At 63.7% G+C, this 52124-nt stretch carries 59 protein-coding genes and 1 tRNA gene (1 of these 60 only partly in view); 17 read left to right on the forward strand and 43 right to left on the reverse strand.

The window, feature by feature from the left end:
- Window positions 1–706: the end of an endonuclease/exonuclease/phosphatase family protein gene (locus tag Q8O14_12690; protein ID MDP2361585.1), read on the forward strand. Its footprint begins 962 nt before the window's first position; only the last 706 of its 1668 coding nucleotides appear in the window; the start codon falls outside the window, past its left edge; its stop codon occupies window positions 704–706.
- 2 nt (window positions 707–708) lie between these two features.
- On the opposite strand, the gene Q8O14_12695 is transcribed toward Q8O14_12690, so the two are convergent.
- Window positions 709–1947: an asparaginase domain-containing protein gene (locus Q8O14_12695; GenBank protein MDP2361586.1), complete on the reverse strand. Its 1239-nt coding sequence runs from the start codon at window positions 1945–1947 to the stop codon at window positions 709–711.
- 137 nt (window positions 1948–2084) lie between these two features.
- Between Q8O14_12695 and Q8O14_12700 the strand changes: the two genes are divergently transcribed.
- Window positions 2085–2157: transfer RNA gene (locus Q8O14_12700), tRNA-Asn, on the forward strand.
- 285 nt (window positions 2158–2442) lie between these two features.
- Here the strand turns inward: Q8O14_12700 and Q8O14_12705 are convergent.
- The 34 genes from Q8O14_12705 to Q8O14_12870 all read right to left on the reverse strand — a co-directional run bounded on the left by Q8O14_12705 (window position 2443) and on the right by Q8O14_12870 (window position 35860).
- Window positions 2443–3039, reverse strand: coding sequence for a transglycosylase SLT domain-containing protein (locus Q8O14_12705; protein ID MDP2361587.1), 597 nt, complete (start codon window positions 3037–3039; stop codon window positions 2443–2445).
- Window positions 3039–3254, reverse strand: a complete 216-nt coding sequence (locus Q8O14_12710) for a DUF350 domain-containing protein (GenBank protein ID MDP2361588.1) — start codon at window positions 3252–3254, stop codon at window positions 3039–3041. Before Q8O14_12710 ends, Q8O14_12705 begins: the two co-directional genes overlap by 1 nt.
- Window positions 3255–3264: 10 nt before the next feature.
- Window positions 3265–4011 (reverse strand): hypothetical protein, encoded by a 747-nt coding sequence (locus Q8O14_12715; protein MDP2361589.1) that lies wholly within the window; start codon window positions 4009–4011, stop codon window positions 3265–3267.
- Window positions 4008–4448 (reverse strand): hypothetical protein, encoded by a 441-nt coding sequence (locus tag Q8O14_12720; GenBank protein MDP2361590.1) that lies wholly within the window; start codon window positions 4446–4448, stop codon window positions 4008–4010. The genes Q8O14_12715 and Q8O14_12720 overlap by 4 nt, the downstream gene beginning before the upstream one ends.
- A 24-nt stretch (window positions 4449–4472) precedes the next feature.
- A complete protein-coding gene (locus Q8O14_12725; GenBank protein MDP2361591.1) occupies window positions 4473–5417 on the reverse strand; it encodes a hypothetical protein in 945 nt (314 codons plus the stop codon).
- Window positions 5418–5458: 41 nt separating this feature from the next.
- Window positions 5459–8086 (reverse strand): hypothetical protein, encoded by a 2628-nt coding sequence (locus tag Q8O14_12730; protein ID MDP2361592.1) that lies wholly within the window; start codon window positions 8084–8086, stop codon window positions 5459–5461.
- A gap of 8 nt (window positions 8087–8094) precedes the next feature.
- Window positions 8095–8712, reverse strand: coding sequence for a fibronectin type III domain-containing protein (locus Q8O14_12735; GenBank protein ID MDP2361593.1), 618 nt, complete (start codon window positions 8710–8712; stop codon window positions 8095–8097).
- The gene (locus Q8O14_12740) at window positions 8712–10847 is read right to left on the reverse strand and encodes a hypothetical protein (protein ID MDP2361594.1); all 2136 of its coding nucleotides are present in this window, start codon (window positions 10845–10847) and stop codon (window positions 8712–8714) included. Before Q8O14_12740 ends, Q8O14_12735 begins: the two co-directional genes overlap by 1 nt.
- Before the next feature lie 4 nt (window positions 10848–10851).
- Window positions 10852–11532: a hypothetical protein gene (locus Q8O14_12745; protein ID MDP2361595.1), complete on the reverse strand. Its 681-nt coding sequence runs from the start codon at window positions 11530–11532 to the stop codon at window positions 10852–10854.
- Window positions 11532–12725, reverse strand: a complete 1194-nt coding sequence (locus Q8O14_12750; protein ID MDP2361596.1) for a baseplate J/gp47 family protein — start codon at window positions 12723–12725, stop codon at window positions 11532–11534. The genes Q8O14_12745 and Q8O14_12750 overlap by 1 nt, the downstream gene beginning before the upstream one ends.
- Window positions 12722–13150 carry a GPW/gp25 family protein gene (locus Q8O14_12755; protein MDP2361597.1) on the reverse strand — a complete coding sequence of 143 codons (429 nt, stop codon included), beginning with the start codon at window positions 13148–13150 and terminating at the stop codon, window positions 12722–12724. Before Q8O14_12755 ends, Q8O14_12750 begins: the two co-directional genes overlap by 4 nt.
- Window positions 13147–13392 carry a hypothetical protein gene (locus tag Q8O14_12760; protein ID MDP2361598.1) on the reverse strand — a complete coding sequence of 82 codons (246 nt, stop codon included), beginning with the start codon at window positions 13390–13392 and terminating at the stop codon, window positions 13147–13149. The genes Q8O14_12755 and Q8O14_12760 overlap by 4 nt, the downstream gene beginning before the upstream one ends.
- Window positions 13393–13400: 8 nt before the next feature.
- Window positions 13401–13967, reverse strand: coding sequence for a phage baseplate assembly protein V (locus Q8O14_12765; protein MDP2361599.1), 567 nt, complete (start codon window positions 13965–13967; stop codon window positions 13401–13403).
- The gene (locus Q8O14_12770; protein MDP2361600.1) at window positions 13952–14713 is read right to left on the reverse strand and encodes a hypothetical protein; all 762 of its coding nucleotides are present in this window, start codon (window positions 14711–14713) and stop codon (window positions 13952–13954) included. Before Q8O14_12770 ends, Q8O14_12765 begins: the two co-directional genes overlap by 16 nt.
- 9 nt (window positions 14714–14722) lie before the next feature.
- On the reverse strand, window positions 14723–15415 hold the full coding sequence (locus Q8O14_12775) for a hypothetical protein (protein MDP2361601.1): 693 nt from the start codon (window positions 15413–15415) through the stop codon (window positions 14723–14725).
- A complete protein-coding gene (locus Q8O14_12780; protein ID MDP2361602.1) occupies window positions 15405–18170 on the reverse strand; it encodes a phage tail tape measure protein in 2766 nt (921 codons plus the stop codon). Before Q8O14_12780 ends, Q8O14_12775 begins: the two co-directional genes overlap by 11 nt.
- Window positions 18171–18182: 12 nt before the next feature.
- Complete coding sequence (locus tag Q8O14_12785) at window positions 18183–18338, reverse strand: hypothetical protein (protein MDP2361603.1); 156 nt, start codon at window positions 18336–18338, stop codon at window positions 18183–18185.
- Between the two features lie 50 nt (window positions 18339–18388).
- A complete protein-coding gene (locus Q8O14_12790; protein MDP2361604.1) occupies window positions 18389–18727 on the reverse strand; it encodes a hypothetical protein in 339 nt (112 codons plus the stop codon).
- Window positions 18728–18813: 86 nt separating this feature from the next.
- Window positions 18814–19275 (reverse strand): hypothetical protein, encoded by a 462-nt coding sequence (locus Q8O14_12795; GenBank protein ID MDP2361605.1) that lies wholly within the window; start codon window positions 19273–19275, stop codon window positions 18814–18816.
- Window positions 19276–19307: 32 nt separating this feature from the next.
- Complete coding sequence (locus Q8O14_12800) at window positions 19308–20702, reverse strand: DUF2586 family protein (GenBank protein ID MDP2361606.1); 1395 nt, start codon at window positions 20700–20702, stop codon at window positions 19308–19310.
- Window positions 20703–20711: 9 nt separating this feature from the next.
- Window positions 20712–20948 carry a hypothetical protein gene (locus Q8O14_12805; protein MDP2361607.1) on the reverse strand — a complete coding sequence of 79 codons (237 nt, stop codon included), beginning with the start codon at window positions 20946–20948 and terminating at the stop codon, window positions 20712–20714.
- 9 nt (window positions 20949–20957) lie between these two features.
- On the reverse strand, window positions 20958–21509 hold the full coding sequence (locus Q8O14_12810) for a hypothetical protein (protein ID MDP2361608.1): 552 nt from the start codon (window positions 21507–21509) through the stop codon (window positions 20958–20960).
- Complete coding sequence (locus Q8O14_12815; GenBank protein ID MDP2361609.1) at window positions 21506–22000, reverse strand: HK97 gp10 family phage protein; 495 nt, start codon at window positions 21998–22000, stop codon at window positions 21506–21508. The genes Q8O14_12810 and Q8O14_12815 overlap by 4 nt, the downstream gene beginning before the upstream one ends.
- Window positions 22000–22374, reverse strand: a complete 375-nt coding sequence (locus tag Q8O14_12820) for a hypothetical protein (protein MDP2361610.1) — start codon at window positions 22372–22374, stop codon at window positions 22000–22002. The genes Q8O14_12815 and Q8O14_12820 overlap by 1 nt, the downstream gene beginning before the upstream one ends.
- Window positions 22371–22826, reverse strand: a complete 456-nt coding sequence (locus Q8O14_12825) for a hypothetical protein (protein ID MDP2361611.1) — start codon at window positions 22824–22826, stop codon at window positions 22371–22373. The genes Q8O14_12820 and Q8O14_12825 overlap by 4 nt, the downstream gene beginning before the upstream one ends.
- A 7-nt stretch (window positions 22827–22833) precedes the next feature.
- Window positions 22834–23322: a hypothetical protein gene (locus Q8O14_12830; protein MDP2361612.1), complete on the reverse strand. Its 489-nt coding sequence runs from the start codon at window positions 23320–23322 to the stop codon at window positions 22834–22836.
- 74 nt (window positions 23323–23396) lie between these two features.
- Window positions 23397–24260 carry a hypothetical protein gene (locus Q8O14_12835; protein ID MDP2361613.1) on the reverse strand — a complete coding sequence of 288 codons (864 nt, stop codon included), beginning with the start codon at window positions 24258–24260 and terminating at the stop codon, window positions 23397–23399.
- 47 nt (window positions 24261–24307) lie between these two features.
- Window positions 24308–24703: a hypothetical protein gene (locus Q8O14_12840; GenBank protein MDP2361614.1), complete on the reverse strand. Its 396-nt coding sequence runs from the start codon at window positions 24701–24703 to the stop codon at window positions 24308–24310.
- 53 nt (window positions 24704–24756) lie between these two features.
- A complete protein-coding gene (locus Q8O14_12845; protein MDP2361615.1) occupies window positions 24757–27324 on the reverse strand; it encodes a DNA adenine methylase in 2568 nt (855 codons plus the stop codon).
- A gap of 92 nt (window positions 27325–27416) precedes the next feature.
- Window positions 27417–27731 carry a hypothetical protein gene (locus Q8O14_12850; GenBank protein ID MDP2361616.1) on the reverse strand — a complete coding sequence of 105 codons (315 nt, stop codon included), beginning with the start codon at window positions 27729–27731 and terminating at the stop codon, window positions 27417–27419.
- The gene (locus Q8O14_12855) at window positions 27728–28228 is read right to left on the reverse strand and encodes a hypothetical protein (GenBank protein ID MDP2361617.1); all 501 of its coding nucleotides are present in this window, start codon (window positions 28226–28228) and stop codon (window positions 27728–27730) included. The genes Q8O14_12850 and Q8O14_12855 overlap by 4 nt, the downstream gene beginning before the upstream one ends.
- A 1-nt stretch (window position 28229) precedes the next feature.
- Entirely contained in the window at window positions 28230–32747 is a 4518-nt protein-coding gene (locus Q8O14_12860; GenBank protein MDP2361618.1) for a minor capsid protein, read from the reverse strand.
- Window positions 32747–34261, reverse strand: a complete 1515-nt coding sequence (locus Q8O14_12865) for a hypothetical protein (GenBank protein MDP2361619.1) — start codon at window positions 34259–34261, stop codon at window positions 32747–32749. The genes Q8O14_12860 and Q8O14_12865 overlap by 1 nt, the downstream gene beginning before the upstream one ends.
- A gap of 12 nt (window positions 34262–34273) precedes the next feature.
- Window positions 34274–35860: a hypothetical protein gene (locus Q8O14_12870; protein ID MDP2361620.1), complete on the reverse strand. Its 1587-nt coding sequence runs from the start codon at window positions 35858–35860 to the stop codon at window positions 34274–34276.
- A 117-nt stretch (window positions 35861–35977) separates the two neighbouring features.
- Between Q8O14_12870 and Q8O14_12875 the strand changes: the two genes are divergently transcribed.
- From Q8O14_12875 to Q8O14_12940, 14 genes are all read left to right on the forward strand, one after another.
- Window positions 35978–36820, forward strand: a complete 843-nt coding sequence (locus tag Q8O14_12875; protein ID MDP2361621.1) for a tyrosine-type recombinase/integrase — start codon at window positions 35978–35980, stop codon at window positions 36818–36820.
- 310 nt (window positions 36821–37130) lie between these two features.
- Complete coding sequence (locus Q8O14_12880; protein MDP2361622.1) at window positions 37131–37409, forward strand: hypothetical protein; 279 nt, start codon at window positions 37131–37133, stop codon at window positions 37407–37409.
- Between the two features lie 179 nt (window positions 37410–37588).
- The gene (locus Q8O14_12885) at window positions 37589–37993 is read left to right on the forward strand and encodes a hypothetical protein (protein ID MDP2361623.1); all 405 of its coding nucleotides are present in this window, start codon (window positions 37589–37591) and stop codon (window positions 37991–37993) included.
- A gap of 23 nt (window positions 37994–38016) precedes the next feature.
- Window positions 38017–38331 (forward strand): hypothetical protein, encoded by a 315-nt coding sequence (locus tag Q8O14_12890; GenBank protein MDP2361624.1) that lies wholly within the window; start codon window positions 38017–38019, stop codon window positions 38329–38331.
- 82 nt (window positions 38332–38413) lie between these two features.
- A complete protein-coding gene (locus tag Q8O14_12895) occupies window positions 38414–38689 on the forward strand; it encodes a hypothetical protein (protein ID MDP2361625.1) in 276 nt (91 codons plus the stop codon).
- A gap of 159 nt (window positions 38690–38848) precedes the next feature.
- Window positions 38849–39325, forward strand: a complete 477-nt coding sequence (locus Q8O14_12900) for a hypothetical protein (GenBank protein ID MDP2361626.1) — start codon at window positions 38849–38851, stop codon at window positions 39323–39325.
- A 174-nt stretch (window positions 39326–39499) separates the two neighbouring features.
- Window positions 39500–39676 carry a hypothetical protein gene (locus tag Q8O14_12905; GenBank protein ID MDP2361627.1) on the forward strand — a complete coding sequence of 59 codons (177 nt, stop codon included), beginning with the start codon at window positions 39500–39502 and terminating at the stop codon, window positions 39674–39676.
- A gap of 13 nt (window positions 39677–39689) precedes the next feature.
- Complete coding sequence (locus tag Q8O14_12910) at window positions 39690–39929, forward strand: hypothetical protein (GenBank protein MDP2361628.1); 240 nt, start codon at window positions 39690–39692, stop codon at window positions 39927–39929.
- A gap of 29 nt (window positions 39930–39958) precedes the next feature.
- The gene (locus Q8O14_12915) at window positions 39959–40225 is read left to right on the forward strand and encodes a hypothetical protein (GenBank protein ID MDP2361629.1); all 267 of its coding nucleotides are present in this window, start codon (window positions 39959–39961) and stop codon (window positions 40223–40225) included.
- Window positions 40226–40247: 22 nt separating this feature from the next.
- Complete coding sequence (locus tag Q8O14_12920) at window positions 40248–40448, forward strand: hypothetical protein (GenBank protein ID MDP2361630.1); 201 nt, start codon at window positions 40248–40250, stop codon at window positions 40446–40448.
- Window positions 40449–40461: 13 nt separating this feature from the next.
- Window positions 40462–40731, forward strand: a complete 270-nt coding sequence (locus Q8O14_12925; protein ID MDP2361631.1) for a hypothetical protein — start codon at window positions 40462–40464, stop codon at window positions 40729–40731.
- Between the two features lie 176 nt (window positions 40732–40907).
- Complete coding sequence (locus tag Q8O14_12930; protein MDP2361632.1) at window positions 40908–41114, forward strand: hypothetical protein; 207 nt, start codon at window positions 40908–40910, stop codon at window positions 41112–41114.
- A gap of 26 nt (window positions 41115–41140) precedes the next feature.
- The gene (locus Q8O14_12935; protein ID MDP2361633.1) at window positions 41141–41635 is read left to right on the forward strand and encodes a hypothetical protein; all 495 of its coding nucleotides are present in this window, start codon (window positions 41141–41143) and stop codon (window positions 41633–41635) included.
- Between the two features lie 61 nt (window positions 41636–41696).
- Complete coding sequence (locus Q8O14_12940; GenBank protein MDP2361634.1) at window positions 41697–41945, forward strand: hypothetical protein; 249 nt, start codon at window positions 41697–41699, stop codon at window positions 41943–41945.
- 136 nt (window positions 41946–42081) lie between these two features.
- On the opposite strand, the gene Q8O14_12945 is transcribed toward Q8O14_12940, so the two are convergent.
- From Q8O14_12945 to Q8O14_12970, 6 genes are all read right to left on the reverse strand, one after another.
- Window positions 42082–43017, reverse strand: a complete 936-nt coding sequence (locus Q8O14_12945) for a hypothetical protein (GenBank protein ID MDP2361635.1) — start codon at window positions 43015–43017, stop codon at window positions 42082–42084.
- On the reverse strand, window positions 43004–44053 hold the full coding sequence (locus tag Q8O14_12950) for a radical SAM protein (protein MDP2361636.1): 1050 nt from the start codon (window positions 44051–44053) through the stop codon (window positions 43004–43006). The genes Q8O14_12945 and Q8O14_12950 overlap by 14 nt, the downstream gene beginning before the upstream one ends.
- Before the next feature lie 23 nt (window positions 44054–44076).
- Complete coding sequence (locus tag Q8O14_12955; protein MDP2361637.1) at window positions 44077–44958, reverse strand: hypothetical protein; 882 nt, start codon at window positions 44956–44958, stop codon at window positions 44077–44079.
- A gap of 11 nt (window positions 44959–44969) precedes the next feature.
- Window positions 44970–46199: a radical SAM protein gene (locus Q8O14_12960; GenBank protein MDP2361638.1), complete on the reverse strand. Its 1230-nt coding sequence runs from the start codon at window positions 46197–46199 to the stop codon at window positions 44970–44972.
- Window positions 46196–47386, reverse strand: a complete 1191-nt coding sequence (locus Q8O14_12965; GenBank protein MDP2361639.1) for a radical SAM protein — start codon at window positions 47384–47386, stop codon at window positions 46196–46198. Before Q8O14_12965 ends, Q8O14_12960 begins: the two co-directional genes overlap by 4 nt.
- A gap of 135 nt (window positions 47387–47521) precedes the next feature.
- Window positions 47522–47686 carry a hypothetical protein gene (locus tag Q8O14_12970; GenBank protein ID MDP2361640.1) on the reverse strand — a complete coding sequence of 55 codons (165 nt, stop codon included), beginning with the start codon at window positions 47684–47686 and terminating at the stop codon, window positions 47522–47524.
- A 601-nt stretch (window positions 47687–48287) separates the two neighbouring features.
- On the opposite strand from Q8O14_12970, the gene Q8O14_12975 reads away from it, so the two are divergent.
- Window positions 48288–48680 (forward strand): hypothetical protein, encoded by a 393-nt coding sequence (locus Q8O14_12975; protein MDP2361641.1) that lies wholly within the window; start codon window positions 48288–48290, stop codon window positions 48678–48680.
- Between the two features lie 27 nt (window positions 48681–48707).
- On the opposite strand, the gene Q8O14_12980 is transcribed toward Q8O14_12975, so the two are convergent.
- Together Q8O14_12980 and Q8O14_12985 are read right to left on the reverse strand one after the other, a co-directional pair.
- Window positions 48708–49727, reverse strand: a complete 1020-nt coding sequence (locus Q8O14_12980; GenBank protein ID MDP2361642.1) for a hypothetical protein — start codon at window positions 49725–49727, stop codon at window positions 48708–48710.
- The gene (locus Q8O14_12985; protein ID MDP2361643.1) at window positions 49711–51909 is read right to left on the reverse strand and encodes a DNA methylase; all 2199 of its coding nucleotides are present in this window, start codon (window positions 51907–51909) and stop codon (window positions 49711–49713) included. The genes Q8O14_12980 and Q8O14_12985 overlap by 17 nt, the downstream gene beginning before the upstream one ends.
- Window positions 51910–52124 lie beyond the last annotated feature (215 nt).

Raw genomic sequence — 52124 nt, forward strand, 5'->3', positions numbered from 1 at the left:
CTCCGGCGCCAACGCCGAGCGGCAGCAGGAGGCCGACGGCTTGATCAAGTTTCTCCATGACGCGCGCAACCCCGGTGGGGCCATCACCCTGCGCGCGGGCACGCCCATCGTCCTGGCCGGCGACTTCAATCTGGTGGGGGATCGCCAACAGCTGACCACCCTGCTGACCGGGGACATCGTGGACAACGCCACCTACGGCCCGGATAGCCCACCGGACTGGGACGGCAGCGATCTGGCCGATCTCGTGCCCCGCTTCGCCAACCGGCCCGAGGTGGCCACTTGGTGGAACAACAGCTCCACTTATCTGCCGGGGCGGCTTGATTTCATCCTGACCACGGACAGCGTCCTGGAGGCGGTGCGCTCCGGCGTGGTGGCCACGCCCTTCCTCGGGGACAGCCTGCTCGCCGCCTGGAACCTGGAGGCGGGCGACAGCTGGAGCGCCAGCGACCACTTCATTGTCTGGGCCGATCTGCGCCTGCCCCAGTCCTCGGTGGAGGCGCCGCAGCTGCACATCCAGCGACAGGCCGACGCCAGCCTGCTGCTCAGTTGGGAGGCCGTGTCCGGGGCCGCCGCCTACCGGGTCGAACAGGCCTGGACCCTGGGCGCGCCGTGGATGGAAGTGGGTGTGGTGACGGGCACGGCGCTGGTCCTGCCGCCGCCCGGCCAGACGGACCAGCGCCTCTTCCGCGCCATCGCCCTGCGCTGAACTCAGGCGGAGAAGCGCTTCAGATCCCGACCCAGGCGCCGCGCCTCGTCGCCCAGCAGGCGGCGGACCTGTTCCTCGATGGCCGCAAAGGGGTGGCCCACCAGCAGATCCGGCTTGAGCAGGGGCACGCGGTTGTGCGTCAGCTGTTGGTAATGAAGGCGCGAGGCCTGGTTGCGGAACTTCATGCCGGAAAGGAAGAGCAGCTCGAAGAGCGTGTCCGTTCGGCAGCCCAGGCTGCCCGCCATCTCCACCAGCTCCTGCTGGTGGCCGAGCAGGTACATGATGCGCACCTGGCACTCCGGCAGGCTCTGGTCCACGCCGCTGATCGCCCCTTCGCGGATGAAGCGCGCGGCCGTCTCATAGACGAAATCCGCCGGCCCGATGGGCACCTGGCTGCTCAGGATGAAGGGCTTGCCCTGCTCGCGGGCCAGCTGGAGGGCGTCCAGGGCGTTCTCGGGCAGATCGGGGTCGGCGCAGGCGTTGCCGCCGCCATAACCCGCCAGCACCACCGCCTGGCTGCGCTCCACCGCCGCGCAGTAATCGGCGGATCTGAGGAAGGGATCGCAGTAGATGAGGCGCACGCCGTCGGAGAAGCGCAGGTCCAGGCCTTCCTCGCCGGCCGCGGGTCCCTCCCCCGGCCGCCCCACGGCGCAGCGCCAGACCTGGCGGGCGATGGCCTCCATCAGCGCGCGCGTCATCTCCGCCGAATCGACCCGGCAGACGCGGTGGACGTAGATCTCGCGGAAGGCCTCGGGCATGGCCATGCGCAGGAAATCCTCCACCACGCTTTGTCCGGGTTTGAGGGGCTGGCCGTCCTCGCCGGCGGGGGAGCTGTCGATGGTGCCCCCCGTTGTGATGAGGTGCAACTCGTCCAGCACCACCGGTTCGCGCAGGCGGGCGTCCCCCGCCCGGTGCTGCACCTCGTCCCATTCCATCGTCGCGATGGGATCGCCGATGAAGGCGCTGCCGCGCCAGCGCTCCACCTTGGCCAGACTGTCGGAAAAGGCGCTGACGCCATTGTTGAAGACGGCGAAGAGCTTGGGCGGCTCCAGGATGGAAAGGAAGCGCACGGCGCCGTGGATGTTCTGGAAGCCGTCGCTGTGGGCGAAGGCGCGTTCCATGGGCACTTGGCTGCCCGTGAGGCAGACATTGCAATCCAGCTCCTTGAGGGCGTAGCGCAGGAAGGGCAGGGTCCAGGCCAGGGTGTCCGTGCCGTGGGTGACGAGAATGCCGCGCTCCATGGGTCCTCCACTTGACCGGGGCAAGGTATCATCGCGCGGGACCAGGGCCGGCCCCCGGCCAGGGCCGGGCAGCTTGGCGGAGGACCGGCGCCCTTCCTTGACTTTGCCGCCGTCGGCTGCTACTCTTGGGGCCTGATTCCTGAGTAGCTCAATCGGTAGAGCGGGTGGCTGTTAACCACTAGGTTGGGGGTTCAAGTCCCTCCTCAGGAGTTTGAAGGTCAAAGGGTTCCGCCACAAACGGAACCCTTTCTTTTTGCCCCGTCTCCTTTCCGTCTCCTTGCAAACAAAAGATGCCCCACCGCTCAAGTTCGGCAGGGCAAATTGCGCCTGAGGCACTCTGCTTTCGCGCGGGCACAAAAAAGGCCCCCGGATGGGGGCCAGCGACCAGGTTGCCTGATCTCGTGGGCTGTCACTCGTCGCACTGCTCCCGTCCCACGTGGCCTTATGATAACGGGGCGTTGGGACACAAGCGTGGGCGCAGCCAGCAGGTGCCCCTTACGGCGGATGCCTGGCCAGGGTCTGAAGGATCCGACGGATGCGCGTCACGTAGCCGCGGGTCTCGTCGGCATTCTTGCCCGTTACAAGGTGCAGCCGCGCTGCCACCGAGGCCCACTCATTAGAGTACGTGCTGGCCAGAACCTGGCGCTGGGCTTTCAGGATGTTGCCGGCGCCAGCGTTGTAGCTGGCCAGCGTGAAGGCCACCCGCTCCACCAGCGGCCGGGGTGCTTTCCAGATCGCCCACATGCGGGCGTCATAGTAGATGCCGGCCTGGATGGACTGCCGTACCTCCCAGGGGTTGGTCAGGCCGAGTTTGGGCGCCATGTCCTTCCACGTCCCTGGCATGACCTGCATGACGCCTCTGGCCCCGCACCAGCTCTGGGCCGTCGAGTCTAGGGCGCTCTCCGCGATGGCCTGGGCCTTCCACCAGCGCCAGTCGAAGTCCACCCCGAAGTAGCGCTTGGAGTACTTCTGGAAGTGGGGGTCGAAGCGGTTGGTCCACGCCCCAGCCACGGCGACCAGAACGAGCACGGCGACGAAGGCGACCAAGGCCCGGTGTGTGGGCCACAGTCGGCCCGTGTGCCTCGTTCCCATCAGTTCAGGCCCGCTGATACCAGATGGGCGCAGAAGAGCAGCAGCACGCCCGCCAGGATGGCCGCGGCCACGTTGCCCTTCTTGATCTCGGGGATGAAGTCGATGCCCGGGAAGAGCCAGCGGTCAGTGGCCTTCCAGAGGCTGACGGCCAAGAGCACAGTCAAGGCCGTGTAGGCCAGGTTGACCGCGGCCGCGCGGATGAGCTGGTCGAACATGGGTCCCCCCTTAGAATGCCTTGAAAACGAAAACACCCACCGCCCCGGCGCTTACGGATACGACCGCGCCCCAGGGGTCGAGCCTGGCGCCGGCCAGCACCTCCGGGTGGCCATCCCGAACGCCCAGGCCAGCCAAAGGGTGGAAGCGGTCCCTCCATGTGGGCTTGCGTGGCTGCGCGGCCAGGGTGATGCCTGCGGACAGGGCCGGGCTGGACGTCCGAGTGATCGCCCGCCAACCGTCCGGGCCCTCCATCAGGTCGATGGCCACGCCGGCGCGGACCTGCAGCCGGTCCAGGCGCACGGTTAGGCTGGGCAGCCAGTCCGACCCAGGCTGGTCCAGGCTCACCGTCCCAGAGGCGCAGATCCCGTCCATGCTGTCCTCGTCCACCAGCACGAAGGGCACCTCGAAGTGCGTGAGCCCGCCGGCTGCCGGCGCCTGACGCACGCTGTCCACGAGGATCTGGACGTTCGGGAGGTCCTCGCCGGCCAGGTCCAGCCGCAGGCGCAGGTCCACCTGGGCCCGGGTGGCAGCCTTCAAGGCCCGGGTCAGGCGCTGGATGGACGCGTCCCTTTCCAGCAACACGCCCTCCAGGCCCCGCGTCACGGTCGTGGAGTCGTCCACCTGGATAGGCTGCTCAGCCGCGGCCGCGGCGCGTAGGGCGTCCACCGCACTCGCCTGGGCCTGGCGCACGCGCCACTCCTGCCAGCACAGGATCGCCAGCAGGGCCAAAGCCAGGGTGAGCCAGGCCTGCTTCACGCGCGCGCCCCGTTCATGTGCAGGCGCCGAATCTCGCCGACTTCGCTCTCCAGCCGTGCCAGGGATCCCGCCTGGGCGGCCTGAGTGCCTGCCACCTGGGCCAGGCTTCCCTCGATGCGGCCCAGGCTCTGCTGGATCTTGGCCTGGGTTTCCACGTAAATGCGCAGGGTCGTCTCGGTCTCCACCTGCTTCATGCGTAGGTCGTCCAGGCGCTGCTGCTGGTCATCCCGCAGCATCTCTATGCGCCCCTCCTGCTCTTTGCGAAGCTCGCCCAGGCGGTGGGTGTGGTCCTCGCGCAGGGCGGTCAGCTCGCGCTCGTTGCGGATCCCGCGGTCGCTGATGGGCTTGATGATGTAGGCCAGGATGATGGTTACGATGAGGGTGACAGCCCCGAACAGCCAGCCACCCCAGGTCGCCAGTCCGCTTTCGCCTAGCATGCGCGACTCCTTTCACCAAACCCGTCAAGCGAGGGTCACTTCCGTTCCCGCCCCATTCATTGCCACGGCACCGTTGCGCACGTAGATGCCCTTGTTCGCGCCCGCCGTCACCGCGAACCACTCCCCGTCGTCTACCTGCAGTTGGGTCGGCATGGACGTGAAGGACCGCAGCCGGACTTTGCCGGCCGTGGCGTTGAGGATCTTGCCGGCTGGAAGTGTGGCCGTGGAGCCCGAACCCGTCAGGATGCCGCCCGAGACCTTGGTCAGGCTGGCGGCGCTACTTGCGAGCTTCACGTCGGTGACCGCGCTGGTGGCAAGCTGGGTGGCACCGACCGCGCTTGAGGCGATCTTGGTGGACGACACGGATCCATCTGCGAGGCCGTTGTTCGTGACGGCGTTCTTGGCGATTTCCTTGTCCGTGACGGCATCGAGGATGGCCAGCGCGCCCCGGTTCTTGATGGAGGCCGACGCCAGGTTGATGTCGCCGCTCAGCAGGTTCCCGACCTTCACGCGCCCGTAAACGGTCCCGTCCGAGACGTTGTCCAGCGTGCTGAGTTCAGTCAGGATGCTGGGCGTCCAGGCAGGCACCCACTCGCCCGGGACGGCCTGCACGGCATCCACGTAGCCAATGCCAACTCCCGTCCCCGTGCCATCCGCAATGCCAAAGCGGAGCTTCACATGGGTCGTGCCTGCCGGAAGATCCGCGCGCTTCACCTGGGCGATGTATTGTGTGAAGGCTGTGGCCGTGTCGACGTGATCGGCCCAGACCACCGCCGATCCCAGGTCCGTGCCTGCGGCGTTTAAGAAATGCACCTCGGCCTTCAGGCTGGAGGCCCCGGCGAAGATTTCGCCGGAGATCCAGCAGGACAGCATCAGCGAGCCCGTGAAGCGCTGGAAGTCGATGGCATTGGACCAGCCGCTCCACAGGTCGACGCCCACCGCCTCGATGCGCATAGTGTAGCCGCCCAAGAACACGCGCTCCGTGGACCGGGTGATGGTTCCGGTTGGCATTAGATCCAGGCCGCCGTTTCGAAGCTGCCGTTGATGATGAGGTTGACGGTGGAGAGCTCCGAGAAGACGCCCGCATCCACTTTCTCGCGGGTGACGGATCCGGCCGCCAGTTTGTCTGCGGTAACCGCGTTCGTCGCCAACTGCGTGGCGCCGATGGCCGACGCGCTCACGTGGGTGGAGCCGACCGCATTGGCAGCGAGCTTCGTTCCGCTGACCGCCCCATCCGCCAGGCGATCCGTGGCCACGGCCCCGGCCGCAATCTTGGCTGTGGAAACCGCCCCGTCGATCAGCTGCGCGCTGCCCACCGCCGCGCTGCCCATCTTGGCCTGGGTGACCACCGCGTCGGCGAGCTTGGTGGTGCCCACCGCCGCGTCGGCCAGGTTGCTGGAGCCCACGGCCGCCGCGCCGAGCTTGGCCGTCGTCACCGCCCCATCCGCCAGCTTGGTGTTCGTGACGGCGCTGGCGCCCAGTTCCGTGGAGCCCACGACGCCCGCCGCGATCTTGCCGCTGGTGACGGCGCCCGTGGCGATCTTGGAAGACCCCACTGACCCGTCGACGATCTTGGCTGCGGAGACGGACCCATCGGCGAGTTTAGTGCCCGTCACGGCGCCGGCCGCCACCTTGTTCCCCGTCACCGCCGCATCTTGTAGGGCGCCCTCGGCCACCTTGGCCGCGCCGATGAGGCCCGCGCTCGTCACGACGGTGGAGCCGTCGGCCAAATGGATGAGCGGCGTGCCGCTGCCCAGGGCGATGGAGCCATCCGCCTGGCGCTGCAGGGCGTTGGAAGTCACTTTCCCCAGCGAGGCCGTATCGGCCGCCAGGCGCGTGCTATCCACGGCGTTCGTGGCGAGCTTGGCCGTGGCAATGGCCGCGTCGGCCACCTTCGCCGTGGTGACGGCCGCCGCCCCCAGCTTGTTCGTGGTGACTGCCCCGTCGGCGAGCTTCGTTTCGGTGACCGCACCCGCCGTGATCTTCGTGTCGATGACGGCGTTCGTGCCGAGCTGATTGCTGCCCACGGCGCCAGCGGCCAGTTGCGCAGCGCCCACGGCCCCCGCAGCGATCTTGGCCGCGCCCACCGCCCCATCGGCGATCGAGGCCTGCACGACCTTTGCCGGGGCAATGTTGGCGCTGGCGTCGGTCAGGTCGATGAGCTTCCGGCCCGGCGCCACGGGCGTGTTCCAGTCACCCGTGCCCTTCAGGTCGAGGATCGTGGCCGTCAGGTTGGGATCCGCCTCGCCCGAGACGACGGCCTTCTTCACGAGGGCGTTCCGGCCCAGGGCACCCACGGTGTTGCGCCGGCTGTAGAGGGCATCGAAGTGCGTGACCGTCCCCACCGGCAGGGCCGAGAGCTTGATGAAGACCGTGGAGAGCGGCACGGCGCCGCCATCATTCAGCCACCAGCCCGCCCCCAGGCCCGAGCCCGTCTGCGCGTCGCCCGGCGTGACGACCGAGGTGCCGTTCTGGTTCAGGCAGATGCCCGTCACCGTGACGGGTGCACCGCCCGAGTCGAGCAGGTCGCCGCCCGCCGAATTCAGCAAGTCGAAGAGGCCGGCCAGCGAATCGCCCGTCTCGCCGATGTTGATGGCCGCGCCCGCCGCCTGGAAGGCCAGGCGATAGGTGAAGACGCCGCCACCGGCAGCGTGGATGCTGCCCACCGGGACGCTATTGTCCTCGTAGGGCTCGGCGATGGCCCGGGCGTGCAGGGCGGCGGCGTTGCGCACGGCCGTGTCCAGGACCGCGCCGTCCGAGGTCTTCAGTTCGGTCGTGACCTGGCCATGGCTCGTGTCGATCAGCGTGCGGATGCCGCCCGGCGCGCCCGCGTCCTCCTGCACCACGGCGCCACGCACGTACCCATCCGACCGCAGCGCCGAGAGCTTGCCCTGGGCGCTGGAGTCCAGTTTGGTCTCGGGCAGGATGCCGTCGGCGATCTTGGACGGCAGATCGATGCGCGCTAGGTTGGCATTGGGCAGCTCGCCCACCACCTTCGTGCCCAGATTGACCGATCCGTCGGCAATCTTAGTCGATCCCACCGCCCCATCAGCGAGCTTCGGCTGCAGCACGGCCCCGTCCTGGATGGAGCCGGGCGTGATCTCGCCCGAGGGGTTCACCTCCTTCACGCGCCGGTAAGTCTCGCCATCCGAGACCAAGTCCAGCGAGTCCTGCTCCTTTAGGCCATAGGGCGTCCAGTGGGTGGGAAAGGAGCCCTGCTCGACCTTGACCGCATCCACGTAGGCCGTGCCCGACGCCAGTGCCCCGTCCCAGCCGAAGGAGAGCTTGATGAAGACCGTGCCCAGGGGCAGCTCGCCCGCGTCGCCGAGCTTCGACATGTCGAAAGAGCGCCAATAGCGCGTGAACTGGGTCTCGCCCGACTGGGTCAGCACCGTCCAGTCGATGGGCGTCATGGGCATGTGGTCTTCGTAGTAGGGCGTGATTCGGGCGTAGAAGGTGCCGGCGTTCCGCAGGTGCATGCGGATGTAAGCCGAGACACAAACCTTCGACAGTCCGCGCAGATCGATGAAGTTGACCTTGGCCAGACTGGTGGCGGACGGGCCGCCCTCGGCCTGGATCTTCATCGAATAGCCGCCGAAGACCGAGCAGTCCGTTGACCGCGTGATGAGCACGGACATGATTCCTCCTACCAGGCTTCCTGTTCGAATGACCCGCCCCGCTGCAGGTTGGTCGACCCATCCTGCTCGGGGCCATCTCCTGTCGTTGTGCTGAGGCTGCGGCTATAACCGCGCGTGCGCCCTTCCACCGTCTCCTGACGGACTCGAAACGCATAGGTCGTGCTGGACAAGAGGTCCATCACGACCAGCGTGCGCGCCTGCCGTTCGCGCGTCTCGGCCACGTCCGTCCAGGCCGGGCTTCCCGCCGCCTGGGCCTGTGCCACCACGCGCTCGCCCTGGAACCCGTCCGCCGGATGTGTCCAGGCGAGTTTCACGGACAGGTCCGTGGCCACGGCGGAAAGCAGAATCACCGGCGGCGGCACGACGTGCTCCAGCCGGCGCCGGAAGTCTGCCCGGTCCCCCACGTCGATGGAGAGACGCGACTGCGCCACCAACGCCAATGGACGGAACAGCAGGGCGTAGTTGGAGTCGCGCAGCTCGGTCAGCGATAGCACGCCGGACTTGGGAATGACGCCCGTGCGCACCAACAGGCCATGCCGCTGCCCGCCCCGCTCCACCTCGCACAGGTTGTCCTGCAGGACATAGACGGCGCCCGCCGGCAGCCCGCTTTGCGTCAGCGTGGCCATCAGACACCCGCCTGCAGCTCTTCAAGGGTCCGGACCACCGTGGTGAACTGCTCCTGCGTGGGCGCCTCGGCCAGGGCGCGCTGCAGCTGGAAGACCTGCTCCTCCAGGTCCGTGGCCATGCGGTCCCGCTCGACCTCGAAGCGGGTCCTTTCCTGGCTGCGCCGGAGGGCCAGGATCTCGGCTAGGGTCTGTCCATCGGCGTTCTCCAGTGCGTCCGTCAACACCTCCAGCCCCGCCGACCAGTCCCCGCCCACGTCATACTCGGTGACGGCCTGGGCGTAGATGACCAGATGCTGCCCGCCGCGGATGGGCCACTGCAGGCGCTCGGTCCAGACGTCGCCCTCCCAGGCGAGCTGGTAGCCCGTCAGGGCCTGGCCCATGGCCGGCGGCGCTGGCAGGGGCGTCAGCAGCTCGATGGTGCGGTTGCTGGAGTCGAAAGCCTTGACGATGCGCGAAACGCCGCCCACCTCCACGCGCGTGCTCGGCTGGAAGACCGCCGTGCCGGCGACCTTCACGAGGCTGGTGGTGGACCCGCTACCGACCAGGTCGCTGGCCTGAACAGCCTCGCGCTTCTGGCGGGGTATGGTCGAGGACTCGTGCGTGCGATGAATCAGGTCGACGTGGGCGCTCTCCAGCACCGCCTTGGAGACACCAACCGGCAGGCGCGTGCGCGTGTGCTTCAGCTCATAGACCCGCACCCGGTAGCCGCGAATCTCCTCCTGGTCCACCAGGGCCGGCTTGTCCCAGGAGAGGCGCAGGGCGTAGGACTCGCTCTCGGCGGAGCTGCCCTGCTCATCCTTGAAGAGTTCCAAAACGGTGTTGGCATGGGCGGCCTTGGCCTGCAGGACCTCGGTCCGCGTGGCGCTTCGCGCGGCCTTGGTCGCATCCACGGCCGCCAGCATCTCGGAGGCCGTGCCGACATCGCTTCCGTAGCCCAGGGCGCTCGACTTGGCCAGGTGGAAGTATGCTGCGCCCTCGGACACGCTGGCCGGGGCTGTCAGCACCAGGGTCTGCAGGGCTGCGTTCACGCTTAGGACCGTCACCTCGCTAAGGAGGCCTTCCGCGTGCAGGAGCAGAGTCTGGCCTTCCAGGCTGGAGCCCAAATCCGTGCCCGCGCCCGTGACGGTCGCGGAGCCTGTGACGATGGACAGCGTGCCCTGCTCGCGGCTGACGCCTGCCGCGCCCGAGACGATCGCTTGCTGCTTGGCGTGCAGGACGTCCAGGTCGGCGCTGCCGCCCACCAGCTCCGTGCCCCGAACCTGGCCCAGCGTGTAGCCGGCCAGGCGCTTGGCGTTGATCAAGGCCCGGTAGCCATCCAGCTCGCCCACGTGGGCCGACAGGGCCTCCACGCTGACGCGCGCGGCCGTGTAGGTATCCAGCGCGCTCTTCAAGGCCGCCGTGCGGTCCGGGGCGTCCGCGTGGATCTGCAGGGCCAGATTCACTTCCAGCAGTACGGGCGTGCCGGGCTGGGACGGAATCTTGCGCGTCTCGATGACGCGGTCCCCGTGCCCGTCCTGCAGGTTGAGGATGCCGCTGCGAAAGAGCAGGGCCAGCTCCGGGTGCAAGGCCAGGGCATTCAAGACGGTCAGGACCGCGCTGCCCGGATTCTGCTCGTCCTGGTAGCCAACCTGAAATCCCGCCGCCGTCGTGTGCGTATCCGTGTTTGGCAGGTGGAGGCGCGGGTCGCTGACGACCTGGGCGAAAGCGCGCAGGTCCTCCACCGTCCCATCCGCGTGGACCCGGGCCACCACGACCTCCTGCGCGCCCTTGACCGGAAAGGCCGAGAGACGCAGTGCGAAACCGTGGAGCTGGCGCGTCTGGTGGGTCTGCCCGGTCACGAAGTGGGTCTTGGGTGCCACCGCCGTCAGCGTGTAACCGGCGAAGACGTAGGACGTCGCGGAAGGCCAGGGCTCAAAGAGACCGATCAGGCTGACAATGCGCTCGCCGCCCGCGTAAGCCACGCCGGGCGCCAGCACCAGGTCGCTGCCATTCTGGCTGACGTCGAAGCCATGGATGACGCCTTCCGTGAAGAGGTCGTCCGTCCGGTCCAGGATGGCCTGCAGGAGCGCATCCCGACTGAAGTTCTCGTCCTCAAGCGTGGGCTTGTCGCCCGAGAAGAACAGGTAGCGGTCCATGTGCTCACGCCTCCACGTAGGTCAGCACGCACGCGGTGTGCGCGGGTTTCTCGGCCATCACGAGCTCGGACACGCGCGTCCGCTCCTCGGCGTCCTGGGCGCCGGCCGGCAGGATGGACAGCCAGAAGGTGAAGCGCATGTCCAGGTCGGCCTGGCTGAAGAGGCGCGTCTGGCGCAGGCCGTCCATCTCCGGATCCGCTTGGTCCGCCGCGCTGAAGAGATGGCTACGCTCGGCTTCCACCTGCGCGGCCTGGTCCGCTTCGCTCCGCACGATGCGCGCCTCCGGGTCATCCGCGTAGACAGTCAGGGCGCTCAGTGTGTGGCCCAGAACCTCCTCGACCAGATACTTCATCCCCATCGCGCTGCCGGCGTACTGCCTCGTCGCCGGCATGATGGCCAGGCGCGCCTCCAGCTCGGCATTCGTTTCACCCAAGAGCCGCCTCGTGCCACGATCCAACGCATGTCGATCCAGGTCGGCCGTGCGCAGGTCCGTCGCGTAGTAGGGATTCGTTCCGCTTCCCAGGGTCCAAAGGAAGCCGCGCCGGCGGAGCTCGTAGATGGCGTCCTTGGCCGCGTCGTAGGAGAGCCCGAAAGCGTCCAGCAGGCGCCCTAGCACGCTGTCGTCCACCAGCTTGCGCACCTTCGGCAGCAGCGCCAGTAGGTAGCTCCCCAGGCGACTCTCCATCACAGGCTCCACTCGATCTTGTCGATGGGGTCGATGCCCGTGATGTCCTCGCCCGCCGGCAGGAGCGTCCGATCCTGGTAGGTGCGGCCCTTCACGCGATGCACCAGCGTGGCGGCCTGGGCGTCCACGTCCAGGTACTCGGCCGGCGTGGCCGGCACGTCCGCCAGGGGCGCATCCACGGTTACGTTGTAGACGCCGTCCACGGCCATGACGGCCGCCATCAGACGCGCGCGGATGAGGCCCTCGCCCAGCTGCAGGGCGTCCGAGTAGCCCTGCAGGGCCAGGCGCACGGCCGTGTCCACCGTGGCCTGGTCGGCCGTGGCGAAACGCCAGACGGTCAGGGAGAGGGCGACGGGCGTGATGGCCGCCCTGGAGACGACGAGCTGGGCGGTCAGGGGCTGGCGCGGCCGGATGTAGTCCCGCACGTCCGCCAGGAGTTGGGGCGTGGGCGCGCCATCCGTGCCCAGCACCACCACGCCCACCGTGCCGGGTCCGTAGGGCGCGTCGTCCAGCACCATGGCTGCCTGCACGCCCGGCACGCTCATTGCCCAGGCGTGATAGGCGCCGCGCGTGCCGCCGACACCCAGCGTGTCCCATTTGCCGATGGCGCGCTCACGGAAAGCCCGGTCGCTCTCGGCGTCCGCGCCCTCCTGCACCAGGGTGGAGAGCTCGCCCACGTCCACATTGGTGACGGTCTCGATGCCGGAGATGGGCGTGACGATCAGCGTGATGAGACCCGCGGCCACGTTGCCGGAAAACCCCGCCTGCTCGGCCGTGGCCAGGACGACCACCGAGCTCGCGCCCGTGGGCAGCGTGGCGTCCGCGTCGGTCAGAAACCGGACGCTGGCCCCCGCCGCGTCGCGCCGGCTGCGCACGATGGTGCCCGCCGGGATGAGCGTGTCCTGGGTGGCTGGCGTGGCCCGGCTGAAGGTCAGGCGCACCTGCGCCTGCTTGGCCACCAGGCGCCGCACGCCCACCTCGCGGGCCTTCAAGTCCAACCAAGATCCCGTGGCGGTTTGGATGAAGAGGGCGCCGCTGACCGTCCGCACCAGCTGGTAGAGGCCCGCCAGGCCGCTGGAGAGGGCCTCCAGGATGCCACGCAAGGCGGCGCCCACGTTGACGTTGGTGAAGGGCGTCTTGGCCAGGACGGCCGCCAGGAGGTCGGCCAGGATCTCGTCGAAGGACTTGGTCATGGGACGATCTCCCCCTGGTGGACCGTGAAGGGCCCGGACAAGCCCAGGCCCCACACCAGCTCCTGCAGCTTGTCCTGCCCGGCCAGGGCGAAGCGGATCTGAAAGACCTTTTCCTCGGGCGTGAAGCCGATCTGCTGCACGCGGATGCTGGCGTCCTCCACGCGGGACTCGTCCTCCAGCGCCTCGCGCAGGTAGCGCAGGGCCAGCATGCGCGTGCGCGGCGTGTCCGGCGCGCCCAGCAGGGTCTTGATGCGGCAACCCCAGGCGGGGTGAGCCGGCAGCTCGCCGGGCAGGCTGGCCAGCCGGTCGAGGATGTCCTGGCGCATCACGTCCTCATCGTGGGCCACCTGCAGGTCGCCCGTTGGTGCCACCAAGAGGTCGCCATCGGCCGCAAAGGCAATGTCGCGGGCCAGGAACGTGCTCACTGGATCATCCCCGGGCCGGTCGTGGCCCCCGTCTGCGCGCTCGGACTGCCGGCAGTTGCCACCGGGATGCCGGGCAGCACGATGGCAGAGGAGACGATGTGCTCCACGATAGCCTCGGCGATGGCCAGCGCATCGGCCTGCTGGACCGCACTGGCGGATCCCGGCGCGGCACGGTTGATGCCAGCCATGTGCTGGGTCCGCTTCGAGAGGATGAGGTCGGCCAGGGCCTGTGGATTGAGCATGCCTTACGCTACTCCGTCCGAGAGGTGTTTGAAAGCTCTTGCCCGGTCAAAGGGGCGATCGGTGTCGACGTGGGGACGCCCACGTTGCCGATGTGCTGATGGGCGTTGAAGAGGGACTGGAACGTGTTGCCCAGGATGAGCTGCTCGGCCGCGGCCGCGCCCAGCTCCACGGCTGGGGCCTTCACGTGCACCTTCACCGCGGATTCGATCTCCACCAGGCCATCCGCGCTCATCACCACACGGGCCTGGCCCTGCTCCAGCACCAGGTGCTTGTCTTGTGGGCCGGCGCCCGTGAGGAAACCGGAGACGAAGGGCTTGTCCGGCTGGCCGCCCTCGAAGGAGACCATCACGTGGTCGCCGGCCGTGGGCAGCACCACCAGGCGCGCGGCTGCAGTTGCCCAGACGGCCAGGATCTCGCAGCGGGGCAGAATGGCCAGGGCAGGGTCGTCGGGCTGGACGCTGACCGTGTAGGCCGCGGCGTCCACCTCGGTGACCACGCCGCGTACGGGGAAGCGCATGTAGCTGGAAAAGTCCGGGCGGACCTGCTCGATGAGGGTCTTCAGCTCCGCGCGCATGGCGCCACCTGCAGCACGAGGCGTCCGCCCGCTTGCCAGCGGTACTCGGCCTCTTCGACGAACCAGCGCGTCCCGTCAATCGTCACCACCTGGCTGTGCAGGACGGGCGCCACCAGGGTTTCCACCTCCAGCAGGCCCAGCCGGCCCGGGCGCTGGTCGATCAGGTTGACGCCGGTCTCGATGGCGTGCACGGCCGCCTGGGCGTGGTCGGGTTCCGCCAGGACCAGCACGCCGTCCCGCACATGGAAACGCAGCTCAGTCCCTGTCTCGCGCCGGACCCACTGCACGAGCTGCAGTAGGGCCTCCTTGGGTGTCAGGCCGTGGACGGGGAAGCGGTCGATGGTGAGAGCGGGAGCGTGGGCGGCCAGCGTGAGGCCCGTGCCGGCGATCAGGTCACCCGCGATCTCTGCCGGCGTCGACTGGTCCCAGGTGCGGGTGATGGCCCGGCCGCGCGCCTGCAGCAGGGTCTGCCAGTCGATCAGGTGAACGACGGTCTGAAGGCCCCGGGCCTGCACGTCCCGCGCGACGCCGTGGAAGATCGACGTGAGTTCCGCATCCTCCTGGTAGCCCCAGCGGATGCGGATGGCGTCGCCGGCCTTGACCTGGGGAGCGATCAGGCCTTCGGGGTCCTGCAGGAGTAGGTGGCCTGAGTCGGCCGTGTTCGTAGCCTGGCTGAACACGTGGAAGGCCGCCACAACGACCTCGATCGGCTGGCCCTTCCAGGTGACGTCGAAGAGTGGGGTCACGCTTGGCTCCTACTCATCGGGGTCGTCCAGGTCCTCGGAAGGCGTCTCCGTTCCCGAGCCAGCGTCCACGCCGGCGCTAAACTGGTCCCGCACGTAGCCCAGCTCATGGTCCAGCTCGGCATTGCCCTCGATGGCCTCGGCGCCTGCAGCCGCGGCATCATCCGACGCGCCGGCGCCGGCCGCTTGATGTTCGAGCTGGGTCTTGATGGATTCGTACTCGGTGAGCACCAGGTGGACGGGAATCCAGTCGAAGGTTCCGTCCTCGTCCGCCGTCAGCTCCTGGATGAAGACCTGGCGGATCCCGATCAGGTCGGTCAGGGGCGAGACGATCTCCACGGCCTTGGGCAGGCTGGCACGCCCGTCGCGGAACAGGCGCTGCAGGACGCGCAGACGCTCCAGGGCCGGCTGGATCAGCGTGCCGTCCAGGCCCTCCTCGTCACAGACCTCCAGCTCCACGGTGATCTCGGCGGGCTCGTAACCTGTCACGTGGCGGACCTTGCCGCTTTTCTTGGGGATGGAGATCTCGTCGACCTTGATGGCCTGCTTGACGGTCATGGCCTTGGGCGGCACGATGAAGGTCAGGCCGCCCAGCATGAAGGGGATTTCCGCGAGGTTGCGCAGCGACGAGCCTGCTGCCGTGGCCTCTTGTAGCAGCTGTTCTTCCGCTGTGGGCGGGCCCGCCTGATTCGGATCAGTTGGCATACTGCAGGCCCTCCAATCCGTCCTCCTGTCCCGCCGCGCTGCGCAAGGCCTCCATCACCTGGTCCCGGATGGAGGTGGCCGGCGTGTTCGGGCCCGCCGTCACCTCGATCTTCGAGACCGTGATGCTGCGGTCGACGTTGGCGGTTTGGCTGCGATGGGTGATGGCCTTGGCCGGTTGCGAGCCGACACCCGCCCGGGCGGGTCTGAGCGGGCCTTGGCCTGCCGTCAATCCAGCGCCCGCTGCCGCCGCCAGGCGCCCGCCCCGGGGCGCGACGGCCATGGCCGCCTCAAGCCCCGAAGGCGCCGCCATGGAGGTCATGGTGGACGTGGCCGCCTTCGGATCCCGTTTGAAGACGCCCTTGACAGCGGATGCCGCGCCCGTGAGATCCTCGCCCATGCCGGTTCCCGTCTTGAGCTTGGGGATGAGGGGAATCTCGACGCCCGGGATCAGGTTGATGGTTTCGATGAGGCCATTGATCAGGCCAATGACGCCGTTGATCCCCGACTTGAAGCCGTCCCACATGCCGTCGAGGAAGTTTCGGACCGGCTCGAAGCGCTGGTACAAGACCTTGATCAGGGTGATCGGCCAAAACATGGCCTTGACCGCCATCTTCACGCCCCAGAGGAATCCGTCCCAGAGCGTGTTCAGCAGATTCCGGAAGCCCTCGCTGTGCTGGTAGGCGTAGACGATGCCCGCCGTCAAGAGGGCCAAGAGGCCAACCACGATGCCGATGGGGTTGGCGGAGAGGGCCGCGTTGAGCAGCCACTGGATTCCCGCCCAGATCTTGGACACGACCGCCACGGCCACGATCTGGGCGTTCAGCAGGATGGCGCTGCGCGCATTCCACAGGTAGGCCGCGCCCGCCCGCATCGCCGCCACGCGCGCCACCAGGAAGCCCGCCGCTGCCCGCACGCCGCCGATCGCGGCGCGCGCGCCCGCCAGCATCGTCTGGGTGGCGAAGGTCCACACGGCAGCAATGGCGGGGGCGATGAGCGGCCACGCGAAGGCGCCCAGGGCGACGAACAAGAGGCCGCTGACGATCGGGTTGGCCTGGATCCAGTTCCAGGCGCGTAGGATGGTCCCGACCATGAAGCCCAATCCCCAGGCCACCATGCCGGCGAAGAACAGGATGGGCGAGATGCCGCTCATGGCGCCCTGGTACCAGCCGGTCAGAAAGCGCCAGAACGCGCCCAGGGTGGCGTCGAAAACCGTGGCGATGCCCTGGCCCATGGCCTTCACGCCGCCCCAGATGGCGAAGACCACGGGTTTGATGGCAAACCAGACCTCTTCGACCGTGTCGCGGAAGCCCAGGAAATTGGTGTCCCAGGCCTTCACGATGGCGTAGAGGGCCAGGCCCACCAGTGCGAAGGGCGCGATCATATTCAGCGCGCCCAGGCCCAGGGCCTTCAGGCTGGCGGTCAGCGGCACGGCCGCCGAGTTCGTCACGCCCAACGAGAAGGCGATCTGCCCAAGCTTGGCGGGGAGCTGCAGGGCCAAGGCGCCCAGGTGCAGGAAGCCGCCGCCCACCAGTAGCAGGGCCCCGCCCAGGATCAGTCCCACGGCCGCCACGAAGGCGATGCCCGCCGCCACCTTGGTCAGGACCGGGTGCGCACGCAGCCAGCCGAAGATGGCGTCGGCCACGCCCTTGATCGCGCCCATGAGCTGCAGGGTCATGGGCATCAGCGCCCCACCAATCGTCATGCTGACGCCGCTCATGGCCGCCTTCATGAGCTTCCACTGGCCCGTCGGCGTGTCCATGATGCGCTTCTCGAACTTGGCCGTGGCGCTGGAGGCCTTCGTGATGTCGCCGCGCATGCCCATCAGCTCATCGCGCGAGCTGGACAAGAGGATGTTGAAGACCTTGATGCCCTCGGCGCCGAAGATGTCCGTCAGGGTGGTGTTCTTCTTCTCCTCGGACAGGGTGCCGAGCTTGGCCTTCAGCTCGCCAAAGACCTCGATGAAGTCCCGCGTCTTGCCCGTGACCTTGTCGTAGACGTTGACGCCCAGCGCCTTGCGCACCTTGCCCGCCTGGGTGTAGAGCTTGGTCATGGTCATGGAAAGCCGCGTGCCGGCGCGCGCGCCCACCTCGTTCCGGTTGGCCAAGACGCCCAGCACGGCCAGGTTGGTCCCAATGGACTGCCCAAACGTGGCCGAGGTCGAGGCCGTGTTGAGCATCGACTCCTGCAGGTCGCCGAACTTCAGGTTGGAACGGTTCATGGCCACGGTCATCATGTCGCTCAGGGTCGTGGCTTGGGACAAGGGCTTCTTGTAGGCGTTGAGCGTGCCGACGAGGAGCGCGCCGGCGTCGGCCATGGCCACCTGCTGGCCCGTGGCGAAGGAGATCGTGTCGGCCATAATGCCGGTCTTGTTGGCCACGTCCACGGCAGTGAGACCCATGGACGCCAGCTCGCCCTGGCCCTCCGCCACCTGCTGGGCCGTGAAGGCCGTCTTGGCGCCCAGATACATGGCCGTGTCACCGATGGCCTGGACCTGTTTGTCCGAGGCCTCCGCGATGCCGCCGACCCGCGCGATCTCCGTCTGGAATTTTCCCATCTGCAGAATGGGCATGGCTAGGCTGGCCGCGATGCCGGCGCCCACCAGCATGGTCTTCAGGCCGGCCTTCTTCACGCGCTCGCTGGCCTGCTCGAAGTTGCCCGCGAACTTATCCAGGCGCTTGGACGCCGCCGTGAAGGCCGAGAGGTTGCTCGTCCCGAAGACGCTGATCGTGATGGCGCTGGTGAAGCCGGTCATCATCGAGGCGGGTTCCTATCGTTTGCGCCGGCTGGGCCGGCTGGTGGCCCGGTTCGCCTTCGCTTCCTGTTCGCCCAACCATTCCGCCGCGACCTGCAGTTCGACGACTTCCTCGAAGGGCGTGGCGTCCAGGACCTCGAAGGTGTAGGCGTGAAAGCGGTGGGCGATCACCGCACGCGCCTGGAGGTACCAGGCCCCCTCCAGGTCTGCGCGCGCCGCCCTTAGAGCTTTTTTACCGTGATCTCCTTCGAGTAGCCCAGCACCTCCTGGATCTTCTCGGAGAGGGCCGCGATCAAGCCCGGCTCCCAGGCACCACCCTGATTGTATTCCAGCTCCTGGGCGTCGATGGCCGGCGCGACCACGAAGGTTCGGACGATGTCCAGGGCCAGGCGCTGCTCGTTTCCCTTGGCGCTCTTGGCCAGGCGACTGAACTCGTCCCAACTGGAACCGCGCACGACGAAGCCGCGACCATCGGGCAATTCCAACTGGTAGAGGCTGGCCTTGGGGTACTTGGTTTTGAGGTCTTTGACGACCTCGGGAGTGACGACAAACGGGTCCATGAATCCTCCAGAGGGGAGTTGAGAGAGTCCGGGGCAGTGGCGCGGGCCCTGGAAGGCTGACGCGCCGCTGCCCCGTGCTGTGTGTGTTAGAAGCCAAGCATGCCCGTGGCGAAGCCCGAGCACTTGATGCTGATCGCCTCGGCGTCCTCGCTGTCGGAAATGCCGCCGTCGGTGTTCGTGATCTCCACGCCCGTGAAGGTCTTCGACAGCGCGCTGTTCAGACCCGGGTAGAAGAGCACGATGACCGCGTTCCTGCAGTCGCAGGGGTTGAGGTAGAGCTCGCCTGCCGCCAGGCTGCCGGCCGCCATGACGGTCTTCAGCTCAGCCAGGGAGATGAGGAGCTCGGTGATCTCGAAGTCGATCTCGTAGGTCGTGTGATTGCTCCGGACGACGCCATGGGCGTCCGCGAAGCCCGCGCCGAAGACGGGCTTCTTGTCCCTGGAGATCTTCCAGTTGAAGTTGACGAGCCCGAAGACGGGCATGCCATTCAAGAGCATCTTGACACTGTTGCCCGCGATGCCGTCGGCGAATCCCGGCGTGGGAGGCATGGTGGTTCTCCTTGTTAGCTACGGCTCTGGGCCTAGTCCAGGTAGACCTTCTCCAGGATGATCTCGAAGGCCTTCATGCTGTTGATGCTGATGTGCGCCTCGACCTCGCCCAGCGCCCGCATCTCGTCCGTCGAGGTGAGCTGCAGGTCGTAGTGGTCGATCTCGCCCTTTTGCGCCATCAGGGAAAGCGGCTGGCGCATGTCGGTCTCCATCAGGAGCAGGCCCTCGCCCGCCGAGTCGTTGGGCTTGCCCAGGTGCGGCAGGGCCGCCAGGCGGCAGGCCTTGCCCGCGGCGTAGGTGGCGCGCACCTTCTCGACACGGTTGTAGGCGCTCCCCTCCGGGCAGCGGTTGTCGCTGAGGCCGAAGATCAGCCCCAGGCCGGGCTCGTTGCGCATGTGAATCAGGTGCTCGGTCACGAGCAGGGTCTGCTGGCCGACGTTCCACTCGGGGCAGAGCTTGGAGACATTGGGCGCCGACTTGGCCAAGAGGCTCTCCTGGACCTTCAGCGCCGCCACCCGGCCCGCCACCGCACTGGTGATGCGGTTCCAGTAGACGGTCCCGGCCATGTCCGTGTAGCGCGCCTCGCCCACGGGGATGACGGCGTTCTGATCCGCCACCGTGGCGATCAGAGTCTGGATCGTCGTCACGTAGGTGCTGGTCTCGGCCGCCGTCGGCTTCAGCGGGTCGGCCACGACCATGCGCGGCACGTCCAGGAAGGCAAAGCGCTCGCCCAGGTTCGACGTCACCATCGTGTTGCAGCTGGTGAGGATGGCCGCCCAGAGGGTCAGGGTGTCCGCGCCCACGAAATGCACCCAGTTGACGTCCGTGAAGTCCTCGCTGGCCGTGATGCCCGCCGTGTAGTCGCCGTTGGCCAGGGTCAGGCCATCGTTGCCGCCCGCCATGTTGGCCGCGGCCTTGGCCGCCACAAGCCCGCCGGCGCCGATGGTCGCCTTCACCAGGGACTGACCGGCGTTGATGGCCGCCACAAGGGCCGCGTTGGATGTCGCCGTGAAGGAATAGACCACGTCGGTGTCGGGGTCCACGATCTCGATCGTGCGATCAGCGCCGTTGGCCGTGATGGAGATGCTCACGCCGTTCCACCAGGTGCCCGGGTAGTAGCCATCCAGCGTGAAGGCCGTGCCGGTCGCGCCGGGAATGGACATGGTTGCCTTGGCCATGGCGCTGCCCGCCAGGCGCAAGGCGTAGATGACCGTGGAGCCCGCGTCCAGGCGCTCCAGGAGGGCCTGCAGCAAGGGCCCGCTCTTGAACAGGTCCAATGCGCTGCGCTTGTCCGAAATGATGTAGCGGGTCAGCTTGTCGCCGCCACCTGCCGCGCCGGCCACACACTCGATGGCCGTCGGCTTCTGGCTCATGCCCGCCTTGCCCGAGAAGTACTCGGTGTAGACGTCCTTGATGATCTTGCCCACGTTGCCTCCCTACTGCTTCTGCGCCGGAGCCGCGAGCCACGCGGTCACCAGGGCCTCGAACTCCACCGGATCCACCAGGGCCGTCCGGGTCAGCCCGTGCTCGGCCAGGACTCCGGCCGCCACGGTTGCCGGGACCTTCAGCCGCTTGATCACCGTGGCCGCGCGCTGCTGCGTGAACTGGGCCGGAGCTCCTTGCCCGCCTCCGCTCACTTCCGTCCCTTCCTGGGGCTTGTCGCCTGCCTTCATGCTGGGCTCCTAGTTCAGTTCGATGCTCTGGGAATTCGTCTCGATCAGCGGCGCGCGCTGGACCTCGTCCACCACCACTGCCCAGACCTCCACATCCAGCGTCCGCTGGGCCTCAAAGGGCACGCGTGTCAAGAGCGGGCCTTGGTCGCTTTCACCTAGGAAGCGAAGGCGCTCCAGGTGGACGGGCGTGCCGGTTACTTCATCCACCAGGTCCAAGGGCTGCCCGTTGGCGTGCCGGCGCAGGAACGCCTGCACGGTCTCGGACACCTTGTCCAGCACCGTCGTGCCGCTCTTGCCACTCATGGCCGCGCTGCGCAGCGTGAGGCGCAGGGTCAACCGGCGCGCCCAGGCCTTGTGATAGACCCACTCTTGGGCCCCTTCATCCCACTCCTTCACGTCGTAGCGTCCCGTCCCCTTGCCCTGCAGCCGCTCCGCCGTCTTGGTGACCATCAGGTAGGGCCAGGGCTCGCCCGCCTGCGTCCAGGCCAGCTCGTCCTTGAAGACGTGCAGGACAGGATTCAGCACCACCAGGTGCTCGGCGAAGGCGCGCTCCACGATCATGCCAGGTGCTTCTCCACCGCTGCGAACGCCAAGTCCACCGCGTGCTGGACGGTCACCGGCGCCATGGCCACGCCCATCAGCCAGGCCGGCTGCATGAAGGGCTTGGGCTTGGGATGCACGTAGAAATAGGTCCGGGATTCGCCCTGCGGGATCTTGTGGCGCACGAGCCATTCCCGCAGGCCCGGCACGTTCTCGACCTTGACGAAGTGCCCCACCGTGCCGAACTCCACCGGCGCCGCGTACTCGCTGGGCGTGCCGACGAGAACGGTGAGCGGTCCCATCACCAGGATGTGGAGGGAGGCCCGCAGGGCGCCCAGGTCGATGGCGCCCTCATCCGTCAGGCTGCGCTTGGCCTGGGTCTGCACGACCTTGGCGATCTCCAGAATGGCCAGGGCCAAGCTGCGTGCCAGGACGGTGGGAAAGGCTGCCAGCAGCTTCTGCGTCTTGCCCAGCGCCTTCTTGTCCAGCAGCATGGTCACGCCGTCCAGCATCAGGCGCTCCCATGGAGCTGCTTGGTGGACAGCTCCAGATGCGTGACCGTGCCGAAGAGGTTCCGCGGCACGACGTCCTCCACCTGGTACTGGTGCCCACCGTGCGTGAACTCATCGCCCTCCACCACCACCGTGGAAGGGCCCACCAGCACGAGCAGCTCGTGGCCCACTTGCAGCAAGTCTTCCGGTGCCTTGGCGGTCAGGACGGCCGGGACGGCCACGGGGGATCCAAACTCGGGAGCTGGATCCCCCGCGAAGCCGGAAGCGGGAGGTGTTTGGCGCTGGCAGAGCTGGATGACGTCGCCCGTCGATGCGAGCAGAAACGCCACGTCCGTCAGGGCGAAGGCCGCCTCGGATGCTGTCAAATAGCTCATGCGGAAGCCGCGTCAGTGGAAACCACGGATCCGCGTTCAAAGAGCAAGGATTTCAGCGCCGCCTGGCGGTCGCCCTCGCTGAGCTCCACCAGGCGCTGGTACTCGCCCTGCGCATGGGATAGAAGCTCGCGCCAGGCGCCGGCTGCCCGCGTCGTGTCGATCTCGATGGCGCCTGCCTTGAAGCTCGGGCGCCGGGCGGCCTTGGCGATCTCGATCCGGCAGCAGGTGGGCGTGGCGGCCAGGAGCAGGAGCTCCAGGTCCAGATCCGTGAGCGTTGGCGTGATCGTCTCCTGGTCCGCTTCGACCACGTAGGCCAGCTCGAAGTCCCGATTCATCAGGACCACGCCGCGCCGAAGGGCGTTCCGCAGCTGCTCGGTCGTCAGGTCGGCCTCCGCCGCCGCGACCAGCTCGCCGCGCAGCACCTGGATCAGCTGGGAGACCGTGGTCGCCATGCGTCACTTATCTCCGGCCGCCCGAGGACGTGCGAGTCCGCGTGCCAATCTTGGCCGCTGCCTTGGCGCCCATGGCCGGCGCCGGCGAAGCGGGAGGCGTGGCGTCATCCGCAAACGGATCGACCCCAGGTCCGGCATCGCCGCCTTCGCCCTCGCCTTCGCCGTCATCGTCGACATGCAGGATGGTCACGCCGCCCAGGCCGTCGTCGCCGGCGCCCGGGTTCGTGTCATCACCGTTCCCAGCGCCGCCAGTGGGATTGTCATCCCCGACAGCACCTTCACCGTCGCCATCCACGGCGCCCGTCTTGTCCACGCCATCCGCCGTCATGCCGAAGACGGACGTGAGCTCCGGGGCGTCGCCATCGACGATCTCCACCAGGTCCGTGCGCTCGGCCACGTCCGCCGGAACACCGTCCGGGAAGTGCGTGAAGCGATCGGGATGCAGCACATGCTCGCCGATCACTACGATCGAGCCGATGGCCTTCACCTTTTGCATGAGTCCTCCTGTCCAGGGAAGAGAGAGAGCCGGCCAGGAAAACCCCGGCCGGCCACTGACCACGTCGATTCAGACTAGGCCGTGATGACGACCTTGAAGACCAGGTCGGGACGCGTGATGCCCATGGCGCACTCCTGCCAGGACAGGAAGCTCACCTTGAAGCCCTTGCGCTCGGGGTCGACCTTCAGGGGCGTCCGGATGGCATACTTGCCCACCTCGGCGTCCGGGATGAGGATCACCTCGTCCGTCTTCATGGACGCGCTGTTGATCAGCCCCGCGCCCTGCAGGCGGTTGAGGATGCCCTTCTCGACGAACTCGCGCCGGGACTCGGGATCCAGGTTGAAGTCCTTCAGGTCGATGACCCGACTGCCACGGATGAGCAGGTAGCGGGGCGTCAGCTCCATGTCGTTGATGCGGCTGATGGCCGTGAAGAGCGCCGTGTCGGTCAGCTTGCCGCCCGACACCGTGACCACGTTGGTCGTGGGCAGCGTGGCCGCCGCGGCGGACAAGAGGTCCACGATCTTCGAGTTCAGCTTGTTGCGGATGGCGCTGGCGGCGTCGGTCTGCATGTCGGTGATGGCGCCGATGTTGCCGTTGGCCAGGTCGCTGATGTCGACCTCGGGGTTGGCGTGGATGCGGAAAATGGGGAAGATCACCTCCGTGTCCGCGTTCACCTCCTGGCGGTGCGGCTGGCCGCCCACGCCGATGTAGAAGGCACGCAGGGCCGCGCGCTTCTGGTACTTGGCCTCCTGCCCGGCCTTGAGCGTGTGCTCGGTCAGGACCAGGGGCACGATGTTCTTGCGCTCGATGTCCATCTTGATCACCGGCGCCACGGCCTCGGCCAGGGCGTAGAGGCCGCTCTCCTTGCTCAAGGACTCGGCCATCAGCCCGGCCATGGCAGCCATGAACTGCGGGTCCTTCGTGCTGTTCGTCTTCACTGTGGAGTTCTCCTTGCTTGGAGCCGGGTGGCTTGCGCCCCAGGCGATTAGGCCACCAGGCCGTGATTGGTCCACAGGACGGAGATTTCGGTCCCGTCCACGGCCAGCACGCGGCCCACGATCTTGTTCGTCGCCACCGCCACCTTGAGCTTGGCCGTGGTGGCATCGAAAGTGAGGTTGTTCCCGACGGCCGGCGTGCCCGAGAACTGGTCCGTCTGGAAGACGAAGGCGCCCGTGTCCACGACGCATGGGGTCGTCTCCGTCGCGCCCTGCGTCGCGCAGTTCTTGTCCGCGCGCTTCAGGATGCCGACCGGGATGTCGGCGACATTCGACACCACCGTGAACTCGTTGTTGCCCGTGCTCTTCAGCACCTGACCCGGCGTGCCCGGCCCTTTCAGGACGCCGTCGCCAAGCTCGATGCCGGGGTGGGAGTTGTTGTACATGATCTGCTCCTTCTAGTTGAGTCCGCCCCGGCATCCCCGGGTCGGGGGTGATGCTACTCGCTGATCTCGCCGCGCTCGCTGGCCAGCCGCTCGGCGTAGATGGCCTGGAAGCCATCCGTGAGCTTGTCCTTCAGGCCCTTGGGTGCGGGGTCGCCCTCCGTGGCCGGCGTGGTGCTGGCATTGGCGCGCAGCTGCCCCTGGGCGGCGGCGGCGGCACTCCCCCCGGCGGCGGCCGCGGCCTCCTCCTCGGTGGGCGCTGCCTTGTCGGGCGCGCCTGACTTGTCAGGCAGCGCGCTCCAGGTGTCCTCGATGGCCTTGCGCGCCTCGTCGGACAGGCCGGCCAGGCGCTCGACCTCGGCCTTCCGCGCGGCATCGTCGGCAAAGGCGCGGCCCTTCTTCTCCATCAGGACGACCAGGGCCTCGGCCGCCTTGGTGGCCGCACTCTTGGCCTTCTCGTCCTCGGCTGCCTGGACCTTGACCGTCAGGTCCGTGTTCACGCCTGCCAGCTCCTCGGCGTGCTTGAGGAGTTCCTCGTGAGTCATGTCCTTCAGGGCCTTCTGGGAGGCCTGCTGGTCCTTGTTCGGGTCCATGTTGCCCGTCTCCTTGCTGATGGTGGTCAGGATCTGGATCACGCGATCCGCCGTGTCGCTGGCGGCCTGGCGGATCTTCGTGCTGGTGTCCTCCAGCGTGACAGCTTCCGCCGCGAACTGGTCGACCAGCGTGTTGGTGACGATGTGGAAGGCATCCCAGGCGCGCCAGAGATCGTCCCGGATCTCCTGCTGGATCAGCACCTGACGCACGGTCTCGGGCTTGGAGCTGCCGACGTCGCCACCGTAGGACACGGCGCGCATCAGGCCGTCCGGCTCATGGGCCATCGACGTGATGTCGGCCTTGGGGTCGGCGGGCTCGTAGCCCTCCAGTAGACCGGCGCCCGTGAAGGTCACGCCATGGAGGATCTCGTAGACGTCCTTGCCGTCCAGCTGCTGGCCCTTGGACTTTTTCAGGTGCTCGCAGCGGTCCGCCACGGCCACGTGCGTGTGGCCGCAGATGGAGCATTCGCCCTTGGCGTACGAGCACTCCATCGAGACCTTGGTGATCAGGTCCTCGTGGATGAGCTTCCGGGCCTTGGCCGCCAGCTCGTCGGAGCCCGTGAAGAGTTTTCCCGCGCAGAGGACGCGCCCGCCCTCGGCGTCGTCGAAGGCCGCCGTCTCCGTCTTGCCCACGATGTCCTGGGCCTTCTGGCCGTGCTTCAAGTTGATCTTGACGCCGGCTGCACTGGGTGCAGCCGCCTTCAGCTCGTCCACCGTGAAGTGATCGCCATTCCGGTTCGTGCCGGCGTGGCAAAGCACGAAGGCGATCTCATGGTCCTCGCCGCCCTCGGACTTTGCCTCCGCCACGGCCACCACCCGGCCGGCGACCAGGCGCGCCGTCATGCGCGTCCTGTCAGCAGCAGCGGCCGCCATCGCGGCAATGGCCGCGGCGTCCACGGGCTCTTTGTCCTTCACGTCGTCCTCCTTGGGCTGATCCGGCTTACTCGGCTTGGCCGCTTCGTCCTTCTTCGCCGTCCCCACGAACAGGTACTCCTTGGCCTTGGCCGGATCCTTGTCCCGGTTCTTGCCGGCCAGACTGCCGTAGGAGAAATCCTTCGTCTCCAGGCGGAACTCGCGCCCGGCCTTCTCGAAGACTTCCTGCAGCTCGGCTTCGCTGGGGTAGCTGTGGTCGCGGTAGGAGAGGATCCAGTCCGGGATGTGCTCGGCCGCGGCAAAGACCTCCTGGAAGAAAGCCGCGATGTTGGCCTTGGTGAGGTCCCCTTGGGTCTTTTCCATCCGCGTGACGCTGTCGGCGTTGGGCGTACGACCCTCGCCCTTCACCATCACGGCATCGACGACGTGGTAGTTGGCGCTGTAGTTGGCGGCGCTGAACTCGGTCACGTAGGGCGGGTCGAAGTAGGCCAGGTCGGCCTTGACCTTGGGCAGGAACTCGCGCACGTCCAGGCGCTGCGCCGTGCAGGCCGGCCCGTCCAGCACCATCGAGTTCAGGCGCCGGATGACCTCGCCCAGGCGCTTGTGGAACTGCTCGGGGCTGTAGCCGTCCTCGCTGACCTTGCTGGTGGTGAACTGGGGAAACCAGCCGCGGGCCGAGAGCATCGTGGCCCCCAGGGCCGCCAGGGCCAGGTCCTTCTTGAAACCCTTCAGGGCATCGACGTTTTCCCGTACCTCGTCGATGACGCCATGGATCTCGGGCTTCCAGAACTTGTCCTTGTAGTGGTCCCGAACGAAGGTGCCGGCCTTCGGGTTGGGCTGGCAGAGGGCGTCGATCTCCTCGTCCGTCACTTGCTCGGTCTGGTTGACGAGGATGGCCCGGGCGATGTGGTGGGGCCAGTGCAGGCTGTCGTTGGAGTGGACCTGGAAGCCTTCGCGCTTCAACATGTAGCTCACGCTGCCACCGCCGGCGAAGGCGTCCACCACGGTCTTCACGCCCTCGGGAATCTGCTCGCGGATCCAATCGAGCAGCTTGCGCTTGTTCCCGATGTACTGGACCCCATGCGTCGGCGCCCCGGCGGCCTGGGAGGTCAGGCTTAACTCGGGGAAGAGGGCGGCTTCGACAGTCAGGAAGTGCATGGAAATCCCGCGACTTAGGTTCATCGCGGGATACGATCCCCTGTCCGAGAGGGTCTGTCAAGTAAGGAGAGAAGGAATATTCGTGGGGCTGGCTACTTTTTTGTCACAAGGGCTTCCAGGCGCCTGAAGAAGGCCGCGTAATCAGTGACCTCTTCTTCCTGGATCTCGCTCGCGCTGCGATAGTAGCCCACGTGATGACGCCAGTAATCCAGCATCTCGCGGGGGACGAAGCGCTGATCTTGCTCCAGCATGGCATTGATCAGGTCGGAGGGAATCTCCTCATCCTCTGGGAAGGCCGGGTCGAACACGTAGTCCAGCCTGTCGTCCTGGGTGATCCAAGCGCCGATGGGCTGCTTGCGTGTGGAGTCCGGATCGAACTCGAACACATAGAACCAGAGCACTTTCACCGGCTCATCTCTCCTGTCGATTGGAGGTTGACCGTCCATTCCGTCGCCTGCTGGTCCAGCAAGGCCTGGAGGGCCTCATCCCCACCGAAGTCCTTCACGGCATCCTCCCAGGCCTGGTAGGTGGCTTCCTGCCGCTTGTCCAAGTCGTGCGGATCATTCGTGCAGATGAGAAAGCGCTTTCCGCCATCCACCTCCTTCAGCCAGCAGAAATGCCCCTTGCGCTCCGTCACCACGCCACGAAAGGCATGCACGGGATGGCCTGCGTTCAGCATATCCAGGACGCTCATCTCTGCGAAAAGAACGAAGTAGCGCCACGCCTGGATCGCGCCTGTGTGGCGGTCGAAGACAGGCGAGGCCTCCAGCACGCGGATGCCTGCAGCGTGGATGTCAATGGCATCTCCATCCTGGAAGAGAACCGTAATCGTGGCCCCGAAGCCCGTCATCAGGGATTCGCAGTAGGCCTGGAAGGCCAGGCGCTCCGGTTCTTGCATGCTCATGCTACCTCGCAAACACGACATCCTCGATCCGCCGGCCGTCCGGCAGAACCGTGATGCCGTGCTTCTTGAAAAGGGCGATGACCTTGACCCTGCGACCGGCATCGCCGACGACGATGGAATCCATGTTCTCCAAGAGGGGAACCGCTCCCTTGATGATGGTCTCGTTCCCGCAGTAGTGGGGCATCTTCTTCAGCGTCTCCAGGTCCGAGATCCGGTTCTCGCGGACGAAGTTCCCCACCACCTTGCCGTAGTGGTCACTGTTGTAACTAATCGCGTCGGCACGACGTAGCAGATCGGGCTTGAAGCGGATGGTGTTGGCCTGCGTGTTCGTGGATCGCATGATGCGCGTGAAGAAGTAGCTCGCCCCGCCCGAATTCATGTCCTGGGACGGGCTCATGCCGCCGATGGGCACCCCCGTGCTGAAGCGCTCGGCCGTCGGGATGAAGGACTGGTTGGTCGGCAGCACGGCCTCCAGGAAGTCCTCCACGGAGCCCTTCGTCATGCCGTGCATGAGCACGTAGCCCTCCATCTCCCTCTCCAGCGTCTCGCGTGACACGTCGAAGCGGACCTGCACGCGCATGCCTGCCGTGCCACCCTTGCCCGTGGCGACCGCCGCCTGGTGCGTGCCCATCGGGTTGTAGTCGGGCAGCTTGGTCACGTCCTTCACGCCCAGATGGCGACTCCAGACCTCACGCCAGATGCGCACGGCGGACTCGGTGGAGGCCTTCTTTGCTTCCTCGGCCGCGGCCAGGAAGGCAGGGCTGTCGTCGATCTTGGCGACGAAAGCGACCTTCTGCAGATACATGAGCTCCTCGTCCCAGGGTGTCGAGGGCGCCGTGTCCAAGCCCAGAACCTTCAACCGCTCCATAGCCCGGGCGACGACGCTCTCGGAGACGCCCTCGCGCACCTTGACGGTCATGCGCCCGTGCATGGCGTAGCTCTTGCCCACCGACTTGCCCGTCCCCTGGAAGGGCTTGTAGACGGCCTCCACCCCGTCCCCCAGGTCCACATGATATTCGACCAGGTTGTCCATGATGGACGAGTGAAAGCGTGAGAGCGGCACGTGCTCGGCCTCGACCACCAGCTCGTGCCCCTTGGAGACCACACGATCCTCCGTCCAGCGCGGGCTGGCGGTCACGCGCAGGCCCTTGCCCTTCGCGGGAGCGCCGACGCCCTTTTGCAGGGCCTTCAGCTCGGCGGCGGAGGGCGCGTACTGCTTCACCAAGGGGAGTTTCGTTGGCGTGCCGGCAGTCGAGGCCTCCACGGCATGCGCGATGTCGTCCAGGGTCTTCAGATACTGCTGGGCCATGGATTGCTCGACCGCACTGCCAGCCTTTGCCAGCTTCTGCAAGGCTGGCCGCAGATCCTCCGCCGCGCGCAGTTTCGTCGTGTTGTAGTTCAGGTCACCCACGTGCGTGTTGACGGTCTTGGCGGCCGCCAGGATCGTGTCCCAGAAGCCATCCTCCACCGCCAGCTCCTTCGGGACCTCGCCCACGACATTCGCCTTCAGGAGTTTGACCAGGCGCTTGTCCGCCTCCTGGCGCAGCCGCAGCTGCAGGATGGTTTGCTTCTCACCGTCCATCCCGAAGACTTGGCGGACGAGGATGTTCTGGTCCTCGATGTCGCCCTTGTCCACGGCCAGGGAGCGCCCCTGCCAGCCGGACTCGCGGATCGTCTCCACCTCCGCCTTCAGGTTGATGCGGCTACCCCGCGCCCAGGCCTCGCCCGTCTCTTTGGCTGCGGGCGTTGCCGCCGCCGGCGCCGGCGCGGCGTCCCCGAACCGGAAGACCACGGGCTTCCCGGTCCGTGCCGACTCTATCTCGCTGTAGAATCGCTCGAAGTCCGCCTGCAGCGTGTTTTTGCGCAGGGTGGCGGCTTTGAGGAAATCCTCCAGAGCGCCGGGCTGGCTGGCGAAGCGCCGGCCGGCGTAGGGCATCAGCATCTCGCGGTAGGCCGCATCCGAGATTCCCTGCACGCGGCGCACCCACACGCCCGTCGCCTGCAGGTCCAGTTTCAGTTTCCCATCGCGGTGGGCGCGCAGCAGCTTGTTGTAGATGGGCTCGTCGAAGCGCCCGCCGGCGTTGGGCGCGTAGTCAACCGAGAGCTTGTCCTTGCCGAAATACTTGTAGAGCTGGCCCTTGTCGATGCCATAGACGCGACCGTCCTGGGCACGCAGGAACTGCTCCGCGTGACCGTCGTGGTTGGAAATGAGCCAATCGGCCACATGCTCGCGCTGGAGCTGAACCAGGTCCTGCGGATCAATCGTCGTGACGTCGATGCCCTTGTAGTTGGCCGGCTTCTTCAGCCCCTGCTTCATCTGCTGGATCGATCCCATCCGCATCCGGCCATGCATGTCCTTCAGCTCGATGAAGCGGACCTCGATGGCGTCCGGATCGATCTCGCGCTGGATCAGGTAGGCCACCTCGTCACCCCAAGCGCGGAAGTCCTCGCTGATGGGCTTGAACAGCCACTTGTCGCCGGCCTGGTCCGTGTAGAAATACTTGGTGTGCACGCCGCCCAGCTCGCTGGCGTCGCTGTGGAAGGTGAACGGGTTCTTGGCTTTGAGCGCCTCCCAGGCCTCGTCTGCCTGGCGTGCCTGAACGGCCGGGCTGGCCGCTGGCGTGGGCACAGGCGCCGCGGTTGGCATAGGCGCAGCCTTTGGCGCGGGGGCGGACTTGGGCGCCACTGGAGCCGGCTTGGGCACAGCGGGCGCTGGTGGGGCCGGCACCGGCACGGCTTTTTTGAGCTTGGCCGCATCCTTGGCAGCGGCTACTTTGGCCGCCACCTGCTCGGCGATCTTGGGCTGCAGGGGCTTCTGGGTCAGGTAGGCGACGGACTCGGGTTTCGTGAACCACTGGAAGTTCTTGACCTTCGCCGCCTTCAAGACCTCGCGTAGCACCGACTGACTATTGAGTTCCACCTTGAACGCGAAGACGTCTTGAGCCTTCGACAGGTAACCACCCAGGTCTGCCGCCTGCTGCGGTCCCAAGAGCTCCAAGTTTCCGTGGACCTGAGCCAGAAGCTTGTCCATCTGGGCGTGGAAGGCTTCGAACTGAGCCGGGTCCGATTCCAGTGCCTTCAACTGCGCCAGCCCCGAATGGAAATCCGCCACGGCCTGGTTGGCTTTCGCCAGTTTCGCCGCGGCATCCTCGGCCGCCTGCTTGGCCGCCTTCCCAGCATCCTCGGCCTGCTTCAGCGCCGCCAGCTTGGCCGCATCCGTGGCGTGGTCGGTCTTGTAAAGGGCCGCCAGCAGCTCGTCCTTGGACTTCAGCGCGCCGATCTTGTACTGCTTGAACCAGGCGTCCAGCTCATTCATCGTGTGGCCGGAGAGCCACTCCTCGCTCTGCCCGGAGGCCTTCGACAGGAGCGAGATGCGCTCGGCCTTGGTGCGGCCGATGGACACGCCCTTCTCCTTGGCCACCTCGCGCAGCTGGGCGCTCGTGAGCTTCCCGTAGTCGCCGCTCTGGAGCGCCTCCTTCACCACGACCTGGCCCAGCGTGTCGCTAACGATCTTGGCCTCCAGGGTCGCCAGGTCGGTGATCTGGGAGAGATCGCCGGCGCCGGGCGTGTGCGTGCAGCGGCAGGCCGGGTGCAGGGGCTGGCTGGGCAGGCTGGTGAGCGGGTATTCCTTCCCGTCCAGGGGCTCGCACTCCGGGCACATGCGCTCGTCGCCTGCCGTCAGCCAGAACACGGACTTGACGCCGAGCTTGGCTTCAAACTTCAGCGCGCCCTGGTTGTAGGCCCGCATCGTCTCGGATCTCGCGATCAGCTCGGCGCGCTGCTGCACGGTCTTGAAGACCGTCTTGCCCGCCTGGCGGAACTCGTCCGGGTTCTTCACGATCCCGCCGATGCGCCTCGCGATCTTCGCCGGGCCCTCACCCTGGGCGATGCCCACTTGCACGGCACCCTTGATACCGGCGACGAGGTCGTCCGAGAGCTTGCCCAGGAGCTGCAGCTGGTAGCCGGAGAGGAAGTCGAAGGCGTCGGCCGGGAAAAGGGAGAAGGCCCCCTCCGCCAGCGCCTCGCGGCCGGCCTGGTCCAAGGCCTTGTATCCACCGGCCTTCAGGACGCCGAGCTTGGCAAGGGTGCCGCCGACTCCTGCCTTGGCCATCTCCTTGGTCATGCCCTGGTAGGCCATGGTCAGCTCCTGCTTCAGCTTGGCGCCCGTCGCTGCCAGATTCTTGTCCAGCGCTTTCAGCCGAGTGAGCTGGACGAGCTTCCCGCCCTGGCGGTCGGGCGCGAACTGGGTGAGGTCGCCCAGACCCAGGATCTCGGCCTTGACGGACTTGGCCGCCTGGTCCAGGTGCTTCAGGCTGGTGGTGAGGAGGTCGTCCGAGTAGGCGCCGGCCTTGGCCAGGCTTTCCGCCGTGGCCTTTTCGATGGCTTGCCGCTGGGTGGTGGCGTAGGCGTTCAGGGCCCGGCTGCCGCGCACCAGGAGGAGCGCTTCCGCCTGCAGGTGGAGCGCTCCCACCGGCAGCGGGGCATGCGGCCGGCCACACGTACAGGTGGCGCTGGGCATCAGGCGGCCTGGGCGGCTTCAGCCTTGGCGAGGCTCTCCTGCACCAGGATCTGGGCGCGCTGCAGGAGCAGCTGGTCCACCTGGTCGTAGAGGGCCGCCACGTCGCCCGTCTGGCCGTCCGGCGCGCCCTCCGTGGGCTTGGCGTCCGGCGCGCCCTTCAGCCGCTCGGCCAGGTTGAGCAGGTAGAAGACCTGGTCGTTCTGCAGCATGCCTTGCTGGGCCAGGCCCACGATGTCGCCAGGGGACAGTGGCGCGATCACCTGCTTCGTCTCGCGCTTGGTCTGGGCCTGCTCGATGTCGGGCGAGAGGCCCATCATCGCCTGCAGGCTGCGCACGCTGATCAGGCCGCGGTCGTAGAGGTCCACCAGCACCTTGCGCTGGTCGGCGCCGGCCGAGAGGTCGATCTCGGGGAAGGCGATGTGCAGGGTCTCGCCCTCTTTCCCGCGCATGGCCAGCCAGTCATCCAGCACCCACTGCAGCATCTCGCGCGCCGTGTCGCGCAGGTCCGCCAGCATGAGCTGGATCTTGGCGAAGCCCAGGCTGGCGGTTGAAAAGTTCGCTCCATCCCCGGAGACTAGGGCGCGCGTGAACCCCATGGCGACGATGACGTCGCTCTTGGCCTCCTTCACCTTTTCCTCGGTCTTGAGCGTCTCGCCCTCGGCGCCGTAGGTGTCGATGGTCACGTAGAAGGGCACGACCGCGCCCTGGCGGGCCGTCATGGCGTCGAAGATCTTCTTGATGTCCTTCAGCATGGAAGGCTTGGGCATGACGACGGTCTTGCCGAACTGGCCGCCCACCTTGATCAGCCGCACAGGCATGGCCCATCGCTTGGCGATGGCGCGCTCGGCACGCCGGTAGTCGCGCAGGAGCTCGATGGACTCGAAGGCCGGCAGCACCATGCTGGTGCCGTGGTCGGCGAAGTCCGGCGCGTCCCACATCCAGCGCCGGAACTGGGGCAGGGCCACGTCCTGATGGCCTGTGGGGTTGCCCGAGGTGTCCAGCGTGAAGGAGCGCACCTTCACCACGGTGCCGTCCTGGACCGTCGTCTCCAGGAGGAGCGGGTTCAGGGCCTTCACCTTCCTAAAGTCCTGGTAGAGCGGCGCGCCGTCCTGGGTCGTGTCCTTCTTCTCGCCGCCGTAGACCTTGAACGCCGCCGCTTCACCCTTGGTCAAGAGCTGCAAGAGCTGGTCCTTCAACCAGCGCTTCAGGCAGAGGCGCTTCTTCAGCTCGTCGACCGCCTTCTGCAGCTCGTCACTGGACGCCAGGACGGTGAAGTCCTCACCCACCGCCAGCGTGCGCCAGGCATTGATGCAGTTGTTGACGATGGGTTCCTGCTGGTAGTACTCCCAGGCCTTGGCGCCCCGGTCCGCCCAGGCCTGGGCGATGCCGTCGTTCTCCGTCTCGCTGGCGAAGGGGTCCAGCGTGGCGGCCTGGGCCTGCATCTCATCGCCCACCAGCAGCACGCCGCCCGCGCGCGGCGCGCGGTTGAAGATCCCGGATCCAAGCAGGTTCATGGTTCCCCCTCGCTACTCGAACACGCTGTCCGTCAGCAGGGGCATGACGAACTCCGCGTCCAGGCTACCCCCCTCGTCCGTGAGCTGCTTCAGGTGCTCGCGCTCCTTGCGCAAGACGGCCGTGCGCGTGGAGTCGATGATGTGGTCGTTGCCCTTGGAGTAGATCAGGCGGCCCATCTGCGTCTGGCTGTAGGTGTGCGTGCAGAACTGGTCCTCCCAGTCGAGGTCCACGTCGCCGGCGGGAAAGAGCAGGGTGCGCGCCGCCAGGCGGCCGTTGATCAGGCTGGTCATGTATTCCTTGATGCGCTGGACCTTGGGCCGGCCCTGCGGATCGTAGGACGTGGTCAGGCTGCCGCCGAAGTCGTAGGTCTCCAGCCGGAAGGCGAACTGGTGGCCCTCGTAGCGGTCCTCGGTGGTGAGGATGTGCTCGACGGCCAGGCCATTGGACCCGGCGTCGAAGCCCAGGCCGGCGAAGTCGAAGTGGTCGTCAAGGATGGCGATGATCGCCGCCTGGAAGGTGTAGGGCATATGCTCGTTGTGGACGCGCAAGACAGGCACCAGGCGCCCGCGTTCGTCCTCCAGCCAGACCGTCAGCTCGCTGGGGTCGTTGGTGTAGCCCAGGTCGCCGCCCATCCAATACGTGCCACGCGCCTCGTCCTGCAAATCAAGCAGAGATTCCAGCCGGCTGAAGGCCTCGTCCACCGAGTGGATGGCGCTGAATTCCTCACCGTCGATCCGCACCACGCGGTAGACCTTTTCCAGCTTCCGCTGGCAATCCCGGAACTGACGCACGTTGAAGGCCGAATATGACGGCGCGCCATGCTCGCCGGCCACCTCGTGCTGGAAGCCCGCCGTGTCCTTCCCGCCGTAGAACTTGGCCTCGCCCTCGGTGTCGGCCTGGCACCAACCCGGCACGATCCAGCTCGGCCACTTGTAGATCCTCCAGCCGCTGGCCGGCTGGGTGATGCGGTAGTAGGTCGTGTTCCTCAGGCCGTTGGGGTTGGAGTAGCAGCGCATCTGGCCGCCGCGGTTGAGCACTCTTCGGAGTGCGCGCCAAGCGGGCTCGGGGTACCAGGCGGCCTCGTCCACCAGCACGCGGTCGCAGTGCAGGGAGCGCACGCTCTTGCCCGTCGGGCCCGCCGGCCGGAAATAGATGATCGTGCCGTTCTTCCACGTGATCTGGTAGTAGGGCTTGCGCGTGATGCGGTGCCGGCCGTTCGCATCGACGGCCACCATCTCCAGCAGGAACTCGCTGTTCTGCAGGTGGGCCTCGACCTCCTCGATGATCTTGTTCACATGGCCGTCGTTGGGCGCTGTCACCAGCATGCGCCCGTTCCGGGCGGTCACGCCGTAGTGCAGGACCTGCACGACGATGTCCACGGTCTTGCCCACCGCACGCCCATCCTGGTGGGCGATCTGCAGGGCGGAATCCCGCACGTCCTCCACCTGGTGCGGCCAGAGGGCCATGGGCCGCCCCGACTCCGGGCCGTCGAGCTGGGAGAGGAAGCCGGCGGAAAAGGCGACCGGGTCCAGCAGCACCTGAACGAAGGAGATCTCGTCCTGGGAGAGCTTGGCCGGATGAGGTTTACGAATCGTCATCTATCTGATTCTCAAGGTGTTCCGACTTGACTTCCGGGAGGGCCTTGTGCAGACTGATGTCCGAGAATGAACGGGCGAGCTTATCCCCGCCAGTCACACCCCAGCGCGAGAGGACCCATGCGGTCACAGATCCCAGCCTTTGCCGAACACCTGGCGGCCCGGCAGCTTGCCCTTGGCACTATCACGCCCTACCTGTCCGAGCTGCGCCGCTTTGCCGCCTTCCTGGAAGCGGAGGGCGTTGCCTTCGATGGACTTTCCATCACGCAGGCCACACGCTACTTCGTCCGAGAGGGAAGGTCAAGTCTGACCACGCGCCGGGCCCTGACCATCCTGAACCAGTTCCTGACCTGGGCCAAGCACCCACTGGCGCCTGAGCTCGGCGCCATCCGCCTGCCCCGCGCGCACCAAGCTGCCCCCGACTACCTGAGCGAGGTCGAGGAGAAGGCGCTGCGCAAGGCCCTGAAGGCGCGCACGGACGTCCGAGACCAGCCCCGGGACCGGGCGCTCTTCTGCCTGCTGCTGGACACGGGGATTCGCATCTCCGAAGCCGCTGGGCTGACCGTGGGCGACGTGGAGCTGGATGAGAAGACGATCCGGCTGGTCACCAAGGGCGACAAGCGCCGCGTGCGCTTCCTACCCGTGGAGACGCGAGACCTGCTACGGCCGCTGATGGCCGGCCAGCCGGCGGAGAGCGCCGTGTTTCGCACCCGGACCGGGCGCGCCGTCAGCGATCGGCACATCCGCCGCCTGCTCGACTCCTGGGCCAAGGCCGCCGGGATCGAGCGGTTCATCCATCCGCACGCCCTCCGGCACACCTTCGCCACCAGCCTGCTGAAGAAGACCGGCAACCTGCGCCTGGTCCAGCTCGCCCTGGACCACGAGAGCCCCAAGACGACGGCCATCTACGCCCACGTGGCCGACGAGGAACTTCGGGCCGCCATCGAAGGTCGATGCAAGTGAGGCTTCGTGGTGCGGATTGGATGGAGGCAAGCACCTGCCAAAATCCCAACAATACAGGGTTTAATGATGGCAGTTGGTGTTCGGTGTGTGTATGCGTTTTAGGAGCAAATCATAGTCAATTCAATCCCGGTCACTGGATTGTGATGCTAACCAAATTTCGCCACCTTATACCCAACAAACAGAAAGAAGGTCGATGGCAACGGAAACTCAAACAGCAGCATGGACCGAACTCAGTCCGACACCAGCGGCCGCTGCGATGCGCCGGCTTAGGGCCCAGCGCCGACAGGCCCGCATCGGTTCTGGCCAAAGCTTGCAGCAGGTTCGCATCGAAACCAGCCACTACCTTCACCACACCACGCGCATCGAAGAGCGGGGCTCCGGCAAGGTCTGGGTCCGCCACTCCTGGGAAGGGCGCGTGCAGGTGAAAGGTCACAACCACGTCATCACGCGCAGCGTGGCCAAGTACGGCGCCCGCAAGGCCTACCTGCAGTGCCTCAATCAAGTAGGCGAGTGGCTCCTCCTACTCTACCCTGCTGATTGGGTGGAGGTCAAGCTGCAGACGCTTGTGGACAAAGCGCCCGAAGCGTAGACCCCTAAACAACTCAGATTTCCAATTATCGCCCCGAAAGGGGCGATTTCTCTCACTGTCCAATCAATCAGCACCAAGACAATGTTTCAGCAATAAAACCTGATTAATATTTCTCTATTCAACTTGACTTATAAAAGTGTCTCTGCGTAGTTATGCCCACCAAACGAGGAGACGGACCGATGACGAAGATGACGCGCAAAGGCCTGATTAACATGCTGGGCGAAGACGAAGCCGCTTTCATGCAACTCTTGAAGACCAAGCTGATCCAGCTTATGGCAACCGACAACTTGGACACGGTCCAGCTTGCCCGCGACGAGATGGCCAACCGAGGCTTGGGCACGAACGGAGAGTGGATTGGCTTTCCGGCAGCCAAAAAGCTCTGGCAAGCGCCGGCTGCTGCCGCCCAGCCGGGCGCCGACGATGCGACGATCGACGCTGGCCTTGCCGCCCTGGCCAACATCCACTGCGGGTTCGAGACCCTGGAAGCCCGCAACATGGACGCTCTGGACTTCCACGAGGTCTGCGTCCTAAGCCTGAAGGACGCCCTGCGCGCCGCCTTTGAGCTGGGCCGGGCAAGCAAGTAACCCACACGAGAGGAGACACGGACATGCTGCTCAACGACCTGATTGCCAAGCTGGAAGAGCTGGCCCAGGACCACCCGGACGCAGAGGTCAGACTCCTGACTCAATCTCAATGGCCTTTTCAGAATTGCCTGCTTGGCATCACCACCCAAAGCGCCATTGCCGACGAAGTGGATCAGCAAGAGGCCGAACGGCTTCTGGAGCGGGGTGTCGAACTGGAAGACGAGGACGAGGTCGGCCCGCGCAAGGACGCCAACCCTGGACCCGAGATCATCTACCTGGTCGAGGGCAGCCAGCTCGGCTACGGCAGCAAGGCCGCCTGGGATGTCTGCGAACGCTGAAACGTGCCGATGGAAAACTGATACACCGATCACACGCCCGGGCCGGCAGGATTCTGCCCAGGCAACACCAAGGAGACGACCAATGGCAAAGCAGAACTGGGACGTGAAGGCCTTCGTGGCCGGGCAAGTGGCGCTGGGACGCGAGACCCTGGGTGGCGCCCGCAAGCGGCTGGGCCGCGTGGATGTCCAGCTCCAGCAGGCCTTCCTGCAGCTGGGGCAGGATGCGCAGCTTCAGGCGGAGATGGCCACGGTGATGGGCCGCATGCAGGCCCTAAAGGAAAGCGTCGAGCAGGTGGCGGAGCGGCTGGACGCGCTTGCACCGAAGGAGACCCTGGCTGCCCAGGAGGCCCAGGTCTGACGGCCCACTGGCATTCCCACTCTTACGGGCCATTCGTGGCCCGTTTTATGTTCAACCATTATTAGTAGTCCAGAACTAAAGTCCGAAGATTTCTCACGATTATGTTGACTTAGTTAAGTGGCGATGCGTAGTTACGCCCAACAAAAAAGGAGAGACACCATGTCAAGCATCGAATCGGCAGTCACCAAACGCATCGCACGGACTTGGATGGTGGGTTACGACACTACGGAGCGCGCGGACTTGGCTGCCCTGGGTGACGGGCAGCTTTCTAACGCCTACCGCCGCTTCCATGGCGCACTGAACAATAGGACGGAGCAGGAGAAGACCGAAATCGCCGCCCTCTACGCCGAGCTCATGCGTCGGCACTACCGGCGCCAAGCCGCCGTGGAGGAGCAGGCCCGGCAGGCCTGGGCCATGGTCGAAGCCGCTGGAGTCTGGCCGAACAGCACCAAGCGCGTGCCGCAGGTCGGGGCCAGGGTTTGGAAGGTGTTCCCCGCCCTGTTCGGCATGGCCCTACGGGTCAATGGCCGGGTCTTTCGGGCCAAAGTTGGGCTCCGGGTCCGGCTGGACGCCGGGCAGCCCATCGCCGGCGCCAAAACGGTCGACCTGGACAGCGGATGGCGGATCGCAGAATAGCCTTAACGCCAGCCTCAGCAAAGCGCCCCGAAAGGAGCGTTTTCTGCTTTACTGGACTAGCGATCCATTTGACTGCTTGTGGCATGTAAAATAGTCCGAAGATTTCTCATATATAACTTGCTTTCGCAAAGTGTCACTGCGTAGTTATGACCAACACAAAGGGAGACGGACACTATGACGATCAAGACTAACACCAAGCAAACCGCCGCCAACAACACCTTCCTGAAGAGCGTAAAGCGGGACTGGAACACGAAGATCTACAAGCACGTCCTGGCCCTGGTCAACACCCAAGGCGAGGACGCCGCCCGCGCCAACCTGCAAACCTTCACCACCGCCACGCTGAACTACTAAGAGGGCTGGACTCATGACGACCAACACCAACCTCGCGCCCATGAAAACCGGCCTCTACCTGCTTGGGAAGGCCAGTGCCCAGGCAAATACCCTGCAGGCCACACTGCAGCGGGCCGCCGCACAGTTTGCCGCCGACAAGCGCTTCCGGAACGACCTCGGCGACGCCCTGGCCCAGATCCACAAGCTGGCCGAAGCCATCCAAGACCTCGCGGTCCACGCCGAGATGGCCATCGACGAAACTCCAACCGCTTGACAGCCAGCAGCAATAAGCTGGAGCACTTCATGAACACGACCGCCACCGCCCAGACCACCACGGTCGGCCGCTTCACCTTCAACCACGAGACCGGCAAAGTCGTCGGCCCCGCCGGCTACCTGCAAAGCGGCCGGTTAGAAGCCATCATGGACAAGATCCACAGCGGGCAGAGCACGGTTTACAACACCGGGCGCCAGCTGGGCCATGGCGGGATCAACCTGATCCTTGTCTGTATCCAGACCGACTACGCCGCCTGGGCCGGCGAACAGGAATTCCTGGCCCTTTCCCGCCGGTAGCGGCAACCCCAACAAGGAGCCCATGACCATGCGACTGCTCTCAAGCGCCCCTGCCCGCATCTTCGCCACCTTGGCCGAAGCCGACAATGCTGCCGCCGAGCTGGCCACCGGCGAGACCGAGGGCTGGACCTACACGGTCATCCCGGACCCCAAGGGCTCCGGCCGCTGCACTATCGAGATCCGCGACGAGGACGGCCGCTTCGTTTCCAAGCTGACCAGCTGAAAGGACCACCCCCATGAACCGCTTCACCGTCACGCGCACAGGAACCGGTGCCCCATTCGGAACCATCACCCTTGACCCTCTCAATCCGGATCCCGACACAAAGGCCAGCTTTACACCGGCCAATGCCCGGTCCAAGCGAGAGTCCTTTAACGTGGAAGCCCAGCTCATCGACGCCGCCCGCTGGCTGGCCGAAACTGAAGACAACGTCGTGAGCATTTGCCTCGACTGCGGCTTGACCGTCGGCAAGGAGCCTGAGGCGACACTGGGCGCGCCTGGCGCCTGAAGCTTCCACCAAAAGCCCCATCAAAGGCGCTCCGAAAGGGGCGCTTATTGTATAACTGGGCTATTCATCTCTTTGACTGTTTTAGACATCTAAAATAGTCCGTAGATTTATTAAATCTAACTTGCTATCCGAAAGTAACGATGCGTAATTATGCCCAACAAAACGGGAGAGACACCATGACGCGCAAGACCAACACCCAGAACGCCACGGGCAACAACCCCCACATCCTGGGCCGTTTTTCCAGCCCGGCCCTGGCGGCCTCCTTCTCGGCCAGGACCCTGAAGGCCTCGCGCCAATTCATGGGCGACGACGAGAAGATCTGGGTGGTCACCATGGCCGAGGGCGAGCGCCTGCTGGCCGACGGATACGAAGAACTGCGCTAAGCGAAACAGCAAAAGGAGACGGACCCATGACAACCGAAGCCACCACCACGCTACAAGACCTGCTGACCCAGCTCGCGCATGCCAAGGCGGTGTTGCGCGAGGCGCGGCATGACGACGACATGACGCACCGGGACGACGCAGCAAAGGCGGAGGTCCAGGAGCGACTTATCTACGCCAGACTGGCTCTTCGGGACGTCGAGATGGCAATCGGTGAGGCCATGGCCCCAGGCGGCAAGGCCGTGGTCATCCTCACCCTTGGCAGGGAAACCTGCCTCGTCTCCATCACCACCATGGCCAACATTGGTCAGCCGGAGCGCGCCTACAGCGACGACTTCTGTGGAGCCTACCAGAAGTGCGAAGGATGCAAGGTCTGGAAGCAGACGATCCAGTTCTGGGCCAAAGACGGTCGCTGGGTGCCCAGCATGGTCGAGACCATCCTCAACCGCCACGGATACCGCCTGATCGGCTGGGCAGACAACATGCCGGCTGCCGCGCGCAGCAAGCACAACAGCGCCATCTGACGGACAGCCCCAACGCCCGGCGCTGGCCCAAGGGCGGCCCGGGCCTGCTAAGGTGGACGCCATGCATCAGCAGATGATTCGGGAAGAACTCACGCGGCAGGGCCGGAATGGCATCAACCCCCGCTGGATCGAAGGCTGGATGCGCCTGGAGCTGGGCTGCCTCGACTGGCTGGACAAGCCTCGCTTTCGCCGCGAGGTGACCATCGCCGCCCAATGCGTGGACGCCTCTACCACCCACGAAAACGAGACCCTGGCCATGAGCCTGCTCGGCCCGCCGCGCAGCCAGCGCAAGGAGAACACACATGCCTGACTTCACCCAGATACCCGCCCACCTCGCCCCGGCTCTCTTCGCGCCCGCGGGCCACCCTGGGCCTGCCCGCTCATCGCCATACGTCGCCCAAAACTCACTCCGGCGAAGTTCGTTCTTGTCACGGTTGCGGAAATCCTCACCATGACTTCCACCTGCAGTGCGCACCCATGTCAAGGGAATGCAGCACTTCCGCACAGATCACTTCGACACTGGTACGTGGACAAAATCCAGGGGAATGACTCAGACTGATCAACTTAAGATGTTTGCGAGGTACGACCATCTGCACTTGCTGCATGAAGCCAGCTACATCCATCGTGCAAGCGTCGTGAGGCAATCCACCAACCTCGTCTGCGTCATCAAAATAGTCGCAGTCGATATCCAAAATGATCGGAGTTTCGCGCGGTATAATGCTGCCTAGCTCCGCGAGATTGCAGTGACCATCGCAGCGAAGTATTGGAATGCCATTACTGCCATCTCTTGATGGTCGACAACGCAGACGTCGGACGCCTCGGTTTAACAGGTCGTCCTCGGCCCAGCCAACCGTGATGGACGAGGGATTTCTTACGCCGGCGATGTTCGCAGTTGAATGATCGGGAAACACGAAAGCTATTCCAATGACCGGCAGCAAGTGAAGGGCGAGCGTTAGGTATGATCCAATTTCGATGGCACTGCTGTCGACGGCCGATCTCACCGTGAACGGTTCCTGCGGCGAGACTGTCTTACCGGTCCAGCGGTCGATTAAACGACCTGTTGCATCCGGAACGACGTTTGGACTGCCCAAGTCGTCGTGACTATCGGCGTGGATGATGTAAACTGGCGGTCCGTTCAAGAACATCGAGAGAAAATGCGGCAGGATCGCTGCGTGATGGATGACTTCTACCGCAATAACGGATCCCGATGTGTGTGTTGCCAGGACCGTCGAAAGCGGCGGCACACATGCAGACGTCTCGCAAATGACCCGCCCCGGGAGAAACTCGATGCGAATTACATCCAGTATCTGCAATTCCTTGCGAGCTACGGCCTCGATGTCGATACCGAAAATGGGATCAAGAGGGATCTCAATCGACGGCATAAGTGCGCGTAGCGTCTTTTGGAATGGCGCGTCGACACCAAGTATTTAGGGCTTCGAAGTCTAGGGGCAATTCCGCCGGCAGTGATCGACTCAGTGTTTCGAGCCGAGCAACGGCATCGCAATCACTGAACTGTTTCATCATCATCTGACAACTGGCGCAGGTACCCGACGGTGCATCTTCCAATGAATTGCCGAACACCGGCCATGCCCGGTGTGGACCGAACACGGCGTTGATGCGCGCCAATGGGTGAGCCGCAAGACGATTGAGGCAACAGGCTAAACTGTCCTTACCAATCTTTCCGAGTTTCATCCCAGGGGTATCTTGCTTCGCGTTGCAGCACACGACGACTTCACCACTAGGTGTGACGGTGGGGCTTGTGAGTGAGAAAGCACAGCGCGCACCGCAAGCATCGATTGATTCCTTCAGTCCGCTTGCGGCGGCGCGTCCGATGCTTGAGATCTGAGCGGGAAGCCAGTCGACTGATTCCGCGCCTTGAAACAACCCCGCGCACGCGTGCAGCAAGGTATCACAGGTCCAAGTCGACCCGCTCTGTTCGACAACGTTTACCGCGACATCTAGACCTAGTGTAAGACCGCAATCCAGAAAGGCAGCAAGCTCCCTCAGAGACACGACTCGAGCATGCCAGTCGTCGTACGACACCATTACCCTTTCCAAGCCAGCATGGGCAAGTCTACGCAACCGAACCGGTGGGGCAAGTTGACCTGGTGAAAAGATCGAGGTGACCATTTCAACCATCAAGCCCGCGCTGCGGGCAGTACCGACAATCTCCTCGAGTTCGGCGTGCAACAGCGGTTCGCCACCCGTCACATGGATCGTGCGGATGGAAAGCTCACTTGCCTGACGCACCACCGCACGCACAAGTCCCAACCCCATTTCTTCACCCTGAGGACCTGCACCAAGGTAACAGTGCCCACATCCAGTGTGACAGCGCTCAGTAACGCGGAGTGCAAGGACGTATGGCACAGCGATTGGCACTGCTGATGAAGGGCCATCGTACTCATATGATTCGAACATTCGGTCTCCTTCCTGTTCGCAACTCAGCTCACCGCAATGAGTTCCTTCGCCAGCATAGCCGGGCCGAGCAGGAGACCCAGTCGTTGTCCCCGTTCTTGACAGTCAGTTAGGCGCATTCTCGCCGCATCTTCCAGGGAACTCAATTCTCGGGTGAAATGATGGCCCTTCAATTTCAGGCGGCCCTCATCGTCCTTCATGCCATGGACCAGAACAAAAGCAGGCTCAGTCGGTACATTCCGCAGGATATCGTTGAGAGCGTCGTCAACATCATAATTGTAGAACAGAGCTGACACGTATTCCATCGCCCATTGTAGTCTAATTTCGTCCGTCGACACCTCGCGTAATGCCCAAAAGAAGTACTTAACGCGTTTCCAGTAGTCTATGTAGGGCCACGCGCATTTTGCTCGCGGTCGCATATCATACCTATCCGGCGAAGCATCGTACAATCGCCCATCGTCGAGCAGGTTGAAGCGGAGCGCAGCCAACCAACGCCTCTCGGCGCCTTCACCAAGGCCTAGCCGAGGCCGTACGCGGTCACAGCGCATCTGAAAGTGTGAAAAGAAGTAAAGAGCCTGCTTCTCATTCCAAAATCCCGAGTCTTTGTCGATTAGATCATCAACAAAGCGGCCCATGAGACAGGCGAGCAACTGATGACGAACGATGTCGGGCCGTTCAGCAGTCGCTTCACGGCCAAGTACGGCTTCCAGAGTGGGGAGCACGAAGCGGGCGGTGTACATGTAGTGCAGGTAAACAACGATGTGTTCTAGTTCAGATAGGGATGCATCCCGAAGCTCGTCCAGAGTCTCGGCGATCTCGAGTTCAATGTATGGAGCGATAGAAGATAGCCATCGATGAAGCTCGACAGGACCCTCGAATTCAAAGTTGAAATGACTAGTCGCCATCATGCTTGCGCCCTTCAGGCTTCGAGCGACGGAGTAGACTGCGGCGCTGGGACTTCAGCCAAGAGCTTTTGCACTCGCGCTTTGAGTTCCGCGTCTTCCGTTGTGTCAAGCGCACGGGCAGCGTATCGAAAGGCGGCGTCGAAATCCCGAAGGACTATGGCGGCACCTGCAGCAAGGTAGCCCGCCAAGGGTGAGCGCAGAACAGGAGGAGCTGTCCTGTAGGCTAAAAGGGCCTCTGCGTGGCCGTGCTTTGCGATCAAGCCGAACATTCGCTCAGGCAGATCGATCGTTGAAGCAATGCATCCATTACGCGCCAGGCATCCACCCCGACATCGGCCCGAATGCGCATGAGTGCAATCGGTGCACCATTTGAACAGAGTTGGCATCCACCTGTTTCGGTCAACGGATCTCTGGAAGTGCCGCTTCAAATCCTCCGGTGAAGAAAAATCTTCGAGAAGGACCCTGTCACAACCGGACAGCGCAAAGCAACGCATTACTTCTAAGTCTGGACTGATATCTAATGGGACATCACACGTACCTAGGCGGCTGGCAGTCTCAGGGAGATACTTAGCCAGCCATCCAAGATCTTCGTCGCTGAAGAAGCAAACAGGTATCGGGCAATCTAAGTGAGCCCGCAGGCCTAGCTGGACTGCCTTTCGCAGCATTAGCATGCATCGGGTTGCAAGGGGCTCGAAGTCGACCGCTCCTACCACGCGGCAAGCTGCATCGAGCTCGGGATGGGCGACAGTCCACCGAAAGGTTTGTCGTCCAAGGTTGTAGGCCAAATTGGGCATGAATTCGGGGGAGAAGCCAAGTTCCCACACGTTAAATCCTAGGGTGGTGCGGAATCCCCGGCGAATGGCATTAACAGCGTTGCAAATGACGCTATCGAAGCGGCCCGGGGATGCGTAGGTCATTGGCTCGTTGACATTAATGAGCAAGCTGACATCTGCAGCATCAAGATTATTGAGCAGGGCCGTATCGAAATAACCGCCAGTAAATACAGTCAACGACACTTTGGGGCAGATCTTGCGGAACACTCTTACTATCGCCTGGAGTTCTGGATGCAAAAATGGCTCGCCACCCAGTAGTGAGAGCGCATCAAGGCCGTTCAGCGCCACCCAGCGGGCGACACGCTCGGCGTTGGCGATGCTAATCTGACTACTGCCACTCCGCGTGCTTTCGCCAACCTCAAAGCAATACGGGCAACGGTTAGAACACTTTCTCGTGATGATGAGGTTCATATACCTCCCCCGACGGCGAGAAACTTCCGCCAGGAATCAAGAACCTCCATGTGATTGATGAAATGATCGTGCAGTCTCAGATTGGCTTTACAGACGTTTGCGGAGAAGGCGGAGTCCTGAAGATCGAAGGCCGGGCATCCGTGCTCACAGAGAAAACGGGCTCTACAATTTTGGCACACCGTTTCGTATTTTGCATTTTTCGCGTGAAAGGCCACCAAGGCATCAAGTTCGAATGGTGCCGTCAGCCGTGCAACATTTCCCATGCTGTAGCGGGCAAACTTCTCACCTGTACCTGCACAACCGCAAGGATAGATTTCTCCAGCAAGGTCGATCGCGACCATGGTCAGTCCGGCATGACAAAAGGGCGTATCGCATGTCAACTGGCCAGGTTCTTTTGAAAAGCAGCGCTTAAGGAAGCGATCAATTTTTTGCGCCAACCGCTTCTCGACAATCGTAAAATCTGATTCCTGGGTTGCCGTGCACACGTCACGAAATGCTGTGAAAATCGCTTCGGCAGGCAGCGGGCTCATAGACGAACCTTTACCGACGGAAGCACCAACGTTGGCCAAGAATGAAGTTACTCCAATTTCGCGCAGAAACTCCATGACTTCCGCCATACGGTCGTAATTATGCAAACCTATAACGCAAATTGGACCGCTAAATAGGCCAGCCGCTCGCGCCTTCTCGATGCCCCTCATGGTTGCGGCATGATCTCCGCGCATCTGGTTGTGTATGTGGGCCGGACCGTCCAAAGATGTGCCTAGGCTGACACCGAATTCGCGGAAAATGGAAAGATGCTCATCCGATATCAGCGTTAGATTACTCTGCAGTCCGAAAGACACTTTCCCACCGCGAGCAGTTGCTCGTGCAGTAGTGTATTCGCAAGCTTCGGCATAGAAACTGGGATCCAGCAGCAGTGGCTCGCCTCCGTGGAAAATCACGGAAATCGCCGCAGAACTCGACGAAGAAAAGATGGTATCAACGCCCTGGCGCAGGACCGAAATATCCATTAATTGTTCAGCACCAGGCTTTGATTGGACGGCTTTTGCATAGCAATAACGGCAGGAGAGATTGCAGGCTGATGTCACCTGAAAATGGAGTTCGTTTACGCGCCGCAGCGCTCGGGCTAGTGACCGCTGACAGAAATCGTCTGAGGATGTGAAATTCTTTGGGCGTAGTCCGGCCATAATAGAACCCCGCTGCTGCGGCACGACGGGGCCGCCCAGCTACGTAACAACTATAATCTCTAACCTCAGAAAGGGTTTGTGTTCCCGCTTGGACCGCTTGCCATAAAGCGTGTAAAAACACTTTCCGGCGAGTGGTCAGGTTCCCCGACTATACTTATGGTAAACGGAATAATTTGCGACTGTCTGCCCGGATTCCAAATCCTGATCACGCTTCAATAGCTGCATGAATTCCTGTTCAGTCGGCAGATGCTCATGGTCCGGGTGATTCCCGCTCTTGACGGCTGGCTTCTCGTCGTTCATGGAGTCGCTCCTTAGCTCGCTGTTGGAAGTTTCTAAAGCGGATCGCGTTCCCTTTTGTATTAGGCCATACGGGACAGAAAAACACCGAAACGATGCATGACCTAAATACATCTTGAATGAACTAAAGTCGATCGGAATAACTCATCAACCATTAAATGGTCAATTTGTTCAGATCGCTGTGCATTTTATCGACCAGCTCGTTGAACGTGACTGCAAGATAGTATTCCGACTTCTGTCTGGTCATGCTATCGAGCCCCAGCCTGAGAATGAGGAAAACTTCGCGCATCAGAACAGGAGAGTCAAGGGCACATGTGGATTCCTTGTGACCTCATCCCCAACCTAGGATCAGCAAACATTAGGGGCAATCAGGCAACTGGAGTGAGCCGTCCAGGCCGACTGACACATCTACCAACCAGACACGAATAGGGCCCGCAAGCACTTGCAGCTGGCCTTGCCCATTGCCACTCTCATATCCTGAAGTTCCGGGCCTGGCGGCCGGCCGTCTGCTCCTGGGCGACTGGCTGCGGTTCATTTGTTGTCAAGAAAGGGGGATATTTTGGAAATATTCTATTGCTTCAACTGCGCAAGGAAAAACGGACACGTGGATCCTGTTGACCCAACAGGAATTACACTAACATCCTATCAATTGGGAAAATACATTAAACACACATGTCCATCAAGTATTTATGACATTAATTCCGTACTTGTTGATGGCAGTTTATCTGCTTACGAAAACTACCTGATCACTGCTTCTGCATCTGGTTGTCTTCAGTTGGATGATCGTGGAAGAAAGAACTTGATCTATTATGCAGGAGAAGAAACGGGCCTTCAATACAATAATGGAATATATACGATGCCGTGTAGTGGTATTAAAGTTGCCTTCTGTGAAGATGTTGGAAAAATTCATCTGTTTCCAAAAGTTTTTCACCCGAACTCCAGAACATGCACAGACTGTGGCTGCCCTGTTCCATTCAACCCCTATTTTACATTCTAACTAATACTGATGATTATCTATTAGATCCTATCTAACACGATACTCTCGGATTCGTGTGTGATCAATCAGTAATTCCATCGTCGTCAATGTAAACACTTTGCCGTCCGTCGCTTGCAGCATGCGCCGCATGTCCTCCCGCCGGACTTTAAACCCTCTGCCGGCGATGCAGGCAATCACATCATAATCTCTGCCCTGTTCATCCCGCAACGTCCTGAGTCGCTGCACGCGAGTCACTTTGTCCCGAGCTGTCCCATCATCTTCGGTCAGCTTGGCTTCTATCACTGCAACCGGCGTGAACTCGTCCGGAATGAAGAAATCCGGGTTTTGGTCGAAGCCCGCGATCCGTTCAGCGCGCTTTGTATCACGGAAACTGATCTTAGCTTCCGTCAGCACGTTCTTGACCGCAACCTCTACTACCTCACCCACAAGTTCGCTGACTGAATCGCGATGGGTTGCAAATGGGCGACCAAGAAATCTCTCATAAAGCAGAACCGGATAGGGCGCTCCGAGATCGGCGATCGACCGCAGACTCTGGAACCCATGGGCCGTGTCCGCCTTCTCCAGGCGATGAATTATTCCTGGAGGCATGGTCCTTGTTGCCTCCTCGATGGTCCGCACACCTGCTTCGACCATTGCTCGCACCCTTTGGCCTGTGAGGCCATTGCCTAAGCTAATCGGGTCCAGAGGGTGAAGACGAATCCTACGATCAATGGCGCGCGCCGCTCCCTGATCAATGGTGACGTCCATGCGTTCCGTTGTCACAAAGGCCCACTCTGGTGGCGTAAAACCCAAAATGCAGCGGAAGACTATTAAGGAGATTGGAACTCGCTGAACGGCAGCGAGTATAGTGTCAGTCGTTACAGTGCCAAATGCATCTGTGTGAAAGCGAAGCGCTTGGTAGCCACGTTCAAAAGTTGGATAGTCTATGAACCCTTCACCCTTTGGCATCTCCAGGAAACTTGACGAGAGTTCGCCGAACACCTCGTCAACTAACGGCTCCCAGGCAATTTCTGGATCGCGGTAATCGATCTCAAAACGCAATGGCATCCTGGTTCCTCTCGTTCATTTCGGCCAGGGCGAACAAAGGACCCATGGCGCTAGACGTCTGCACTTCAGTCACCTGGAGCTGCACCACCACGGCCTCTGGATCTGCTATCTGGTGCAGAACCTGTCCAAACAACTTGAGCTTGTCGCCAGTAGGTAGGGTACTATCCCATGAGGATCTAAGGCGCCAAATAGACATACGCGTTAGGTGACCAAACACAATGCACCGCGTGTCACCGCGCGTCGGCTTACGCCCGCCAACCGTTAGCAACTCCAGATCATGATTCACTACAGCCGCAAGTTCCGCCGAGGTCTCGAATTGCCACTGCCGTGGCGCCCAGCCAGAACTCCTGCAAACAAATACAGTGTCGACGATTGACGAGGCGGTTCCGTGGATATGTATCGATCCACCCATTTCAGCCGGACAGGGAAGCGAAGCAGAGCATGTAAGGCCAGAGTCCAAAATGGCGACACCAACAGCAAAATACGCTTCGATCTTGTTGTGGTGATACGTGAACGCAAGGGGCGCCCCTGGCTTAAGCGACTCGGCCATCCGCGAGTAGACCCTGGAAAGACCATCCGTGAAATGCTCGATGCCGCGCCCACGGGTCACATTGCCGGTTAGCTCTGCTTCAGCTCTAGTGGACAGGCGGTCGAACCCTTCCGCGTCCTTGCCTACAATCCGGCGAAGCCAGACGTAACAGAAGTCCATCAACTCGCCGTACTGGACGTTTCCGAAGTAAGGTGGATCTGTGAAGACTGCGTCGATGCTCTGTGGAGGTAGCTCAGCAATTGTCGAATCCTGACAGTGGATCCCAACCACACGCTGTCGAGCGCCATTTCGCTTCTCCCCAATCCACTCACCTGTAATAGGCACCTGCACGTTCTGCGTGCCCACACGATGCATCTCAAATGGCTCAACGCAGTAACGTTTCGCCTTTGTATACTTCTCGACAATGTTCGTCCAACCACCTGACCCGACATTCGTACCACCACCGTTTACGATCCCCAGCAAATTCGACTCGCACTGCACCAGCCCAATAGGGAACCCGTGCACCGAGAAGATGTCGAGCGATTTCAGAGCCCAAGTGTCGTACCGGCAAAGAAGATTCTGATAGCGAAGTAAATCGGATAGGTTTGTCGCAAGTGCGTGGCGCACCCGCGTGTCTTTCACACTGTGGATCGAGCGCGCACTGAGTTCCAGGTCGAGCAACTGGCGGTGATTGAACATTTGACGGTAATAGCTGTAGCCCCACTTGCGCAACCGGTCTGTCTCATCGCCTGGCAGAATTTCCTGATCAGGGACGAATCGTGGTTGGGTCTTGGCCCAACGCTCGTCCACCAAATTGAGTCGGGCTAAATCCTTCGAGTCCGGCTTCTTGAAGAAACGCCCCTTATGACCGGCCTTTCGGAGAGGATTGAAATACTCGATCGCAAATAGCCGGTGCCTAAGTGGCCCCGCCTCTGGACGCGGATACTGGTTGACGTGTCCGCATCGGCCGCACGAACAGCGACCTCGGCCAGCTGGTCCGTCCAAAACTAGCGTAGTGTCGCATTCAGCGCATGCCCCTGGGGCGCTTCTATCGGCCGCCTCGTTCAACTCTCCGCAACAAGGACAGATCAGCACGTTCAACGGATGCCGGGAATCCTCAGACACCAAATACCCAGGAAACAGGTCGACTGGACTGCCGCATTCTTGACAGTCAATAATCTTAACCCACAGGAAGTACTTCACCGGCACATCAATATCGCCGTAGATCGGACAATCAGTCGTGTAGAATTGGCCAATATCACTAGCCAAGTTCCCCAACAAATGATCAGCCGCTTCCTGATAGTCTTTGAGATCCAGGTGCTCAATTTCCTCGCGAACGATCCAAGAGGCCATCGGGTTGATGTCAAATCCGGCAACGTCACATCCCACACGATTGGCCTCCAACAATGGAGTACCACCTCCCATGAACGGATCGGCGACCATTCGACCTGGGAAGTCATTTGCGACGAAGTACAAGTCTTGAAGTGATCCCTCACCGAACTCCGCAAGAGTCAACGCCCGAAACAAGGCTCCTGGCCGACGCGCGAACCACTTATGTACTGCGATTATAGGGCGATAGTTTTGCTGGATTTGCTTTTCACGAAGGGCGAGGCCCGCTACAAAAGAAATGTCAAACCGGGATTCAATGGACATTAACTGAGCTCCTTATCTGACAACAAATCAGTATTGTAATCGCCTCGGTAGAGCTCGCCGATCTTGGTATTGAGAATGGGCTTCATATCACGCATTACAAGATGGTCGCCATCGGTTCAACATGATGGAAAAGTAGCAAGGGGATGCGACCCAGCCGAATGTAGCGGTAGAAACAAAAGTCGCAGCCGAAATGCTATTTTACAATTCATCAATTT

It is taken from the genome of bacterium, from assembly GCA_030685015.1.
Taxonomy (GTDB): domain Bacteria; phylum CAIWAD01; class CAIWAD01; order CAIWAD01; family CAIWAD01; genus CAIWAD01.

Excerpts from the sequence above, each read along its gene's own strand:
- Q8O14_12695 (MDP2361586.1), bottom strand. The coding sequence starts at position 1,947 with ATGGAGCGCGGCATTCTCGTCACCCACGGCACGGACACCCTGGCCTGG.
- Q8O14_12705 (MDP2361587.1), bottom strand. The coding sequence starts at position 3,039 with ATGGGAACGAGGCACACGGGCCGACTGTGGCCCACACACCGGGCCTTG.
- Q8O14_12710 (MDP2361588.1), bottom strand. The coding sequence starts at position 3,254 with ATGTTCGACCAGCTCATCCGCGCGGCCGCGGTCAACCTGGCCTACACG.
- Q8O14_12720 (MDP2361590.1), bottom strand. The coding sequence starts at position 4,448 with ATGCTAGGCGAAAGCGGACTGGCGACCTGGGGTGGCTGGCTGTTCGGG.
- Q8O14_12730 (MDP2361592.1), bottom strand. The coding sequence starts at position 8,086 with ATGTCCGTGCTCATCACGCGGTCAACGGACTGCTCGGTCTTCGGCGGC.
- Q8O14_12735 (MDP2361593.1), bottom strand. The coding sequence starts at position 8,712 with ATGGCCACGCTGACGCAAAGCGGGCTGCCGGCGGGCGCCGTCTATGTC.
- Q8O14_12740 (MDP2361594.1), bottom strand. The coding sequence starts at position 10,847 with ATGGACCGCTACCTGTTCTTCTCGGGCGACAAGCCCACGCTTGAGGAC.
- Q8O14_12745 (MDP2361595.1), bottom strand. The coding sequence starts at position 11,532 with ATGGAGAGTCGCCTGGGGAGCTACCTACTGGCGCTGCTGCCGAAGGTG.
- Q8O14_12750 (MDP2361596.1), bottom strand. The coding sequence starts at position 12,725 with ATGACCAAGTCCTTCGACGAGATCCTGGCCGACCTCCTGGCGGCCGTC.
- Q8O14_12760 (MDP2361598.1), bottom strand. The coding sequence starts at position 13,392 with ATGCTCAATCCACAGGCCCTGGCCGACCTCATCCTCTCGAAGCGGACC.
- Q8O14_12765 (MDP2361599.1), bottom strand. The coding sequence starts at position 13,967 with ATGCGCGCGGAGCTGAAGACCCTCATCGAGCAGGTCCGCCCGGACTTT.
- Q8O14_12775 (MDP2361601.1), bottom strand. The coding sequence starts at position 15,415 with ATGCCAACTGATCCGAATCAGGCGGGCCCGCCCACAGCGGAAGAACAG.
- Q8O14_12780 (MDP2361602.1), bottom strand. The coding sequence starts at position 18,170 with ATGATGACCGGCTTCACCAGCGCCATCACGATCAGCGTCTTCGGGACG.
- Q8O14_12790 (MDP2361604.1), bottom strand. The coding sequence starts at position 18,727 with ATGGACCCGTTTGTCGTCACTCCCGAGGTCGTCAAAGACCTCAAAACC.
- Q8O14_12795 (MDP2361605.1), bottom strand. The coding sequence starts at position 19,275 with ATGCCTCCCACGCCGGGATTCGCCGACGGCATCGCGGGCAACAGTGTC.
- Q8O14_12805 (MDP2361607.1), bottom strand. The coding sequence starts at position 20,948 with ATGAAGGCAGGCGACAAGCCCCAGGAAGGGACGGAAGTGAGCGGAGGC.
- Q8O14_12810 (MDP2361608.1), bottom strand. The coding sequence starts at position 21,509 with ATGATCGTGGAGCGCGCCTTCGCCGAGCACCTGGTGGTGCTGAATCCT.
- Q8O14_12815 (MDP2361609.1), bottom strand. The coding sequence starts at position 22,000 with ATGCTGGACGGCGTGACCATGCTGCTGGACAAGAAGGCGCTGGGCAAG.
- Q8O14_12820 (MDP2361610.1), bottom strand. The coding sequence starts at position 22,374 with ATGAGCTATTTGACAGCATCCGAGGCGGCCTTCGCCCTGACGGACGTG.
- Q8O14_12825 (MDP2361611.1), bottom strand. The coding sequence starts at position 22,826 with ATGGCGACCACGGTCTCCCAGCTGATCCAGGTGCTGCGCGGCGAGCTG.
- Q8O14_12830 (MDP2361612.1), bottom strand. The coding sequence starts at position 23,322 with ATGCAAAAGGTGAAGGCCATCGGCTCGATCGTAGTGATCGGCGAGCAT.
- Q8O14_12840 (MDP2361614.1), bottom strand. The coding sequence starts at position 24,703 with ATGTACAACAACTCCCACCCCGGCATCGAGCTTGGCGACGGCGTCCTG.
- Q8O14_12845 (MDP2361615.1), bottom strand. The coding sequence starts at position 27,324 with ATGCACTTCCTGACTGTCGAAGCCGCCCTCTTCCCCGAGTTAAGCCTG.
- Q8O14_12855 (MDP2361617.1), bottom strand. The coding sequence starts at position 28,228 with ATGAGCATGCAAGAACCGGAGCGCCTGGCCTTCCAGGCCTACTGCGAA.
- Q8O14_12860 (MDP2361618.1), bottom strand. The coding sequence starts at position 32,747 with ATGCCCAGCGCCACCTGTACGTGTGGCCGGCCGCATGCCCCGCTGCCG.
- Q8O14_12865 (MDP2361619.1), bottom strand. The coding sequence starts at position 34,261 with ATGAACCTGCTTGGATCCGGGATCTTCAACCGCGCGCCGCGCGCGGGC.
- Q8O14_12870 (MDP2361620.1), bottom strand. The coding sequence starts at position 35,860 with ATGACGATTCGTAAACCTCATCCGGCCAAGCTCTCCCAGGACGAGATC.
- Q8O14_12875 (MDP2361621.1), top strand. The coding sequence starts at position 35,978 with ATGCGGTCACAGATCCCAGCCTTTGCCGAACACCTGGCGGCCCGGCAG.
- Q8O14_12885 (MDP2361623.1), top strand. The coding sequence starts at position 37,589 with ATGACGAAGATGACGCGCAAAGGCCTGATTAACATGCTGGGCGAAGAC.
- Q8O14_12890 (MDP2361624.1), top strand. The coding sequence starts at position 38,017 with ATGCTGCTCAACGACCTGATTGCCAAGCTGGAAGAGCTGGCCCAGGAC.
- Q8O14_12895 (MDP2361625.1), top strand. The coding sequence starts at position 38,414 with ATGGCAAAGCAGAACTGGGACGTGAAGGCCTTCGTGGCCGGGCAAGTG.
- Q8O14_12900 (MDP2361626.1), top strand. The coding sequence starts at position 38,849 with ATGTCAAGCATCGAATCGGCAGTCACCAAACGCATCGCACGGACTTGG.
- Q8O14_12905 (MDP2361627.1), top strand. The coding sequence starts at position 39,500 with ATGACGATCAAGACTAACACCAAGCAAACCGCCGCCAACAACACCTTC.
- Q8O14_12910 (MDP2361628.1), top strand. The coding sequence starts at position 39,690 with ATGACGACCAACACCAACCTCGCGCCCATGAAAACCGGCCTCTACCTG.
- Q8O14_12915 (MDP2361629.1), top strand. The coding sequence starts at position 39,959 with ATGAACACGACCGCCACCGCCCAGACCACCACGGTCGGCCGCTTCACC.
- Q8O14_12920 (MDP2361630.1), top strand. The coding sequence starts at position 40,248 with ATGACCATGCGACTGCTCTCAAGCGCCCCTGCCCGCATCTTCGCCACC.
- Q8O14_12925 (MDP2361631.1), top strand. The coding sequence starts at position 40,462 with ATGAACCGCTTCACCGTCACGCGCACAGGAACCGGTGCCCCATTCGGA.
- Q8O14_12930 (MDP2361632.1), top strand. The coding sequence starts at position 40,908 with ATGACGCGCAAGACCAACACCCAGAACGCCACGGGCAACAACCCCCAC.
- Q8O14_12935 (MDP2361633.1), top strand. The coding sequence starts at position 41,141 with ATGACAACCGAAGCCACCACCACGCTACAAGACCTGCTGACCCAGCTC.
- Q8O14_12940 (MDP2361634.1), top strand. The coding sequence starts at position 41,697 with ATGCATCAGCAGATGATTCGGGAAGAACTCACGCGGCAGGGCCGGAAT.
- Q8O14_12945 (MDP2361635.1), bottom strand. The coding sequence starts at position 43,017 with ATGCCGTCGATTGAGATCCCTCTTGATCCCATTTTCGGTATCGACATC.
- Q8O14_12950 (MDP2361636.1), bottom strand. The coding sequence starts at position 44,053 with ATGTTCGAATCATATGAGTACGATGGCCCTTCATCAGCAGTGCCAATC.
- Q8O14_12955 (MDP2361637.1), bottom strand. The coding sequence starts at position 44,958 with ATGATGGCGACTAGTCATTTCAACTTTGAATTCGAGGGTCCTGTCGAG.
- Q8O14_12960 (MDP2361638.1), bottom strand. The coding sequence starts at position 46,199 with ATGAACCTCATCATCACGAGAAAGTGTTCTAACCGTTGCCCGTATTGC.
- Q8O14_12965 (MDP2361639.1), bottom strand. The coding sequence starts at position 47,386 with ATGGCCGGACTACGCCCAAAGAATTTCACATCCTCAGACGATTTCTGT.
- Q8O14_12970 (MDP2361640.1), bottom strand. The coding sequence starts at position 47,686 with ATGAACGACGAGAAGCCAGCCGTCAAGAGCGGGAATCACCCGGACCAT.
- Q8O14_12980 (MDP2361642.1), bottom strand. The coding sequence starts at position 49,727 with ATGCCATTGCGTTTTGAGATCGATTACCGCGATCCAGAAATTGCCTGG.
- Q8O14_12985 (MDP2361643.1), bottom strand. The coding sequence starts at position 51,909 with ATGTCCATTGAATCCCGGTTTGACATTTCTTTTGTAGCGGGCCTCGCC.